The 57,671-nt window shown below is 58.3% G+C and carries 47 protein-coding genes and 1 pseudogene (1 of these 48 only partly in view); 24 read left to right on the top strand and 24 right to left on the bottom strand.

Going from position 1 to position 57,671, the window contains the following annotated elements; all coding sequences use genetic code 11:
- Positions 1–109, top strand: partial view of a superoxide dismutase gene (locus ACVWY8_RS03875; RefSeq protein WP_457392986.1) — the end only. Its footprint begins 491 nt before the window's first position; the window shows 109 of its 600 coding nt (coding positions 492–600); its start codon lies off the left edge, out of view; it ends in the stop codon at positions 107–109.
- Positions 110–206: 97 nt separating this feature from the next.
- On the opposite strand, the gene ACVWY8_RS03870 is transcribed toward ACVWY8_RS03875, so the two are convergent.
- Positions 207–1,856, bottom strand: coding sequence for a serine/threonine protein kinase (locus tag ACVWY8_RS03870; RefSeq protein WP_457392988.1), 1,650 nt, complete (start codon positions 1,854–1,856; stop codon positions 207–209).
- 262 nt (positions 1,857–2,118) lie between these two features.
- On the opposite strand from ACVWY8_RS03870, the gene ACVWY8_RS03865 reads away from it, so the two are divergent.
- A complete protein-coding gene (locus tag ACVWY8_RS03865; RefSeq protein WP_457392990.1) occupies positions 2,119–4,197 on the top strand; it encodes a cation:proton antiporter domain-containing protein in 2,079 nt (692 codons plus the stop codon).
- A 179-nt stretch (positions 4,198–4,376) separates the two neighbouring features.
- The gene (gene glyS / locus ACVWY8_RS03860) at positions 4,377–6,593 is read left to right on the top strand and encodes a glycine--tRNA ligase subunit beta (protein ID WP_457392992.1); all 2,217 of its coding nucleotides are present in this window, start codon (positions 4,377–4,379) and stop codon (positions 6,591–6,593) included.
- Positions 6,594–6,665: 72 nt separating this feature from the next.
- On the opposite strand, the gene ACVWY8_RS03855 is transcribed toward glyS, so the two are convergent.
- The 3 genes from ACVWY8_RS03855 to ACVWY8_RS03845 form a co-directional block, all read right to left on the bottom strand.
- Positions 6,666–7,589, bottom strand: a complete 924-nt coding sequence (locus tag ACVWY8_RS03855; protein ID WP_457392996.1) for a fructosamine kinase family protein — start codon at positions 7,587–7,589, stop codon at positions 6,666–6,668.
- Between the two features lie 136 nt (positions 7,590–7,725).
- Positions 7,726–8,019: an IS630 transposase-related protein gene (locus tag ACVWY8_RS03850; RefSeq protein ID WP_457396827.1), complete on the bottom strand. Its 294-nt coding sequence runs from the start codon at positions 8,017–8,019 to the stop codon at positions 7,726–7,728.
- A gap of 224 nt (positions 8,020–8,243) precedes the next feature.
- Complete coding sequence (locus ACVWY8_RS03845) at positions 8,244–9,536, bottom strand: D-alanyl-D-alanine carboxypeptidase (protein ID WP_071818173.1); 1,293 nt, start codon at positions 9,534–9,536, stop codon at positions 8,244–8,246.
- Positions 9,537–10,165: 629 nt separating this feature from the next.
- On the opposite strand from ACVWY8_RS03845, the gene ACVWY8_RS03840 reads away from it, so the two are divergent.
- From ACVWY8_RS03840 to ACVWY8_RS03830, 3 genes are all read left to right on the top strand, one after another.
- The gene (locus tag ACVWY8_RS03840) at positions 10,166–10,669 is read left to right on the top strand and encodes a MarR family winged helix-turn-helix transcriptional regulator (RefSeq protein WP_414422360.1); all 504 of its coding nucleotides are present in this window, start codon (positions 10,166–10,168) and stop codon (positions 10,667–10,669) included.
- A gap of 38 nt (positions 10,670–10,707) precedes the next feature.
- Positions 10,708–12,030, top strand: coding sequence for a dihydroorotase (locus tag ACVWY8_RS03835; RefSeq protein ID WP_457393000.1), 1,323 nt, complete (start codon positions 10,708–10,710; stop codon positions 12,028–12,030).
- A gap of 268 nt (positions 12,031–12,298) precedes the next feature.
- Positions 12,299–12,700 (top strand): SaoD/DsrE family protein, encoded by a 402-nt coding sequence (locus ACVWY8_RS03830; RefSeq protein WP_414331634.1) that lies wholly within the window; start codon positions 12,299–12,301, stop codon positions 12,698–12,700.
- Positions 12,701–12,715: 15 nt separating this feature from the next.
- Here ACVWY8_RS03830 and clpB read toward each other — a convergent pair whose 3' ends face one another.
- From clpB to phoU, 3 genes are all read right to left on the bottom strand, one after another.
- Complete coding sequence (gene clpB / locus ACVWY8_RS03825; RefSeq protein WP_414331635.1) at positions 12,716–15,358, bottom strand: ATP-dependent chaperone ClpB; 2,643 nt, start codon at positions 15,356–15,358, stop codon at positions 12,716–12,718.
- A 199-nt stretch (positions 15,359–15,557) separates the two neighbouring features.
- Positions 15,558–17,843 carry a ribonuclease R family protein gene (locus ACVWY8_RS03820; RefSeq protein ID WP_457393003.1) on the bottom strand — a complete coding sequence of 762 codons (2,286 nt, stop codon included), beginning with the start codon at positions 17,841–17,843 and terminating at the stop codon, positions 15,558–15,560.
- Positions 17,844–17,910: 67 nt separating this feature from the next.
- Positions 17,911–18,552 carry a phosphate signaling complex protein PhoU gene (phoU, locus tag ACVWY8_RS03815; protein ID WP_414350183.1) on the bottom strand — a complete coding sequence of 214 codons (642 nt, stop codon included), beginning with the start codon at positions 18,550–18,552 and terminating at the stop codon, positions 17,911–17,913.
- 209 nt (positions 18,553–18,761) lie between these two features.
- On the opposite strand from phoU, the gene ACVWY8_RS03810 reads away from it, so the two are divergent.
- Positions 18,762–20,090: a four-carbon acid sugar kinase family protein gene (locus tag ACVWY8_RS03810; RefSeq protein WP_457393005.1), complete on the top strand. Its 1,329-nt coding sequence runs from the start codon at positions 18,762–18,764 to the stop codon at positions 20,088–20,090.
- A gap of 68 nt (positions 20,091–20,158) precedes the next feature.
- On the opposite strand, the pseudogene ACVWY8_RS03805 reads toward ACVWY8_RS03810, so the two are convergent.
- Positions 20,159–20,342 (bottom strand): annotated as a pseudogene (locus tag ACVWY8_RS03805) (hypothetical protein); the annotation flags it as partial.
- A gap of 62 nt (positions 20,343–20,404) precedes the next feature.
- On the opposite strand from ACVWY8_RS03805, the gene ACVWY8_RS03800 reads away from it, so the two are divergent.
- On the top strand, positions 20,405–21,925 hold the full coding sequence (locus ACVWY8_RS03800; RefSeq protein ID WP_457393007.1) for an NAD(P)/FAD-dependent oxidoreductase: 1,521 nt from the start codon (positions 20,405–20,407) through the stop codon (positions 21,923–21,925).
- On the opposite strand, the gene treZ is transcribed toward ACVWY8_RS03800, so the two are convergent.
- The gene (treZ, locus tag ACVWY8_RS03795) at positions 21,922–23,745 is read right to left on the bottom strand and encodes a malto-oligosyltrehalose trehalohydrolase (protein ID WP_457393316.1); all 1,824 of its coding nucleotides are present in this window, start codon (positions 23,743–23,745) and stop codon (positions 21,922–21,924) included. The two genes, ACVWY8_RS03800 and treZ, sit on opposite strands and share 4 nt — an antisense overlap.
- Positions 23,746–23,897: 152 nt before the next feature.
- Here treZ and ACVWY8_RS03790 point away from each other — a divergent pair, with 152 nt between their 5' ends.
- Positions 23,898–25,961, top strand: a complete 2,064-nt coding sequence (locus ACVWY8_RS03790) for a prolyl oligopeptidase family serine peptidase (protein WP_457393009.1) — start codon at positions 23,898–23,900, stop codon at positions 25,959–25,961.
- Here the strand turns inward: ACVWY8_RS03790 and eno are convergent.
- Positions 25,958–27,241, bottom strand: a complete 1,284-nt coding sequence (gene eno, locus ACVWY8_RS03785; protein WP_011434092.1) for a phosphopyruvate hydratase — start codon at positions 27,239–27,241, stop codon at positions 25,958–25,960. The two genes, ACVWY8_RS03790 and eno, sit on opposite strands and share 4 nt — an antisense overlap.
- 238 nt (positions 27,242–27,479) lie before the next feature.
- Positions 27,480–28,154: a global nitrogen regulator NtcA gene (ntcA, locus tag ACVWY8_RS03780; protein ID WP_011434093.1), complete on the bottom strand. Its 675-nt coding sequence runs from the start codon at positions 28,152–28,154 to the stop codon at positions 27,480–27,482.
- Positions 28,155–28,455: 301 nt separating this feature from the next.
- On the opposite strand from ntcA, the gene ACVWY8_RS03775 reads away from it, so the two are divergent.
- Together ACVWY8_RS03775 and ACVWY8_RS03770 are read left to right on the top strand one after the other, a co-directional pair.
- Complete coding sequence (locus ACVWY8_RS03775; RefSeq protein WP_457393011.1) at positions 28,456–30,252, top strand: M61 family metallopeptidase; 1,797 nt, start codon at positions 28,456–28,458, stop codon at positions 30,250–30,252.
- A 142-nt stretch (positions 30,253–30,394) separates the two neighbouring features.
- Positions 30,395–31,678: a hypothetical protein gene (locus ACVWY8_RS03770; RefSeq protein ID WP_457396824.1), complete on the top strand. Its 1,284-nt coding sequence runs from the start codon at positions 30,395–30,397 to the stop codon at positions 31,676–31,678.
- 30 nt (positions 31,679–31,708) lie between these two features.
- Here the strand turns inward: ACVWY8_RS03770 and ACVWY8_RS03765 are convergent, their stop codons facing one another.
- Positions 31,709–32,596 (bottom strand): hypothetical protein, encoded by an 888-nt coding sequence (locus ACVWY8_RS03765; RefSeq protein WP_457387551.1) that lies wholly within the window; start codon positions 32,594–32,596, stop codon positions 31,709–31,711.
- Between the two features lie 321 nt (positions 32,597–32,917).
- Here ACVWY8_RS03765 and psbV point away from each other — a divergent pair, with 321 nt between their 5' ends.
- The gene (gene psbV, locus ACVWY8_RS03760; RefSeq protein ID WP_457393015.1) at positions 32,918–33,460 is read left to right on the top strand and encodes a photosystem II cytochrome c-550; all 543 of its coding nucleotides are present in this window, start codon (positions 32,918–32,920) and stop codon (positions 33,458–33,460) included.
- Positions 33,461–33,486: 26 nt separating this feature from the next.
- Positions 33,487–33,990 (top strand): photosystem II cytochrome PsbV2, encoded by a 504-nt coding sequence (gene psbV2 / locus ACVWY8_RS03755; RefSeq protein WP_414380910.1) that lies wholly within the window; start codon positions 33,487–33,489, stop codon positions 33,988–33,990.
- A 183-nt stretch (positions 33,991–34,173) separates the two neighbouring features.
- Here the strand turns inward: psbV2 and ACVWY8_RS03750 are convergent, their stop codons facing one another.
- The 3 genes from ACVWY8_RS03750 to hpf form a co-directional block, all read right to left on the bottom strand.
- A complete protein-coding gene (locus tag ACVWY8_RS03750; RefSeq protein WP_457396822.1) occupies positions 34,174–35,391 on the bottom strand; it encodes an RNA-guided endonuclease InsQ/TnpB family protein in 1,218 nt (405 codons plus the stop codon).
- A gap of 134 nt (positions 35,392–35,525) precedes the next feature.
- On the bottom strand, positions 35,526–36,266 hold the full coding sequence (locus ACVWY8_RS03745) for an urease accessory protein UreF (protein WP_148202769.1): 741 nt from the start codon (positions 36,264–36,266) through the stop codon (positions 35,526–35,528).
- Between the two features lie 12 nt (positions 36,267–36,278).
- Complete coding sequence (gene hpf, locus ACVWY8_RS03740) at positions 36,279–36,851, bottom strand: ribosome hibernation-promoting factor, HPF/YfiA family (protein ID WP_011434101.1); 573 nt, start codon at positions 36,849–36,851, stop codon at positions 36,279–36,281.
- Positions 36,852–37,815: 964 nt separating this feature from the next.
- On the opposite strand from hpf, the gene ACVWY8_RS03735 reads away from it, so the two are divergent.
- The 4 genes from ACVWY8_RS03735 to ACVWY8_RS03720 all read left to right on the top strand — a co-directional run bounded on the left by ACVWY8_RS03735 (position 37,816) and on the right by ACVWY8_RS03720 (position 40,897).
- Positions 37,816–39,042: a methionine gamma-lyase family protein gene (locus ACVWY8_RS03735; RefSeq protein WP_457393320.1), complete on the top strand. Its 1,227-nt coding sequence runs from the start codon at positions 37,816–37,818 to the stop codon at positions 39,040–39,042.
- A gap of 167 nt (positions 39,043–39,209) precedes the next feature.
- A complete protein-coding gene (locus tag ACVWY8_RS03730) occupies positions 39,210–40,016 on the top strand; it encodes a PPC domain-containing protein (RefSeq protein ID WP_457393017.1) in 807 nt (268 codons plus the stop codon).
- A 329-nt stretch (positions 40,017–40,345) separates the two neighbouring features.
- Complete coding sequence (locus ACVWY8_RS03725; protein ID WP_238376795.1) at positions 40,346–40,552, top strand: hypothetical protein; 207 nt, start codon at positions 40,346–40,348, stop codon at positions 40,550–40,552.
- Between the two features lie 27 nt (positions 40,553–40,579).
- Positions 40,580–40,897: a TMEM14 family protein gene (locus tag ACVWY8_RS03720; protein ID WP_011434105.1), complete on the top strand. Its 318-nt coding sequence runs from the start codon at positions 40,580–40,582 to the stop codon at positions 40,895–40,897.
- Here the strand turns inward: ACVWY8_RS03720 and hypA are convergent.
- Genes hypA through argJ form a run of 3 tightly spaced genes read right to left on the bottom strand, consistent with a single transcriptional unit; the run spans position 40,894 to position 43,707 of the window.
- Entirely contained in the window at positions 40,894–41,292 is a 399-nt protein-coding gene (gene hypA / locus ACVWY8_RS03715; RefSeq protein ID WP_011434106.1) for a hydrogenase maturation nickel metallochaperone HypA, read from the bottom strand. The genes ACVWY8_RS03720 and hypA overlap by 4 nt on opposite strands.
- A 3-nt stretch (positions 41,293–41,295) precedes the next feature.
- Entirely contained in the window at positions 41,296–42,474 is a 1,179-nt protein-coding gene (speB, locus tag ACVWY8_RS03710) for an agmatinase (protein WP_414329053.1), read from the bottom strand.
- Between the two features lie 15 nt (positions 42,475–42,489).
- Positions 42,490–43,707, bottom strand: coding sequence for a bifunctional glutamate N-acetyltransferase/amino-acid acetyltransferase ArgJ (gene argJ / locus ACVWY8_RS03705; protein WP_457393322.1), 1,218 nt, complete (start codon positions 43,705–43,707; stop codon positions 42,490–42,492).
- 196 nt (positions 43,708–43,903) lie between these two features.
- Between argJ and ACVWY8_RS03700 the strand changes: the two genes are divergently transcribed.
- Together ACVWY8_RS03700 and ACVWY8_RS03695 are read left to right on the top strand one after the other, a co-directional pair.
- Positions 43,904–44,725 carry an ABC transporter ATP-binding protein gene (locus tag ACVWY8_RS03700; RefSeq protein WP_457393020.1) on the top strand — a complete coding sequence of 274 codons (822 nt, stop codon included), beginning with the start codon at positions 43,904–43,906 and terminating at the stop codon, positions 44,723–44,725.
- A 266-nt stretch (positions 44,726–44,991) separates the two neighbouring features.
- Positions 44,992–45,789 (top strand): ABC transporter permease, encoded by a 798-nt coding sequence (locus tag ACVWY8_RS03695; RefSeq protein ID WP_011434109.1) that lies wholly within the window; start codon positions 44,992–44,994, stop codon positions 45,787–45,789.
- A 265-nt stretch (positions 45,790–46,054) separates the two neighbouring features.
- Here ACVWY8_RS03695 and ACVWY8_RS03690 read toward each other — a convergent pair whose 3' ends face one another.
- Positions 46,055–47,068 carry a phosphate ABC transporter substrate-binding protein gene (locus ACVWY8_RS03690; RefSeq protein ID WP_457393023.1) on the bottom strand — a complete coding sequence of 338 codons (1,014 nt, stop codon included), beginning with the start codon at positions 47,066–47,068 and terminating at the stop codon, positions 46,055–46,057.
- Between the two features lie 103 nt (positions 47,069–47,171).
- A complete protein-coding gene (locus ACVWY8_RS03685; protein ID WP_457393025.1) occupies positions 47,172–49,232 on the bottom strand; it encodes a ribonuclease catalytic domain-containing protein in 2,061 nt (686 codons plus the stop codon).
- 573 nt (positions 49,233–49,805) lie between these two features.
- Here ACVWY8_RS03685 and ACVWY8_RS03680 point away from each other — a divergent pair.
- Positions 49,806–50,444, top strand: a complete 639-nt coding sequence (locus ACVWY8_RS03680; protein ID WP_414329571.1) for a response regulator transcription factor — start codon at positions 49,806–49,808, stop codon at positions 50,442–50,444.
- Positions 50,445–51,016: 572 nt separating this feature from the next.
- On the opposite strand, the gene ACVWY8_RS03675 is transcribed toward ACVWY8_RS03680, so the two are convergent.
- Positions 51,017–51,898: a LysR family transcriptional regulator gene (locus ACVWY8_RS03675; RefSeq protein WP_414424260.1), complete on the bottom strand. Its 882-nt coding sequence runs from the start codon at positions 51,896–51,898 to the stop codon at positions 51,017–51,019.
- Positions 51,899–52,072: 174 nt separating this feature from the next.
- On the opposite strand from ACVWY8_RS03675, the gene ACVWY8_RS03670 reads away from it, so the two are divergent.
- Positions 52,073–52,537, top strand: a complete 465-nt coding sequence (locus ACVWY8_RS03670; protein ID WP_414343843.1) for a redox protein — start codon at positions 52,073–52,075, stop codon at positions 52,535–52,537.
- A gap of 29 nt (positions 52,538–52,566) precedes the next feature.
- On the opposite strand, the gene ACVWY8_RS03665 is transcribed toward ACVWY8_RS03670, so the two are convergent.
- On the bottom strand, positions 52,567–52,743 hold the full coding sequence (locus ACVWY8_RS03665; RefSeq protein ID WP_414357542.1) for a hypothetical protein: 177 nt from the start codon (positions 52,741–52,743) through the stop codon (positions 52,567–52,569).
- Between the two features lie 2 nt (positions 52,744–52,745).
- On the opposite strand from ACVWY8_RS03665, the gene deoC reads away from it, so the two are divergent.
- The 3 genes from deoC (at position 52,746) to rpaB (ending at position 55,499) form a co-directional block, all read left to right on the top strand.
- Positions 52,746–53,441, top strand: coding sequence for a deoxyribose-phosphate aldolase (deoC, locus tag ACVWY8_RS03660; RefSeq protein ID WP_457393028.1), 696 nt, complete (start codon positions 52,746–52,748; stop codon positions 53,439–53,441).
- Entirely contained in the window at positions 53,438–54,295 is an 858-nt protein-coding gene (recO, locus tag ACVWY8_RS03655; RefSeq protein ID WP_457393030.1) for a DNA repair protein RecO, read from the top strand. Before deoC ends, recO begins: the two co-directional genes overlap by 4 nt.
- Before the next feature lie 463 nt (positions 54,296–54,758).
- Entirely contained in the window at positions 54,759–55,499 is a 741-nt protein-coding gene (rpaB, locus tag ACVWY8_RS03650; protein ID WP_011434119.1) for a response regulator transcription factor RpaB, read from the top strand.
- On the opposite strand, the gene ACVWY8_RS03645 is transcribed toward rpaB, so the two are convergent.
- A complete protein-coding gene (locus ACVWY8_RS03645; RefSeq protein ID WP_457393032.1) occupies positions 55,472–57,295 on the bottom strand; it encodes a tetratricopeptide repeat protein in 1,824 nt (607 codons plus the stop codon). The genes rpaB and ACVWY8_RS03645 overlap by 28 nt on opposite strands.
- Before the next feature lie 139 nt (positions 57,296–57,434).
- A complete protein-coding gene (locus tag ACVWY8_RS03640; RefSeq protein ID WP_041436785.1) occupies positions 57,435–57,635 on the bottom strand; it encodes a DUF2811 domain-containing protein in 201 nt (66 codons plus the stop codon).
- Between the last annotated feature and the right edge of the window lie 36 nt (positions 57,636–57,671).

The raw sequence follows: 57,671 nt of genomic DNA, 5'->3' as shown, positions 1-57,671 counted from the left end.
GCACGCCTACTACCTGGATTACCAAAACCGGCGGCCTGACTTCATCAGCGCCTACCTGGAGCACCTGGTGAACTGGGATGCCGCCAATGCCCGGCTGGCTGCCGCCTGACTCCACCTGTTCTGGGATCCCTTGACGGGGGATCCCATCGAGGACTAGCCTCGCGTAGCTTTTTGCGGAGGGATCCTTGTGGATCCCTTTTTTGCGCCTAGTCTTTCCCCAAGCGTTCTCGCTCCTCGCGCAACCGCTCCAGAAAGCCAGGGGTGGGAGGTTGGGTTGGAGGGGCTGCAAGGGGAGCAGAAGTTGGAGCAACCCGGTTCACTTGGGGAAACAAAGGTTGATTGATGGGCTGCGGCGGGAGAGGTTTGGCTGGGACAGGGGCTGGAGAAGGTGGAGCAGGGGGAGGGGGTGTGGGCACTGCAACCGGTCGGGGTGGAGGCACAGCAGGGGCTGGAGGAGGAGGTGACACCTGCTGAGTTGGAGCAGGGGGCTGAGGGGTAGAGGACACTGCCTCTGGAGTTGCCGCTGGCCTGGGTGTGGGCTCGCTTGCGGACTCACCGATTCCCAGATCTGGGGCGGGATCATCCTCAAACACCGGTTTGCCCTCCGGATCCCGTAGCAGCCAGTCCAGCAGAGGTTCAGGAGTGGCTGAGGGATCCCGCTCAGGGTGCTCTGCACCGCCGACTGGAAGGGGGCGTTCGGGGGCAGCAGGCGGTCTTTCGCTGCCTGGGCCCGGATCCAACAGCAGACGCAGGCCCCAGAAGGTGCTCCCCGCAATAACAACAAAAAGGGCTATCCCAGCCCAGAGGGGAAACGGCTTGGCCTCGGGCTCTGCCTGGGTACTGAGCAGGTGTGTGCCCGACTGCCCTGCATCCACCGCCGCCAGGGTGCGCTCGGAGAAGATGGGTGCGGTTGGGGGGGGCGCGAGGGAAGAGCTGGCAGCGCTCTGGGAGTGCAGGGATCCCTCCAATTGGGCGCTGAGAACCTTCATATCTTGGGGCCGCCGGTCGGGATCTTTGGCCAGACAGGAGAGCACCACCTGTTCCAGCTCCAGCGGAATCTCATAGGGCAAATTCGAGCGATCGAAGGGCTGAGGCTGTTGGTAATTGTGGGCCTCGTACCAGCCGGGGAAAGAATCGCTCTTCGGCTGGAGGGGGTGTTGCCCGGTCAACATGCGGTAGAGCACCACGCCAAACGAGTAGATATCCGAGTGGGCATCCAAGGCTTCCCCGCGCACCTGTTCGGGAGAGGCGTAGCGCACCGTACCCAAAAAGCCGGTGGTCTGGGTGCCAAGGGCAAGGGAAACCTCGCTGAGCAGCTTAGCAATGCCGAAATCCAAGATTTTGACGGTTTCCCCCAGGGTTTCATCTTTCAGGACGAAGAGGTTGCTGGGTTTGATGTCGCGATGGATCACCCCCTTGATGAGATGGCCATCCTGCTCAGTCTCCAGGTTGTGGGCGTAATAGAGACCGGCACACACTTGGCGGGCCATCCTCACCACCTGTTGAGGCGGCAGCACCGGCTGCTTGAGCATTAGCTCCCCCAAACTGCGCCCCGTTAGGTATTCCATCACCAGGTAAGGTTGGTCGTTCTCTAGACCGTAATCCAGCACCTTAACAATGGCAGGGTGCTCCCCCAACAACGTGCTGATGCGAATTTCCTGCTGAAAACGTTTGTGCAACTGGCGTCGGGTGTTGTCATCGCTTGCCAAGTTTTGGTGCAACAGCTTGACCGCTACCGGACGGTTGAACAGGCGCGTATCGACTGCCTTGAACACCTGCCCCATGCCGCCCGCTGCAATGCTGTGAACCAGTTGATAGCGCTGGCCGATTACTTTTCCAGGAGCAAGCTGGTGCATAGGCAGCCTAGGAGCATGTACCCTCTGATTTTAATGCGTGTTTCTCGGGAGTTTCTCTTGCCTTTCTCCGGCCATCCCTGCCCAGCAGTCTTCATTCCCAATGTATTTGATGTGCTTTTAAGTACTTATTAAACGCCCTGCCAGTAATTGAAGGCCGGACAAAGTCTGTGGGGCATCGAGAGCTACTTGGATCTGGAGGGATCTGATAGACTCATGCGGGCGCTTTGCCGGGTCTGTTCATTAGCTGTCTGTCGGGTGATTTATGCTGGCTAACTGGCTGCAAATTTCGGGGATCCCTCTAGCCATGATTGGCCCTGTTGAGAATCCGGTGCTGGTGTTTTTGATCATCCTGACCATCATGCTGGTGGCTCCCTTGCTATTTGAGCGGCTGCGCCTGCCGGGGATCATCGGGTTAATCTTGGCTGGGCTGGTGGTGGGGCCCTACGGCTTGGGCATCTTGCGGCGGGACGAGACCATCATCCTGCTGGGCACGGTGGGGCTGTTGTTTCTCATGTTCATGGCGGGGCTGGAGACCAGTCTGGAAGATTTGAAGCTCAATGCCGGGAAGGCCACCCTCTTCGGAGCGCTCACCTTTCTGTTGCCGATGCTCATTGGCACAGTAGCGATGTTGGCCATTGGGTATGGCTTTCTGGCGGCGGTGCTGGTGGCCTCTTGTTTTGCCTCCCATACCCTGATCGGCCTGCCGATCGTCTCCAAGTTGGGCCTGATGCGCCTGCAGACGGTGACGGCAACTTTGGGGGCCACCCTTATCACGAATGTCCTGGCTTTGTTGGTGCTGGCGGTGGTGGTGCGCGCCCACCAAGGGGAGCTGTCGCTGCGCTTTTGGCTGACGTTGATCCCTTCCATTGCCCTCTACACCTTTGCCACCCTGTGGGGGGTGCCTAAGCTGGGCAGTTGGTTCTTTCAACGCTTTGGTCACGACGAGGGAGCAGAGTTTACTTTCGTGATCGCCACTTTGTTTGTGGTGGCCTACGGAGCGGGGTTGATCGGCATTGAGCCGGTGGTGGGAGCCTTTCTGGCCGGGACGGCCATCACCCCTATCATCCCGCCTCTCAGCCCCCTGATGAACCGGATTCAGTTTATCGGCAACACCCTGTTTGTGCCTTTCTTCTTGATCTCGGTGGGGATGCTGATCAATCCCGGTATTCTCTTGGGGGAGCCGCGCACGCTGCTGGTGGGCGGAGTGATGATTGCAGCGGAGGTGGTGAGCAAGTTTCTGGCCGCTTGGATCCCGGCCCAACTGTTTGGCTGGCGCTTTGCCAGCACGATGATCATGTTCGGTTTGTCGATGGCTCAGGCGGCGGCTACCCTGGCGGCGATCACGGTGGCTTTTCAGGTGGAGTTGGTGGATGAGCTGACGGTGAACGGCATCATTGCCATGATCCTCGTGACCTGTGTTGCCTCGCCTTGGATTGTGGCCCGCTGGGGAGAGCAAATGCAGCCCACCGAGGTGGCCGCAGAGTCCACCGAATTGCCCAAGCCGGATTGGGGAGCTCGCGTCTTGGTGCCGGTGGCCAACCCGGATACCGAAAGCAACCTGCTGCAGTTGGCGTTGATTTTGGCCAAAAAGGGCGGGGGAACGCTGCTGCCGCTGCATGTTTTGTCTGACCGTGCTGGGATCTCGCCGGCAGCCCTGGCTCGGCAGGAGCAGTTGTTGACCTTTGCAGAAGCTCTGGCCCACAGCGCCGTGACCCGAGTGGAGCCGATTCGGCGGGTGGATGACTCGGTGGAAAAAGGGATCATTCGCTCGGCGGCGGAACGGCAGGCGACCTTGGTGATCCTGGGCTGGAAGGGCTACTCCACCTATACAGAGAACTTTTTCGGCAGCATCATCGACGCGGTGGTGCGGCAGGTGGGGATCCCAGTGTTGATCACGCGGTTTCCGGTACCCATCGAGACGGCGCGCCGCATCCTCTTGGTTGCACCGGAGCTGGAGGTCTCTCCCGGATCCCTGCAGCAGACCCTTGGGCTGGCGCAGACGCTGGCCGGCGAATTGAAAGCGGGTTTGCAGATCCTGCTGGTGCAAACCCGACCTGGGCGGGAACGCTCCCCAGCCTTGCCGGCAGAAAGCTATGCCCACTTGCCGGTTCAGCGGGTGCAGGGGGGGGTGGTGGCGGAAGTCTTTAAAGCGCTGCAGCCGGGAGATGTGTTGGTGTTGATTCCCAGTGAAACCGGCAACCGGTCGCGCCTGGGCCGAGAGCCGGAGACCATCGCCCGCAACCGACCCAGCCTTCCCATCATCGTGGCGCATTTGCCGCGGGATTCAGCTCATCCCTTGCGCCAAGGAGATGGGGTTCTGGCGGCCGCAGAGCCCACTTGACAGGGATGGCATTGGGGTGTTGTCTGGCGGACTGGAGCTCTTGTCTCAACGACGCCCCGGCTCCCCTGGTAAACTGGGATACCCCAGGTTCGGAGCAGTCGTGAGCCAGAAGGGAGGCCCAGAGCCATAGACTATGTTGATTGAGGAAGTGGGGATAGTGCCCTGCGGAGCACAGGAGTATGGTTGCCTATTTGCTAGAAGTCGGCTGTGAAGAGCTCCCAGCCAGTTTTGTGGATTCGGCTCTGGAGCAGTGGCGAACCGGGATCCCGGCCTCTTTGGCGGAGGCCCATTTGCAAGCGGAGCAGATGCAGCTTTTCGGTACGCCGCGCCGCCTGGCGGTTCTGTTGCAGGGGTTGCCCACCCAGCAGCCGGATCGCACCCTAGAGGTGAAAGGGCCGCCGGTTCAGGTCGCCTACCAAGATGGCCAGCTCACCCCTGCCGGGGAAAAATTTGCCCAAAAACAAGGGGTGGATCCCGGCAGCCTGGAAATCCGGCAAGTGGGCAAGGGATCCTTTGTGTTTGCGGTGCAGCGGGTGCGGGGCCGGCCAACAGCAGCCGTGCTCCAGGAACTGGCACCCGCCTGGATTACCAACTTGAGTGGTGAACGGCTGATGCGCTGGGCCTGCGGGGATCTGAAGTTTCCGCGCCCCATCCGCTGGCTGGTCTCCCTTTGGGATGATCAGGTGCTGCCTTTGCTGCTGCCGACCCACGAGGACAATTCCATGCCGGGCTTGGTGGCGGGGCGGGTGAGCCGGGGGCACCGCGTTTTGGGATCCCAGCAGGTTGTCCTGGAGCGGGCCGAGAGCTACGTTCAGCAAATGCAAGAGGCGGGGGTCAGCCCCGATCCAACAGCGCGAGAGGCATACATTCAGGCTGAGGTGACCAAGCTGGCCAGGCAAGTGAATGGGGAAGCCCAGATCCCTGCTCCTTTGCTGCGGGAGGTGGTGCAGTTGGTGGAGTGGCCGACGGCGGTTTTGGGACGTTTTGAGCCGGAATTTTTGCGCCTGCCGCCGGCGGTGATCGAGACGGTGATGATCATCCACCAACGCTATTTCCCGGTACGGGATGGCCGGGATCCCAGAAAATTGCTGCCCTATTTCATCACCATCTCCAACGGCGACCCCCGGCACTCGGAGCGGATCGGGGCAGGCAACAGCCGTGTGGTGCGGGCGCGCCTGGCGGATGCCCGCTTTTTCTACGAGGAGGATCGGCGGATCCCCTTGGCGCAGCGGGTGGAACGCCTGCAGGCGGTTACTTTTGCCGAAGGGCTGGGCTCCATGCGGGACAAGGTGGAGCGCATCCGCCACATCAGCCGCCTCATTGCCGCTGCCCTGAACTTGGATCCCCAGGAGCAGGCGCTGGTGGATCGCACGGCTTACCTGTGCAAGGCGGATCTGGTTACCCAAATGGTGTACGAATTCCCCGAGCTGCAGGGGATCATGGGAGCCGAGTATGCCCGCCACGACGGTGAGCCGGAGGCGGTGGCCGAGGGGATCGAGCAGCACTACTGGCCTTTGGGGGCGGGGGACGCTTTGCCCAATTCCTTGACCGGGCGGGTGGTGGGCTGGGCGGATCGCCTGGATACCTTGGTGGGCATGTTTCGCTTGGGGCGGATCCCCAGCGGTTCCTCGGATCGCTTTGCCCTGCGGCGGGCCGCCAACAGCCTGGTGCTGGTTGCCTGGGATGCCGGCTGGACTTTTGACTTTAACTCCCTGTTGCAGAGTGTGGTGCAGGACTATGCCGTTCGCGCTGGCGGGCCGCAGGCCTTGGGAGATGTCCACACCTTGCGAGCCTTGCAGGAGTTTTTGGCCCAACGGATACAGACCCTTTTGCAGGAGGAAAAGCGGATTGATTACGACTTGGTCAGGGCCGTAGTGGGGGATCCAGAGTCCGTCAAAACCGAGGATCCCCAGAAGGCCGAACTCACCTTGCGGGCCCTGGGCAACCTGCCCTTGACCCTGCTGCGGGCGGAGTACCTGCAACACCTGCGGGCCACCGGGGAATTGGCGGATCTCTATCCCACCCTCAATCGCTGCGCCCGCCTGGCAGCCCAAGGGGACTTGGACTACGCCGTGGTGGATCCGGCAGCCGCCGTGGATCCCGACCAGTTGCAGGAGGCGGCAGAAAGGGAGTTGTACGAGGCTTGCCAGAAAATCTATCGTCTGGGGGTGGAGCCGGCCCTTCAGGGAGACTTTGTCCCCTTGGTGGAAGCTCTGCAAGCAGCAGCCCCTCAGGTAGCTCAGTTTTTTGAAGCCGTTTTGGTGATGGATCCGGATCCTGTGCGACGGGCCAACCGGCTTAATTTGCTGGGGGTATTGCGCAACCAGTCCCGCCTGTTGGGGGACATGGGGGCTGTGGTTATGGCAGGGGAGTCGTCGCCGGAGAAGACCTCCTAGCTGGCCAATCCAGACACGCTTGGAACCCTCACTCCCGGCCCCTCGGGAGCTTGGGAATGGACATGCAACCTATTATCCAAGGAAGCGCAGACATTGCCGCAAAGCCCGCTGCACCGAGGCCAGGTAGCCCTCTCCAAACAGGTTGAGATGGTTGAGCCAGTGGTAGAGCTGGTAGAGGGGCTTGCGGTGGGGATACCCCTCGTCCAAGGGGTAGGCCTGCTGATAAGCCCGATAGAACTCGGCTGGAAAGCCCCCAAACAATTCTGTCATCGCCAGATCTGTCTCCCGATCCCCGTAGTAGGTGGCCGGATCGAAAATCACTGGGGATCCATCGGGCAAGGCCCCGTAGTTGCCGCCCCACAGATCTCCATGCAACAGAGCGGGTTCTGGCCTGTAATCCTGAAAAAAAGCTTCTAGCTCCGCCATCACCCGCTCTGCGTGAGCCACCCACTCACCCCGGTAGCCTCGCTGACAAGCCAGCCTGACCTGGTAGAGCAGCCGTTGATCCCGGTAGAAGTCCAGCCAGCTCTGCCGCCAACTGTTGATCTGCGGCGTGGAGCCGATGGTGTTGTCGCGCTCCCAACCGTAGCTGCCGTTGGGGGATAGGGTGCGGTGCAACTGGGCCAACTGGGATCCCAATAAACCCGCAGTCTGCGGACGGGGCGAGGTTAGCTCCAGGTATTCCAGCACCAAGTAAGCCTGCTCTCCTACGGATCCCCAGATGATGGGCTGGGGCACGCGAATGGCCTGGGCAGCCGCTAGGGTTTGCAAGCCCGCAGCTTCCGCTGCAAACATCTCCAGCGCCCTTTCTCCCCCACGGGCCAATTTGACGAAGTAGTCTTTTACCCCTTCTGCAAGAGGGTTTTGGGAAGCGCAGGAAAACCGATAGGTGGCGTTGATGCTGCCTCCGCCCACAGAACGATACTGCAGGGGCCGTAAGGGATCCCCTGTTGCTTCTGAAAGGTGCTGGGCGATGGTCTGCCAAAGAGTTTGCATCAGCAGCAAAAGTCAATTGTCGGAGAAAAACAGGTACTTATGGTCATTTCGGGTAGTCATTTCAGGTTAGGGTGAGACGCCTGAGCCATTGCCTGGGCCATTGAGAAAAGCCCTATGGCCCCGTGCATTCAAAGTTTTAGGTGTGGGCGCAGTCTCCTGGTTTAATTGAAATGACCATAACTTTTTTTTGTGCTACTTTCACCTTCTCATTCTCAAGAGCACAGTCAATAGCGCGAGGACTCCGTCCCGCTGGCAGGACGGGTTGGACGCCAGACCGGGCTCTATCCTTCAGTCGAGCTTCTGGGTACTGGTCTCCGTCTTGCTGCAGGGCAGCCGAGTCTATCTTGCGCTTGCGGGTCTTGACTTTTGTCGGCATCAGGTCTTCTCGGTTCAGCCAGCGATAAACTGTTGCACGACTAACCTTGTTCATCCGTGCAACTGCTCCCTTCCTGGACATACCCTATGACTCTCTCTCAGGTCTAAGCTTCCTCCTGAGGTCTACCTCCATGCCTTCTTAGCTGCAGGGCCGTCTCATTCTTAAATGAATTGACCCTGTTCCTAACCTGTGGGGCTCTGGGGTCTTGAGCTTCCGCCTCCTATGGGGAAAGTGGGGGGAGAGCTGTATCTCAAATTAAGTTCGAATTGAGGTCAGCATTAGCGGCGGAGAGGCTCAGAAATGGCCACCACATCCTGCAGAAACTGATCCTGTTGCTGGCGCAAAATGCCCAGGTCGGGGCCTTGGTTGAGCAGGACAAAGTGGATGCCATTCGGCAGCTGCCCCATCGTCATCAGCCGATCCGCAGCGGATCCCACCTGAGCAGCCGTGCCTGGGGGCAAGGTGCGCGCCCGCAGGGTGCTGTGGCCAGTGCCCGCTCTGGGCAAGATCCGAGTCGGATCCCCATCTGTGAAATCTACCAGGTGTTCCCAGAGATGAGCTAGGGCGCGGGGGGAAAGGTACAGCGCTCGCCCTCTTTGCCCCAGGCGAATGTCTTGCTCGGCGGGGGCCATTTGGGAATCCAGGCGGGAAATGGGCTGAGCCACCAACCGCTGCCGCAGGTACTCCAGCAGGGCTGTTTCGCCCCCCAGTTCCGCCAACAGGGCTTCTGCCATGGCTCGGTCGTTGCTGCCATTGAGGATCTGCAACAGGGATCCCAGCCGTAGCGAGGTGTAGCTGGCCAGGCAGTGGGCGTCCGCGGGGAGGGCTGTTAGGACTGACACCGAGCCGCGAATGACAACCGGATGGGGTTGTTGAGTATTGCTGAGGAGTTCTGCCAAACGCTGAGCGCCGCCCAAAGGATCGGGTTGGCCCAGCAAACGGAAGGGGGGCAACACCTTCACATCCCCGTCGATCTGGCGAATGTTGAGGCTATGCAAATGGCGGGCCAGCTCTGCCACATTCGCTTCCGTGAAATAGGGATCCCCGCCACCCACCAGGATCAAATCTCCCGTCAAGCGATGGCCCAACCGATGGCCTGTGGTGTAGAAGCGGGTCTCAAAGCGATGCTCGTAACCCCAAGTCTCCAGGGCCATCAAGCTGATGGCCAACTGATCCAAGGCTCCCACCGGCAAAGGTCGATCCAGCCCATGCTCCGCCAACAGCTCCCCTTCCGGCGTCCAGAGCAGGATCCCCTGTTGAGAGAGCGCTCCCCCTTGGGCCGCCAATCCTTGCAAAAAGCCGGACAAGACCGAAGCGTAAGGAGAATCTTCCCACTGCGGCGATTGGGCGCGGGGCCACCAAGGGGGAAGGCCCGGAGTCCCACTTGGGGAAGGCAGCGGCGGCGGTGGAGTGGGGATGGGGGGGAAGGGATTCTGAGTCAATGTGGGAGACTCGACTTCAGCACCTGTGGGGTTGCTCCAGCAGGCCCCCAAGGCCAAAGCACCAGCTAACGGGATCCCTGCCCAGAGGAGACGACGATGGGGGCGCAACCCCTGTGGGATAAGCGGCATGATGACCTCACAAAGACACTTGCAAAGGACAACGGGCTGGCAAAAGACTTGACGCTACTCTAGTGCCATCCGAACTGCCTTGGCAAATCTCTGTGCCAGCCTTTTCCAGCGTTATCGACTCCGGCCAAGGCAAGCCCATCTTTTGCTTGTCAGGGATCCCAGTCGGCTGTGACGTAAACTACCCGACACCAACCGCTAGGCGGTACGGAGCGGGCTTTTAGTAGCCCTGCAGTTAGCAAGCCAACCACGAGCCTCTGGGGTGGTTTACAGCACCCCCAATCGACCGTTACCAGTGCCTTAAACAACCGTTTCTGGTGTCCGCAGTATTGTTATAGCATTCCTCCCGACACCGACCCTACGGGTACAGTGCGGGGCTCCTGCAATTTCTAGCTGATGGGTAGCCAAAAAATGTTGTATGGCCTGATGGATATCTTTATGGATATCTTTTGCAACTGTAATGGCCGCAGATCGTCTGTTGGCTGTGCAAGGGCTAGGCCGTACTGCAGATCACACAACCTTCTCGGCAAACCGTAAGCTCCTTCTCTCCTTCTCCTCAGTAAAAGATAAAATAGGGCGATTTAGATTCCGAGCATTCCAGGCCGCCGATGGGAAACAGTCAAACCGGGGAGATGGTTCAATCGGAAAAGCAGGCTTTCCTGGAACGGTGGCATGACATTCTCGCCCCCAACTCCCTGGGCTACCGCATTCGGCTGTTGTCTCAATTGGTGCGGCGGAAGTTGCAGTCTCATTTGGAGCCTTTTGGCCTGACCATCTCCCATTGGGTGGTGCTCTGCTGCCTTTGGGAAGAAGACGGGATCCCTACTTCCACTATTTGTGAGCGCTTGCAGCAGTTGGGGGGCACCATGACCGGGGTGTTGGATGGCATGGAAAAACGGGAGCTGATCCGGCGGCAGCGAGATCCTGAGGATCGGCGGATTTGGCGGGTCTACCTCACACCTGCAGGGGAGGAGCTGAAAGACGTTTTACCCCCTCTGATTTGGCAGTTGCGGGAGCAAACCTACGGCTGTCTCAGCCCAGAAGAACAGGCAACCCTCTCGCGGTTGGTGGATCGGCTGATCGCCCATCTGTCAGTGGATCCAGATGCGGCTGTGCTGGCGGAGCCAAGTCAATAGTCTTTATCTTGAGAGCGCCTTTGAGGGAGGGCGGAGCTTTGTCTGGCGATTTGCTGATCCGAAATGCTGAGCTGCTGGTGCCGGAAGGGGATCCCTGGCGGGGGGATGTGCTGGTGCGGGAGGGGCGCATTGCCCAAATCGGCCAAAACCTCTCGCCAGAAGGGGTGGCCAAGGTCATCGACGCCGAGGGCCATACCTTGATGCCGGGGGTGATCGATCCGCAAGTTCACTTCCGCGAGCCGGGCCGAGAGCACAAAGAAGACCTGCAGACGGGATCCTGGGCCTGTGCCCGGGGCGGGGTGACCAGCTTTTTGGAGATGCCCAACACCGACCCGCTGACGATTGACCAAGCGACGCTGGATGACAAGTTGGCCCGTGCAGGCAGCAAGTGTGTGGTCAATTACGGCTTTTTCATCGGGGCCACTGCCGATAACTTAGAAGAGTTGCAAACGGTGCAGGGAGCCTGTGGCATCAAAATCTTCATGGGATCCATGCATGGGCCCCTGTTGGTGGATGATCAGGCGGCGCTGGAGCGGATTTTCGGGGAAACGGATCCCAACTTCTTAATTGCCGTCCATGCTGAAGATCTGTCTCGCATCAAAGCCCGTAAGGCCCTGTTTGCCGGACGCACAGACGTAGCTGTTCACTCGCAAATTCAGGACGAGGAATCGGCCCTGATCGCCTCACGGCGGGCTTTGGACTTGGCCACCCGCTACCGCCATCGGCTGCACATTTTGCACCTCTCCACCGGCCTAGAGGTGGAACTGCTGCGCCAGCACAAGCCGGCCTGGGTGACGGCAGAAGTGACCCCTCAGCACCTGCTGCTCAGCACCGCCGATTACGCCCGGCTGGGATCCCTGGCCCAGATGAACCCCCCCCTGCGGGATCCCCCCAATTCGGAGCAACTGTGGCAGGGGCTGCAGGACGGGATCCTGGATTGCATTGCCACTGACCATGCCCCCCATACTCTGAAAGAAAAGGCTCAGCCCTACCCCCACTCCCCCTCGGGTATGCCGGGAGTAGAGACGGCCTTGCCCCTGATGCTGACTGCAGCGCAGCAGGGCCGCTGCACGCTGGCGCAGGTGGTGCAGTGGATGTGTGAGGCGCCGGCCCGCCTCTACCGGATCCCCAACAAAGGGCGGCTGCAGGTGGGCTACGACGCCGACCTGGTGCTGGTGGATCGCCACACACCCAAACCGGTGCGGCGGGAAGAGCTGCTGACCAAATGCGGCTGGAGTCCCTTCGAGGGCTGGGAATTGGTGGGCTGGCCCCTAGTCACGATCGTGGGCGGACAGATTGCCTTTCAAAACGGCCAGGTGGATCCCTCGGTGCGGGGAAAGGCTCTTCAGTTTCAGCGCTAGCCAGGGATCCCTGCTATCCCGCAAGGGCTTCCGATAGCAGCAGGACAGAAGTGGCGCAGTAGCCTATCCTAGCTTCCCTCTCCCTTTGTGGGAGAGAAGCCAGGCCTGAGGGCGGGATGGCGCAAAAGCATCAGGAACGGTCTCAGGCTGGTTTGCCGATCACCACACACCTCGGCCTGCTGGGTCCGGCAACTCTGGCCCAGAAACTCGTGTTACTCTGAAAATGATAATTACTGATAATCAAAATTGAAAACGGCAAGGGGGCCTCATGAAAGTTGCCTACGTGTTCACTCACCCTCGCTGCGGCACCTATAAGTTGGGCCAGATGATCCTGCCCCAGCTAGAAGCAGGGGTGCATGGAGCGCAGGTGGTGGGCATGTTCTTTTTCGACGACAACTGCTTTGTTTTGCGGCAGGGGGATCCCATTGGCGAGCGCTTGGCCAAAGTTGCCCAAGAGCAAAACATCCTGCTGATGATGTGTGACATGTGCGCTCTGGAGCGCAACCTAGCCGAAGGGGAACCCCGCTGGTGCGACGCTCAAGGACGCGGGCGCAGAGAGCCAGCTCGGTGCGTTCCCAAAAACGTCGTCAAAGGAGTGCAGGTGGGCTGTTTCCCTGACCTCTACGAGGCCTTGAAGGACAACCCACCTGACCAAGTGATTACGCTTTGACGGAAGGACCCCGACTTAGCTGACGGCCACAGCCGCCGGCGGCTCTTGGCTGGGCTGAGAGCCGATCTTGCGGAAGATCAACCGCTCGTTGGCTACATCCACCAAAATGCGGTCGCCGGGTAGGAACTCGTTTTCCAGCAGCTTGGTGGCAATGGGATTTTCGATCTCCCGCTGGATCACCCGCTTCAGGGGACGGGCCCCGAACACGGGGTCGTAGCCCACCTCTGCCAGGTAGTCCTTGGCTTCTTCGGTGAGCAGGATCTCGATTTGCTGATCTGCCAGCAGCTTTTCCACCCGCTGCATTTGCAGGCCGACAATCTGGCGAATTTGCTCTTTGGTGAGGGCGTGGAAGATGATCAGCTCGTCCACCCGGTTGAGGAACTCCGGTCGGAAGTGGTGCCGCAGCATGGCCAGCACCTGAGTTTTCATCTCCTCGTAGCGGCTTTCATCGGCCCCAATTTCCAGGATGAGGTCGCTGCCGATGTTGCTGGTCATGATGATGATGGTGTTTTTGAAGTCCACCGTCCGCCCTTGGGAGTCGGTGATGCGGCCATCGTCCAGCACCTGCAGCAGGATGTTGAAGACATCCGGGTGGGCTTTTTCCACCTCGTCAAACAGCACCACCGAGTAGGGGCGTCGCCGCACCGCCTCGGAGAGCTGCCCGCCTTCTTCGTAGCCCACGTAGCCTGGAGGAGCTCCGATTAGACGAGAGACCGAGTGCTTCTCCATGTACTCGGACATGTCGATGCGCACCATCGCCTCGGAAGTGTCGAAGAGGAACTCCGCCAAAGCACGGGCCAGCTCGGTTTTCCCCACGCCAGTGGGCCCCATGAACAGGAAAGAGCCGATGGGGCGATTGGGATCCTTCATGCCGGCCCGGGCGCGCCGAATGGCTGCCGCTACGGCGGCTACCGCCTCGTCTTGGCCCACCACCCGCTGGTGCAAATGGGCTTCCAGGCGCAGCAGCTTCTGCTTTTCCGACTCCATCAGGCTGGTGACTGGGATCCCGGTCCAGCGGGAGACGATCTCAGCGATATCTTCAGGAGTCACTTGCTCCCGCAGCAGCGGCTCGCCGTTGGTCTGCAGCTTGGCCAGGTGAGCCTCCTGCTCTTGGATTTGCCGCTCCAATTCCATCAGCTTGCCGTACTTGAGCTCGGCAGCGCGGTTGAGGTCATATTTTTGTTCAGCCTGTTCGATTTGAAGCTTGACGGCGTCCCGCTCGGCTTTAAGGCTTTGCAGGCGTTCGATAGCCTCTTTTTCAAATTGCCAGCGAGCATTCAACTCCCGTTGTCGCTCCGTCAGGTTGGCCAGCTCCTGCTCAATTTTGCTGAGGCGATCTCTAGAGGCAGCATCATCTTCTTTTTTCAGGGAGAGCTCCTCCATCTGCAGTTGCATGATGCGCCGGTCGATCTCGTCCAGCTCGACGGGCTTGGAGGTGATCTCCATCTTCAGCTTGGCCGCCGCCTCGTCCACCAGGTCGATGGCTTTGTCGGGCAGGAAGCGCTCGGAGATGTAGCGGTTGGAGAGCACTGCTGCTGCCACCAAGGCGGAGTCGCTGATTTTCACCCCGTGGTGCAGCTCGTAGCGCTCTTTGAGGCCGCGCAGGATGGAGATGGTATCTTCCACCGAAGGCTGATCCACATACACCGGCTGAAAGCGGCGTTCTAGGGCCGCATCTTTTTCGATGTGCTTGCGGTATTCATCCAGGGTGGTGGCGCCGATACAGCGCAACTCGCCCCGCGCCAGCATGGGTTTGAGCAAGTTGCCGGCATCCATGGCCCCTTCGCCGGCCCCGGCGCCGACAACGGTGTGCAACTCGTCGATGAAGAGGATGATCTGGCCTTCGGATTCAGTGACCTCTTTGAGCACAGCTTTGAGGCGGTCTTCAAATTCCCCGCGGTACTTGGCCCCGGCAATGAGAGCGCCCATGTCCAGAGCAATGACTCGCCGGTTTTTCAGAGACTCCGGCACATCTCCCCGGTTGATGCGCTGGGCTAGGCCCTCCACAATGGCTGTTTTCCCCACGCCGGGTTCGCCGATGAGGACGGGGTTGTTTTTGGTGCGGCGGGAGAGCACCTGAATGACGCGGCGGATCTCGTCATCTCGCCCGATCACCGGGTCCAGCTTCCCTTCGCGGGCCGCCTGGGTGAGATCGCGGCCATAGCGCTCCAGGGCTTCGTAGCGGGATTCGGGGTTTTTGTCGGTGACCCGCTGTTTGCCTCGCACCTCTTTGATGACCGGTTTGAGGCGCTCTACCGTCAGGCCCAGGGGTGCCAAGACCCGCTTGCCCACCCGCTCATCTTGCAGGGATCCCAAAAACAAGTGCTCCACCGAGATGAAATCATCGCCGTACTCTTTGCGAAACTCCTCGGCCCGATCCAGGGTGGTTTCCAGGCCGCGACCCAAGTAGAGCTGATCCACCCGCGCCAACTTGGGCTGCTGGTTGATGAAGCTTTCCACTTTATCCCGCACCAGCCTCGGATCGATACCTGCCCGTTGCAGGAGGGTTTGGGTGAGCCCCCCCTCTTGATCCAGAAGGGAGATCAGCAAATGCTCGGTTTCCAACTGTTGCTGCTGGTGCCGCCGGGCCACATCTTGGGATTGGACAATGGCGCTCCAAGCTTTTTCGGTAAATTGGTTGGGATTGGTGGGCTGCATAGGAGTTCGGCAGAGCTTTGCTACTCAGTATAGGAAGGCAATACAGACACAGGGAGCACCCTGGACTCTTTCGGGGCAGTAGAGCTGGGTGCCGGAAGCTCCGGTAGGATCTTCCTGATCTAGGTATCGCCTATTTTGCCAGAGCCAGAGTTCGCAACAACCGTCCTCTCCAGCTGCGATCCATGGAGGGATCCCCGCCTTATTCTTCTTCTTCGTAGGGACGGCCTTCCCCGATTACCGCCAGGTCAATTTGTTGGCGGTAGTAATCCACGTTCTTAATCTGCACCTCCACCCGATCCCCCAGGCGAAACTGGCGCCGACTCTTGCGTCCCACCAGCGCCTGCTGGCGACTGCGGTACTCGTACCAATCGTTTTTCAGGGTGCTGACCCGCACCAAGCCTTCCGCCAAGATGGGATCCACCTGGACAAAAAAGCCGTAGTTCTGGACGCCGATGATCAGGCCGGGGAACACCTCTCCCAGGTGCTTTTGCATGAACTCAGAGCGCTTCAGGCCCATCAGCTCCCGCTCCGCCTGCTGCCGGATCCGGTACCCCTCCTGAATTTTGGGCAGTTGCGCCTGGAGAAACGCCTGCCATTCCTCCTGCACCTTGGGCGGCAACACCTGCCAGTCGATTTGGCCGTAGCCGCTGGGGCCGTGCAGATCCACCACGGTTTTGGAGCGAGAGCTGCGGCGCTCGCGTCCTTTGCTCAGGGCCAGGTGCAGGGCACGCAAATTGAGCAAGTCGGCATAGCGGCGCAAGGGGGCCGTAAAGGTGGCGTAGGGTTCTTTGAGGCCCAACCCAAAATGGCCGAGTTGCTCTTCCAGAGGCTGGAGACGATACTCGACCGGGGGCAAGGTGGCCAGCATCTGCGCCACCAAGGCCGGGCTCGCGCCAGAGGCCAACACATCGGGAGCGGTGATGCGGGCACAAATCCGCTGCCAGTCCGCCAGAGTTACGACAGCGGGATCTTGCAAATTCAGATCCAGCTTCATGGCATTGGCCAGGCGCAAAAAGCTCTGCAGGGCCTCGGCGGCAGGGGCAGGCTGCACGCGGGCCAAAGAAGGGATCCCCAACTGGCGCAAATGGTGGCCCAGGATTTGGTTGGCCAGCAGGAGAATTTCCGTCATCAGGGCATGGGCGCCGAGGCGATCGCTGATCAAGAGGGGGCCGTAGCCGCTTTCATCGGCAGAGTGGGGAGTGAGCAAATCCAACAGGGGCAGGTCAAATCCCCCCGCCTGGTGACGTTTGGCCCGTAGGATCTGGCTAAGGCGCAGCAGGTTTTGCAGCAGGGCCATCAACTCCGGCACGTCTTCGTCGGGGCCCAAGTCGGCGGTGGTGGCCAAAAGAGCCTGCACCTGACCATAGGACAGGTGAGCCCGCGATTGCACCAGGCTGGGGTAAATCTCGAAGTTTTGTACCACCCCTTCTGGGTCGAGGGTCACTAGCAGTGAATAGGCCAAGCGCTCCTGCTGTGGCAACAGAGCCAGGCGGTTGTGCACCTCCGGCGGAAAGAGAGGCAGCACCATCGTATCGAGGTAGACGGTGGCCGTCCGCTGCTGAGCCTCTTGCTCCAAGGGGTGGTCGGGATCCAGCCAATGGGCCACGTCAGCAATGTGGATCCCCAGCAGCCAGTGGTTATCCTCCTGCCGTTGTAGGGAGACGGCCACGTTGGGTTCCAAGCCGTGGGGATGCTGCAGATCCAAAGGCTCCAGAGTGATGCAAAACCAGTCGCGCAGATCGCGGCGGCCCTTTTGGTCAGAGCGGCTGAGCTTTTTGGGCAGAGCTGCTGCTGCCTCCAACACTGGAGCGGGAAACTCCTGCGGTAGGTCGTACTTGCAACAGACCAAATCTGCATCGATGGAGGCCTCTGGGCCGTCGCCCAAAATTTTGCGAATGGTTCCGGTTGGGGGCAGATCCCCCAGCGGGTAGCGATTCACCTCCACATAGGCCACCCGACCTTCCGCCAGCTCGACAGGGGATCCCTCCGTCAGGGCCAGCTCGAACAGCAGCCGGTCATCCAAGGGCACAACCCGAAAACCCTGTTCCGTCTGTTTGAGGCGACCCACTAGGGCAGAATTGGCCCGCTCCACAACGGCCACCACCTCTCCCTCAGGGCTGCGGCGACGGTTGCCATCTTTGGTGACCCGCGCCAACACCTGATCCCCATTCCAAGCGCCGCTGAGGTTGCTGCCGTGGATGTACACATCCTCTACCCCCGGCTCGTCCCGAATGGCGAAGCAGAAGCCTTTGCTGGAACAGCGCAAACGCCCCACCACCAAAGATTCGTCCGGCTTGCGCCGATAGCGAGGGGGATCCCCGGATCGTTCCAGAAACCCAGCCCGCACCAGGCCATCGAGGGCAATCTCCAGCATTTCCGGCGCTTCTGGATCGGCGGACTGCAAGAGGGCAAGAAGAGTATCTTTGTCGGTCAATTGATCGGGAGGCTGAGAGAGAAAATGCTGAAAAATTCGAGAGAAGTCCATTTTGGGTATTGGCAAAAGAGGAGAGAAGAAGAGGGGTTAAGACATCACAAGACCCAACCCGTTGGCGTTAGTCACGCTGGCCGGTGACGATAAAAGCTACCCGCTGACCGATGTTGGTGCTGTGGTCGGCCAGACGCTCCAGGTAACGGATCGCCAGCAACATCAATAGAATAGGCTCGACCGATCCGCGAATGTCAGACTGCTGCGCCAACGTATTGTAAAGGTTGGTGTAATCTTCATCAACGGCGTCGTCTTCCCGCTTCAGTTGTCGGCCCAGGTCGGCGTCCAATTCTGTCAGGGCCACCAGGCTGTGGCTGAGCATTTTCTGGCAGCGCTGCATCATCACGCGAATACGACCCAGCTCCGGGGGCGGCGGGTACATGACCAAGCGCAGGGCCACTTCGGCCAAATCTTTGGCGTAGTCGCCAATCCGCTCCAGATCGCGTACCAGTTGCATCAGGGTACTGATCCAGCGCAGATCCCGCGCCACCGGGGAGCGCAAGGCAATCAAATTAATACAGTCTTTCTCGATTTGACGATAAAAACGGTCAATTTGCTTGTCTTGGGCGATCACCTGTTCGGCGGCGGCCAAGTTCTGTTCAAACAGGGCCTGCTGGGCCAAGACCACCGACTTTTCCACCAGCGCCCCCATGCGCAGCACGTCCTGCTGTACCCGTTTGATGTGAAGTTGCAGCTCGGCTTGCCCCATGGCTTTCTCCCATGAATGTGGGCAGGGGGGAAATGTCTGCAGTCGTTTTGGATTCAACAGAGCCAGTTGATCTCAATCATGGCAAACTTCGCCTGGAATAAGGGCAGAGAAGACGGCCAACTTAGGCGAAGATGAGAACAGCGGTTGCCCTTTGAGGGGGATTCGTCTGTCTGGAGTTCTCGGGTTGCTTTGTCGATTGAGACGGTCTCATGGCTCTCCCCCCTATCGTTGTGTTGGACGATGATCCCACCGGATCCCAAACCGTTCACAGTTGCTTGCTCCTCACCCGCTGGGATCCGCAGACTTTGAAGCTGGGGTTGCAGGATAGCTCGCCAATTCGCTTTATCCTCACCAACACCCGATCCCTGCCGCCGGCCAAGGCCGAAGAGGTGACGCGGTCGGTCTGCCGGGCCCTCAAGCAGGCCATGGGGGAGCTGGGGTGGGAGCGGGCCCTTTTTGTTAGCCGCTCCGACTCGACGCTGCGGGGGCACTACCCCTTGGAAACCGATGTGATGGCAGCGGAGCTGGGGCCTTTTGATGCCCATTTTCTGGTGCCGGCCTTTTTTGAGGGAGGGCGCATCACCCGCAACAGTGTCCACTACCTACGGGTGGGGGAGCGCTGGGTGCCGGTGCATGAGACGGAGTTTGCTCGGGATGCGGTGTTTGGCTACCACCACAGCTATTTGCCGGACTATGTGCAGGAGAAAACCCAGGGGCGGATCCGGGCTGAGCAAGTGGAGCGATTGACCCTAGAGCAGATTCGCGCCGGCTGTCTGGAGCGGCTTTTGAGTCTGGAGGGGAATGTCTGCTGTGTAGTGGATGGAGAAACTCAAGCGGATCTGGATCGGTTTGCCCAAGATGTTTTGGCGGCAGCCTCTCAAGGCAAACGCTTTTTGTTTCGCAGTGCCGCCAGCCTCTTGACGGCTCTGGCCCAATTGCCGCCACAACCCGTTCCCCCGGAACAGATGGGGCAGTTTGTTCGCTCCTCTCAACCGGGGGTGGTGATCGTGGGATCCCATGTGCAAAAGTCCAGCCAGCAGTTGGCCCGCCTTCTGCAGGAGCCAGGGATCCAGGGCATTGAGGTGGAGGTAAAACGCCTGTTGGAGCCGGGGGGAGCGGCCGAGCTGCTGCCAGGGATCCTGGCCCAAGTTCACAGCGCCTATGAGCAGGGTCTGACGCCGGTGGTCTACACCAGCCGAGAGGAACTGACGTTCGAAAAGGACGCCGTAGAAATGCGCCTAGCTTTTGGGCAGAAGGTTTCGCGGTTGTTGATGGGTGTGGTGCAGGGGCTGCCAGAAGGGATCGGCTATCTCATCAGCAAGGGCGGCATCACCTCCAACGACACCCTCAGCGTTGGCCTCAACTTGCCGGCGGTGCGTCTGCTGGGGCAAATTTACCCAGGGATCTCGATGGTGATCACCCCGTCCGATCATCCCCGCTTTCCCAACCTGCCGGTGGTGTTGTTTCCGGGCAATGTCGGCGAGGTGGATACGCTGCTTTTGCTCCACCGTCGCCTCAAAAGTCGGGGCTTGATTTAGGGTGAAGAGGATGGTCTTGTGGGTTCCTGATACATTTACGCTGAACACTGCTGAACATCACTGTTCAACTACGCAGCGATAGCATTCTGTTTGTTTCCAACCAGAATGGCGGTATCCCGCAAAGCTTTGAGTAGAATACCCAAAGCGCAGTTTCCGTGTCGTCTTACTACCAATTTTCTGCTTTGCTTTGGCTACCATGTTGGCAGACTCGAAAGTAAACAGAAAGATCAACTGGTAGTAATCCGTACTGAACATATTATACATTACTTTCAGTATAGTTGAGCTTATTATTGACTAGAGTCATGCTCCTGCCGATGGCTGAAGTTGTCCCCCCGCCGGAAGCCTTGCCCGCCTCGGATGCCTGGTGGGGATCCCTGCGGCAGAGGCGGAGGGAGTTACCGCCGACAGTCGTGCAGCAGGCTTCCCAGAGCTTGGGCAGCTGGGAGGTGGATGTTGTCATTGCCGGTGGCACCCTGGGGATCTTCTTGGCAGCGGCTTTGGCCAAGCGGGGCTGGCGGGTGATCCTGCTGGAGCGCGGGATCCTGCGGGGGCGGGAGCAGGAGTGGAACACCTCACACCAGGAGCTGCAGGTGTTGTTAGAGCTGGAGCTGCTTACCCCGCCCGAGTGGGAGGCAGTCCAGGTTACCCACTACCCGAGGGGGCGGATTGGCTTTGGGGAGGGCCCCCACTGGTGGGTGGAGGGAGTGCTGAATGTGGGCGTGGATCCAGTCAGCCTCCTGGAGTTCCTCAAGCAGCATTTCCTGGCCTGGGGGGGCCAAGTGTGGGAGCAGACTGCCTTTCAAAGTGCCACCGTTCACCCCGATGGGATCTGCCTCCAGACCACCAAGGGACAGATCCGTGCTCAACTGCTGGTGGATGCCATGGGGCACCGCTCGCCCATCGCGGCCCAGGCTCGCCAAGGGCAGCCGCCAGATAGCGTCTGTCTGGTGGTGGGATCCTGTGCCCAGGGGCTGCCCGACCAACCCACGGGAGATCTCTTCTACAGCTTTACCCCAGCCCAGAACGGCTACCAGCCCTTTTGGGAAGCTTTCCCTGCCCGCGATGGGCGCACCACCTATCTTTTTACCTACTGCGACCGGGATCCCCGGCGGCCTAGTCTAGAGCAGCTCTGGCGGGATTACTGCCGGCTGCTGCCAGCCTACCAGGGGGTGGAGCTGGCCCAGATCCGCTGGGTGCGCAAGCTATGTGGCGTTTTCCCCGCCTACCGCCGCAGCCCGCTGCAACTGCCCTGGGATCGCCTATTGGCGGTGGGGGATAGCAGTGGCAGCCAGTCGCCTCTAAGCTTTGGCGGCTTTGGCGCCATGTTGCGCCACCTGGATCGCCTACAGCAGGGGATCCACGAGGCCCTGGCGCAACGGCAGTTGAACCAGGCAGCCCTGGCCCTGCTGCAACCCTACCAGCCCAACTTGGCCGTGACCTGGCTATTTCAGAAGGCCATGATTCCCCCTCTGCAGAACAAAAGTTGGGATCCCAATAGCATTAACCGCCTGTTGAGCAGGGTGTTTGCGGCCATGGTTGCCGCTGGCCCCCAGGTGGTGCAGCCCTTTTTGCAGGATGTGGTGCAGTTTGGCGGCTTGGCCCAGGCCCTGTGGGGGGTGACGCGTCGGGATCCTCGGTTGGTGGCCAGACTTTTGCCTCGGTTGGGGTTGCCGGAGCTGGTGGCATGGGCGGGCCACTTTGGCGCCCTTGGCCTCTTCGAGCTGCTGCAAAGGCTAACAGATCGCCCGGAGCCGGAAACCAACCCCCAGGACTACTTCTGGAGACGGCGCCGCGAGGCTTGGCGCTACGGCTGCGGCCGGGATTACCTCTTTTAGGGGTTCTGACCGTACACCGCCACCCCATAGGGCGGTACCTCCACAAGATCTCCTTGGCTTCCGGCGGGCAGAGAGGATCCCTTGCCCAACCACTGGGTCTCACGGCTGTCCAAAAGTTTTTCCCAGGTGCCGCTGGGCCATTGGGTATAGGTGACTGGCTGATCGGGGCTGAAATTGAAAAGGGCAAGCAAAGCCTGGGATCCCTGGCGGCGGTGCAGAGCTAGGCCAGAGTTGGAAAAGAGCTCCACTTCCACCCCGTCCCGCTCCAGATGCTGGAGAGCCGGTTGGGTTTTGCGCAGCCGGATCAGGGTCTGGTACCACTTCCAGAGAACCTGGTGGTGACCGGCCTTTTTCAACTCCCAATTCAGCTTGGAGCGCAAGAAAGTCTCTTCAGCTTGGGGATCCGGCGGCTCTCCCTGCCAGGCAAAGGCGCTGAACTCGCGGCGGCGTCCTTGGCGCACCGCTTCCACCAGGTCGGGATCCCCGTGGCTGACAAAATACAGAAATGGCGCCACTTCCCCATACTCTTCCCCCATAAATAGCAGCGGCAGCATGGGAGCTAGCAGCAGGGCAGCGGCAGCCAATTTGAGGCCCTCGAAAGAGGTGAGCTGGCTAAGGCGCTCTCCCAGCCTGCGGTTGCCCACCTGGTCGTGGTTTTGAATGCAGACAACAAATTGGGATCCCGGTCGCCCAACAGCGGAGTTGCCGTGACGCCTGGCGCGGTAGCAGGAGTACTGGCCAGAATAAACGTAGCTCTCCCGGTAAGCCTTGGCCAGGTGCTCCAATTCGCCAAAGTCCTGGTAGTAGCCTGTCTTTTCCCCGGTAAGCAGGGTGTGAAGTGAGTGGTGGAAGTCATCGCACCACTGGGCATCTAGCCCGTAGCCCCCTTGCTCTCGGGGGGTGATGAGGCGGACATCGTTGAGGTCGCTTTCGGCAATGAGAACCCTGGGCCGGCCAGTGCGAGCTTCTAGGGCATCCACCTGCTCTGCCAATTCCTGCAAGAAGGGGTAGGCGCTGAAGTCGTAGATGGCGTGAACGGCATCCAGGCGCAGCCCATCCAGGTGAAATTCCTCTAGCCAGTACTCGGCGTTTTGTAGGAAAAACTCTCGCACGCCGTCAGAATAGCAGTCGTCGAAGTTGAGGGCATCCCCCCAAGGGGTGTGGTACTTGTCGGTGAAGTAGGGGCCAAAATCCCGCAGGTAGTTCCCCTCCGGCCCCAGGTGGTTGTAGACCACGTCCAAGATGACGGCCAAACCCAGTTGGTGGCAGGCATTGACTAGGGCTTTGAAGCCTGCCGCTCCTCCATAGCTGGTCTGCACCGCGTAGGGGTAGACGCCGTCGTAGCCCCAGTTGCGCTCTCCTGGAAACTGGGCCACCGGCATCAGCTCCAGCACATTCACCCCCAACTCTACCAATTCCGGCAGGCGAGGGATCAGAGCAGCAAAGGTGCCCTCAGGGGTAAAGGTGCCCACATGCAGCTCGTAGAGGATCCACTGAGACAGGGGGATCCCCTTCCACCCCTGATCCTGCCAGTCGAAGTGGGGATCCACCACCCGCGAAGGGCCGTGGACGCCGTAGGGCTGGCAGCGGGAAGCGGGATCCGGCCGCTCCACTACCCCTGCCTGGGTGTGCAGACGGTAGAGATAGTCCACCGGCCCAGGCGGGATCCCGTCCACCTCTGCCTGCCAATAGCCCTGCTCATCCCGCACTAGAGTAAAGCAACGTTGGACAGGGCTGAGCAGCTTCAGCTCCACCTGCTCAACCAAGGGCGCCCACACCGAGAAGTGATAGCAGCCTGAGCCCAGGGGATAGGCGCCCATCCGCCCGGCCTGGAAGAAAGGAGAAGCCTGCAACACAGAATCTATCCCGCAACTCGGCTTCCACTATAGCGAGCATGCCTGGCAAAGGCCGGAGAGTGGGTTTTTGGCTTCTCCTCTGCCATAGTGGAATGGGTCTCTAGCGCTTAGGTCTCATGCTCAACTACCCGCCCAGCTATCCGGATCCCACCGTTGTCGACATCTACCACGGGCAGGCGGTACCGGATCCCTACCGCTGGCTGGAGGATCTGGACTCAGAGCAGACGCGGGCCTGGATCGAAGCACAAAACCAACTCACCTTCGACTACCTGAGACAAATCCCGGCACGGCAACGGCTGCTGGAGCGCCTGACGCAGTTGTGGAACTACGAAAGATACAGCCAGCCCTTCAAAGAGGGCAACCGCTACTTCTATTTCAAGAACGACGGCCTGCAAAACCAAAGTGTTCTCTATACCCAAGAAAGCCTGGAGGCTGAGGCCAGGGTCTTGCTGGATCCCAACACCTTCTCCGAAGACGGTACGGTGGCTCTAGCGGGCATTGCCATCAGCCGTGATGGGCGGTATCTGGCCTATGGTCTCTCCCGCTCCGGCTCCGACTGGCAAGAATGGAAGGTGCGGGACATCGAAACCGGCGAGGATTTGCCGGATCACCTCCGCTGGGTCAAGTTTTCCGGGGCGAGCTGGACGCTGGATGGGCAAGGATTTTTCTACAGCCGCTACGACGAACCAGCCCCGGGCAGCGAATACGAAAGCGCCAACTACTTCCAGAAGCTCTACTACCACCGCCTGGGCACCTCCCAGTCAGAAGATGTTTTGGTCTATCACCGCCCCGACCAAAAAGAGTGGGGCTTTGCCGGCGGGGTTACTGAAGATGGGAATTACCTAATCATCTCCGTCTGGCGGGGCACGGATCCCAAAAACCTCATCTTCTACAAAGACTTGCGGGATCCCCAGTCTCCTGTAGTAGAGCTCATCCGCGAGTTTGAGGCCGAATACAGCTTCGTGGGCAACGACGGATCCCGCTTTTGGCTGTTGACGGACTGCCAAGCTCCTCGGCGGCGACTGGTGGCCATCGACTTGGAGCAGCCTGACCGGGTGCAGGAGGTGATCCCTGAGGCGGAGGAGACCCTGCAGGGGGTTAGCTTGATCAACAATCAGTTTGTGGCCTTCTACCTCAAAGACGCCCACACCCAGATCAAGACCTTTGCTTTAGACGGCACCTACCTAGGAGAAATCCCGCTGCCCGGGCTGGGATCTGCCAGCGGCTTTGGCGGCAAGCGCTACGACACCGAGACCTTCTACACCTTTACCAGCTTCACTACCCCGCCCACCATCTACCGCTACGATTTCACCAGCGGCACCAGCACCCTGTTCCGTCAGCCCCAGGTGGATTTCGATCCCCAGGCCTACGAGGTGCAGCAGGTGTTCTACACCAGCAAAGATGGCACCCGCATCCCCATGTTTCTTGTCCACCGCCGCGGCCTGGCTCGGACAGGGGATCACCCCACCCTGCTGTATGGCTACGGTGGCTTTGGCATCTCACTTACCCCCAGCTTTTCAGTGGGTCTGGTGGCCTGGCTGGAAATGGGAGGGGTTTACGCCCAGCCAAGTTTGCGCGGCGGCGGCGAGTACGGAGAAGAGTGGCACCAGGCGGGCACCAAGCTCAACAAGCAAAAGGTGTTCGACGACTTTATTGCCGCTGCTGAGTGGCTGATAGCCCATGGCTACACCAACCCCGCCAAGTTGGCCATCTCCGGCGGCAGCAACGGCGGCCTGCTGGTGGGGGCCTGCCTGGTTCAGAGGCCGGAGCTGTTTGCAGCGGCCCTGCCGGCAGTGGGGGTGTTCGACATGCTGCGCTTTCATAAGTTCACCATCGGCTGGGCCTGGATCTCCGAGTACGGATCCCCGGAGAACCCGGAGGAATTCAAGGCCCTCTACGCCTATTCCCCTCTGCACAACCTCAAGCCCGGCACTGCCTATCCCGCCACCCTGATCACCACCGCAGATCACGACGACCGGGTGGTGCCCGCCCACAGCTTCAAGTTTGCCGCTGCCCTGCAGGCAGCCCAGGGGGGATCCCAGCCCATCCTTATCCGCATCGACACCAAGGCAGGGCACGGGGCCGGCAAGCCCACCAGCAAGCTGATTGAGGAAGCTGCCGACCGCTGGGCCTTTTTGGTGCAGGTGCTAGGGATCCCCTGGGACGGAACGGGAAGTTAGCGAGCTCTAGGACCCAGGCCCACCCGACCGGCATAAACTGCCGCTTCCCCCAGCTCGTCTTCGATGCGCAGCAGTTGGTTGTACTTGGCAATGCGCTCGCTGCGGCAGAGGGATCCGGTTTTGATCTGCCCGGCACGGGTGGCCACCGCCAAGTCGGCAATGGTGGTGTCTTCCGTCTCGCCAGAGCGGTGGCTGATGATGGTGCGAAAGCCGGCTTGAACTGCCAATTGGATGGCCGAGACGGTCTCCGTCAGGGTGCCGATTTGGTTGGGCTTGATCAAAATGGCGTTGGCGGCGGCGCTGTCGATACCCTTTTGCAGGCGGGTCAGGTTGGTTACAAACAGGTCATCTCCCACCAGCTGTACCCGGGATCCCAGTTGAGCGGTCATGGCTTGCCAACCGGCCCAGTCTTCTTCCGCTAGCCCATCTTCAATGGAAAGGATGGGATAGTTGGCCAGCAGTTGCTGGTAGTAAGCCACCATATCAGCCGCGCTGTGGGCTTTGCCCTCAAAGTGATATTGCCCATCCTGCAGCAGCTCGTTGGCGGCCACATCCAAGGCCAAGGCGATATCTGCTCCCGGTTTGTAGCCTGCCTGTTCAATAGCCGTCATCAGCAGATCCAAAGCCGCCGCATTGGAGTCGAGATCAGGAGCAAACCCCCCTTCATCCCCCACACCGGTGGACAGCCCCTTCTGCTGCAGCACTTGTTTTAGTACCGCAAACACCTCAGCCCCGTAGCGCAGCGCCTCGCGAAAGCTGGCCGCTCCAATGGGCACAAGCATAAATTCTTGAATATCGACGTTGTTGTCGGCGTGGGCGCCGCCGTTGAGCACGTTCATCAGCGGCACCGGCAGCAGGTTGGCAAAGGGCCCCCCCAGGTATTTGTAAAGAGGCAAGCCCACTGCTTCCGCAGCCGCTTTGGCTGTCGCCAGAGAAACTGCCAAAATAGCGTTGGCCCCCAGGCGGGACTTGTTGGGGGTGCCGTCCAGGTCGATCAGCAACTGGTCAATACGGGCTTGGTTGAGGGCATCTTCTCCCTGCAGCTCCGACTGGATGGGGCCAAGGATGTTTTCCACCGCCCTCAGCACACCCTTACCGCCGTAGCGTTTGGGATCCCCGTCCCGCAGCTCATGGGCCTCGAAGGTACCGGTCGAGGCACCGCTGGGAACCTGCGCCAAGCCCGTTGCTCCATTGGCTAGACCCACCAGGGCTTCTAGGGTGGGACGCCCTCGCGAGTCGAGGATCTCATGGGCGGTAATCCACTCGATGGCCGTTTCCACAGTTACACCTCAGCAATTGGCTAGATAGCTCTGGCCAAAGCCAGATCCCCCCATAGACTAGTAGATTCTTGCCCGCGATCCGGTCAGCTTCCAGAAAACTTTAAGTCTGTCCTTCGGGCACAGAGATTCTTCAAGGCTGCAGCAGTAGATTGAACATAGGCCGGCCAGAGCTTCAACCAGCCGTCGAGCGGGGTTTGCCTGGGCAAGGTGCTGCTCAGGAAGTGTTCTCCTCTTCCTTCTAGGCAAAGCGATGGCTCAGCCGCATCGGGTCGTGTACGGTGATCTTCTTCTTGTGAATGGAGATGTACTTCTTCTTGCGCAGCTCTCCCAACAGGCGGGTGATGGTGACGCGGGTTGAGCCAATGGCCTCGGCAATGGCCTGGTGAGACAGCTTGAGATCGATGGTGACCCCATCCGGGCCAGGCACCCCGAAATCGCGACAGAGAATCAACAAAAAGCTGACCAGACGGGATCCCATGTCGCGATGAGCCAGCGTCTCGATCATCATCTCCGTTTGCAAAATGCGGGACGACAGGCTTTTAACCAGCAACATGGCCAGTTCGGCGTTCTCCTGCAAGGATTTTTCCACCTGCTCGATCGGTAGAGAGAGTAACTCGGTAGGCGTAAAAGCCACCGAGTGATAAAAGCGGTCGGAGCGCTGTCCCGTGATAAAGGAGAGCACGCCGAAGATGCTGTTTTCGCGTAGGAGGGCGACGGTGATTTCCTCCCCCATTTCGTAGACCCGCGAGAGCTTAACCGCTCCCTTTACCAAAAAGTAAACCCGCTCCGCCGGATCCCCTGGAAAAAAAATGGTCTTCCCGCGCTCAAACGTTTCGATAACCGGAGGATGGTGAGGGCCTCCCAATTGCTTGAAGGCTGTGATCAGAGATTTTTCCGCTACGGCCACCGCCATACTCATTAACCTTTTAAGGTCAGTTTATACCTAAGATCAACCTATTAAGATCAATCTAGAAGCATTAGGCTAGGTTGCAACCCCTTGACTTCAGAATCGATGATGATACCAAGATTTACCCTAAAGTAGAAGGTTCTGCCCAGGCATCTTTGTAGCACGTGCTACATTTTTGAGTCTCGTTTTTGCCCCAGAAAGGGATCCCCAACCGAAAGCAGGGGTTAGGATAAGAGCCATTGTCGCTGGGGGTTGCGTCGGCCCTTGGCGGTAGAGAGTGGAGTGGGTTGGAACATTCTATCTATCTATGGGGAGCCCGGAGGCTGTTGTTGCTGAGCCTTCTCGGCTGAGCCGCCAGCATTTCACAGTGCGGATGCCGGATCCGGCCAATCACCTGCTGGAGGTGGAACTGCAGATCCAAGAGGTGGATCCAGAGGTGCCTTTGCGGCTGCGACTGCCGGTGTGGACGCCGGGATCCTACTTGGTGCGGGAGTATGCCCGTCATGTGCAGGAGTTTCAGGCGGCAACCGAGCAAGGGATCCCTTTGGCCTGGCGGAAGGTGGACAAGAACACCTGGCAGATCGATCCGCCGGGCTGTTCTGCCGTGAAGGTGTGCTACCGGGTCTATGCCTATGAGCTGACGGTGCGCACAAACCATCTGGATTTGACCCACGCCTATTTCAACGGGGCAGCGCTGTTTCTCTACGTGCCCGGTCGCGAGCGGGAACCCTACACTTTGACGGTGATCCCCCCCAAGCCGGATTGGCACATCGCCACCAGTTTGCGGCCCTTGACCTCTCCTTCTGAGGATCCCACTTCCGGCCAGTCTTTTGTGGCGGAAGACTACGACGAGCTGGTGGATAGCCCGGTGGAGGTGGGTCCACATCGAGTGCAATCGTTTGAGGTGGAAGGGATCCCGCATTACCTTGTGGTTTGGGGGTCGGGCACTCTGGATGTCGATCGGGCCGTTGCCGATGCCAAGGCCATTGTCGAAACCACAGCCGCATTTTTTGGTGGGCTACCCTATGACCGTTACTGGTTTATCGTGCATTTGTCGCCGGGAGGATTTGGTGGCCTTGAGCACAAGTACAGCACCACCCTTCTTTACTCTGGGCTAGAGCTGCATCAGCCGGAGTCCTATCGGCGCTTTTTGTCTTTGCTGGCCCACGAGTTGTTTCATGCCTGGAATGTCAAGCGTCTGCGTCCGCTGGCATTGGAAAAGATCGATTACAACCAAGAAAATTATCTGGAATGTCTGTGGTTTTGTGAGGGGGCGACCAGCTACTACGAAAATGTCATCTTGTTGAGGGCAGGGATCCTCAGTGCCGGCGATTTTTTAAAAGTTCTTTCCGAACAGATTGGCCGCTTGCAGCGTACTCCGGGCCGGGCTGTGCAATCGCTGCGGGAGTCCAGCTTCGATACCTGGATCAAACTCTACCGCCCCCACGAAAACACCCTCAACAGCCAGGTTTCTTATTACTTAAAGGGGGCTTTGGTCTGTTGGCTGCTGGATCTGCACATTCGCCACCTTTCCGGCGGTCAGGGATCCCTGGATACGGCTTTGCAGGATCTGTGGCAGCGCTTTGGTCGGTCAGAGAAGGGCTACAGCGACCAAGACTTGCGGGAGGCGTTTGAGCGGGCAGCCGGTGCCGATCTTGGCCGGTTTTTCGCAGCCTATGTGGAAGGCACGGAAGAGCTAGACTACAACACTTACCTACACCCCCTTGGCCTCACCCTTAAAGCCCACTTCAGCCGCCCCAACCCCATCCCATACCTGGGCCTCAATTTCAACGGCGAGGGCAATCGCATCAGCGCAGTGGAGATGGGATCCCCGGCGCAAAAAGCAGGCATCTGGGCCGGCGATGAGCTGGTGGCCCTGGATGGGTTCAGGGTGAACGCTGCCAACTTGGCAGAACGATTGACAGCCTATCAGCCCCACCAGGTCATTTGTTTGAGTGTTTTTCAAGCCGATCAGTTGAAACACTTTTGGATCCCGTTGGATCCCCCTCGGCCCGATGTCTACACGTTGGAGGTGTTGCCTGAACTGACTCCCGCGCAGAAGGCTCTCCAGAAAGGCTGGCTGGGATCCCTCATCAGCGCCTAGCTTCTCAGGGGTCAGGGGCAGGCCCGCCCTCTACTTGAAAATTTGCTCATCTCCCTATAGCATGTTGAGGCAAGCGGGTAGTCCAGTCAACTTGAAAGAAAAGTAACAGCGCGGGGGCCAGGGGCATTTGGTAGACTTCGTTTTGGTTTTATTGATTGGGGTAGCTATTGGTTTCTCGTTAGGTATTTACGTTGCTCGCCAGTATAGGGCAAACCCTAAACTAGAGATCTGGAAACGAGAGATTATCAGAGAGATATCTTCACAGTTAAGCCAACACAGCCAAGTCCTTGACGAAGCAAACAAAGCGCTAAGCAAATTGAGCGAAGAATTGGTGAACATAATCTCTGAGAAGTTACACGATTCCCAAGCTAACCTTGAAGAGTTTAAATTTCGCCTAGTCGATAGCTGTCAGAGCTTGCTAAAAGATTGGAGTAGAGACCTTCTACGAACCATATCTGTAAAGCTAGCTGAGCAGGATAAGCAACTAAGCAACCAGCGAGTTCTTCTGGAAAACTTATTGAAAGAAACTCAGTATGTTTATCAGCACCTACAAGTTGCTCTTCGAAATTTTCGCGAATTAGAGACATCTCAAACTACAGATCAGGACTCCCAGAATGATCAGATCACTCAGATTATTGATCAACCACCAGAGCCTGAATCAATAGACAAAGTGCCAAGAGACAAGGATAGGGTAGCTACTGTTGATATATCAAAGATAGAGTCATTCTTAAACTCAAAAAACGTAAGGATAAAAAGCATAGCTGTGGGAGAAAAAGAGGAAAAGCTAGATCAAATAGCTGCCTTTATGGGCAGCCGATACTCTTCGATCAAAAGATTCTATAGAATGATTAAATCAAATATGAACAGCGGAAACTCTTTCTCAATAAACTTTAAAGACGAGCCCCAACAAGTAATCAGCGCAACTTGCCAAGTCGCCAAAGAGTTATACGGAATCGCATTTTTGGAAGAGTACAGATACTTTAGGGCACCCAAGTACTTGTTGGTGGCAAGGCCCAGTAGATCGCCCCAGGCACTGAGTTTTCTCTCAGGAAACTGGCTAGAGAGATACGTCAGGGATAAGCTGATCTGTCTTGCTACAAGTCAAACTGGAAAGATTGATTTCTCTTACATAACAAATGCCCAAGTCACTTTGTCGAACGGAGCTGATTTTGAGATGGATCTTTTCTTTCATGTTAACGATCAATTCTACTGGGTGGAGTCGAAGACAGGTGAGTACCAAGACAAAGTACAGAAGTACTCCAAGATTGCTTCTGACCTCGGTCTTCAGAGAAACCAAGCTTTCATGGTTTTAACCGACGTTAGCCAAGATGTAAGAACCAGTCTATCTTCCCTCTATCATTTGTCAGTCATCAGCGTTGACGAGGTTGAGGATACCTTTGAGGAGATCCTGAAAAGTCACCTTTAAGAAATCTGAAAAGCACCCCAGAGCATCGGCTCAGGCCACAATCTGGACGGCTTGTTCCATACACCACCAGGGATCCTCGGCAAAAGCCGGCATGGGAGTGCTGCCTGCCTTGCCCAGAATGGCCAGCCTCACTTCTCGATCCAGGCGGGATCCGGCCCCGTAGGGATCCTCTGAGGGGGGTTCCAGCCGTTGCCCCAGGGGAGGCATTACCATAATGCCCGGCTGCATGCTGCTACCGCTGACCCAAACTTTGAAGCGATCCACCGCTACATCCATCCCTTCCGGTAGTTGCATCTGCAGCAAGTAGCGGGGGCCAGAGCCAATCAGTAGGCTCTCGTTGGGGCGCAAACGGGCGGGCAGATCCGGTTGATAGGGGTAAACCAAATCCACGCTGTACCGCCGCTCGTCAAAGACGGTGACGTAGACATACACCGGGGTGGGGGCTCTGTTCCTCAGGGCAATGGCCAGGTTGCGGCCCGCTTGGATTTGCACTTGTCCCTGGGGATCCCGCGGCAGGGGGCTCACTTCGGCAGGGGCAGAGCTGCTGGCCGGGGTTTCCAGTTGGAGAAATTCCACTTCCAAGATGCTGCTCAGCGCATCGCTGGCAGGTTGCAGGTTCAAAAGATTACCAAAAGCAGCCACGTGCTCCAACAGCCGCACCAGCTTGCGAGGCAGGGCCAGTAGCTTCTTCACCGGGATCCGGAAGGCCGCCAGAGCCACCTCTTCCCCCCGCCGGTAAAAGTGATAAGTGGCATCGGGCAACAGCTCTACCCGCAAGTCCGCTGCTTCCGGGTCTGTGTAGGTCAGAAGCGGTGAGGCCGGCAAGGCCGCCAGCAAATCGGCAACGGGCATTTGCACTTGACTGGGATCCGCACAGGTGAAAGCCACCCGCAACGGCTGGAATCGGATAGAGGACATGGGGAAAACCTGGAACGGAGTCTGCCGTATTCTCCTGCTCTGAGGTTGCCGGGCAAGCAAGCCAAGCTCTATATTACCTGCTCATTACCTGCTCAGTTCTCTCGACTGGGCTGTGGCCAAGTCAGCTCTCGGCCAACAGACTCCCAACAGGCCATAGCTCCGTAATCAAACTTAACACCAAAGGCAAATGGAACCATTGGGAAACTATCCCGGATCCCATCTGCAAATGATCTCTTAATGGTCTATTCTTGATCCTGTTGTCGGGTTTGTGGCTGGAGTGGAGCCCACCTCTCCTCTTTCTAGGCTGATCTACGGAGAACCATGTTTAGCAAAGCTTTTTCTGTTCAGAAGGTGTTTGCGCCAGCGCGTCGTCGGTTGCTTGTCCTGCTGTTGGCTGCGTTGATGGCTGGGTTTGGCTGGGGTCTGGCTCCAGTGTTTGCAGCTAAGGATATTCCTGCAGTGGCTCTGTCGCCAACTGAGTCTATTACCTTTACCGAAGCCCAGTTGGCCAAAGGGAAGAAGCTATTCAACACCGCATGCGCCCAGTGCCATGTGGGCGGCCAGACCTATCCCAACCCGGATGTGAGCTTGAAGCTTTCGGATCTGGAGGGGGCAACTCCCCCACGGGATAATGTGCTGGCGATTGTGGATTACATCAAGAATCCAGTCACCTATGACGGGGTGGAGTCTCTGTTGGAGTATCACCCCAACACCCAGCTCACCAGTGAGTATCCACGTCTGCGCAACCTCACCGACGAGGATCTGAAGCTGATTGCGGGCTACATTCTGGTGCAGGCCAAGACCGTTCCCGGCTGGGGTGGTACCAAGAACGAAAGCCACAGCGACCTATCAGCCTATCTCTAATGCCGCATCTGGATCAGAAGTTGCCTATGAGATGGCGGATCCCGTCTCGCCTCTGGGCCTGGGTCGGGATCCTAGCTTTGTTGTGGCTGGGGCTGGCCAGTCCGGTGGCTGCCCGCATTGATCCTTACGTGAACCAGTATTTGCGGGTGAGTGGCCCTGTGGAATTGCCTCTAGATGCCGCAGGGCATACCCTCACCTTTACCCCAGAGCAGCTCACGGACGGCAAAAATCGTTTTCAGTCCGCCTGTTTGAATTGTCATGTGGGCGGTGCCACTTTGCCGGCTCCCAACATTTCCCTCTCTTTGAAGGACTTGCGCGGTGCCACTCCACCCCGAGATACCCTTCAAGCCTTGATGGAGTACCAGCGGGATCCCCGCAGCTACGATGGCTCGGATTCCAGCTATGGATGCCGACCTGTACCCCCTTCCTGGATGGACGACGAAGCCCTGAGAAATCTGGCTGCCTTTATTCTCAGAGCGGCTCAGGTTGCCCCTGGCTGGGGATCCAACGATTTGATCGATGCCGGTTAGGGTGTAGCACAAAAGCCACCGTGCTAGGCCCGCCAAGGCGAGCTGCATAGCGGTACGGCAGGGCTTTAGACCCAATTCTTTGGTAAGGGCACCTTCTTTTCGCTTTTCAATGCGCTTCTGGCCGCGCGAACCCATCTTTGCCCAAGAGAAGCAGAGGAGAAGTAAACTACCCGGCTCCGACCGCTAAGCGGTACGGAGCGGGCTTTCAGTAGCCCTGGGCCTGCTCTGCTCTACCAGAGAACAAAACAAGCCCGGACCTCTAGGCTGGTTTACGGCAGCCCCCAAAAGCGCAATCACATTCGCACCATTCAAATCCGCATCTCCTTCCCATCCACAGTGCCTACACTTAAACTTCTTTCCACTGCGGTAGGATTGCGCAGGGTCGGGATGAATGTGCAAACACCGGTGGCAGGTCTGCGACGTGTAGGCAGGCGGTACCAGAATCAAGGCAACCCCTGCACGCAGAGCCTTGTACTCCAGAAAATGACGGAGTTGATAAAACGCCCAACCGTTGGCCCTGCGCCGTTCGGCTTTGCTCCGCGGCTGTTGATTGACCCTTTCTCGGATCCCTGTCAGGTCTTCCAGGGCGATAGCGCTGTTGGTAGCTTTTGCCCTGGAGACAATAACTTTGGAGATGCGATGATTGACCCACGTTTTTGCTACGCAACGCTGACGCGACTGAAAGCGTCTCTCCTTGCCAGACAGCCGTTGCAACAGTTGACGGCATCTGCGCCGCGAACTGCGTGTGCCCTTACTGGCTTTGCGTTGGAGTGCCGCCCTCAACCGGGAGTAGTGGTCGCGGACTTTGTTCAACTGCTGTCCATTCCAATTGTCCCCCTCTGACGTATGGGCAATATCTGTCCTTCCCAAGTCCACCCCGATCACCTTGTCGGTATCTTGTTGCTTGGGTGGCTTTTTCTCTACGCAAATCTGGATGTAGTAGGAGCCATCTTTGCGCTTGACCAGGGTGGCCGATTTGGGGTTAGAGCCAGCCAGCATCCCACGCTGGTAGTTGCCAATGGCCAGTTCAAAGCGTTCTCTCCCTTCCACCGTGGTGAGCGACACCGTCCAGTCTTTTTGACGGAACGAAAAGATACGGGCGTCGTAGGTAACAAAGCCGCTCTCAAACTCCTTGACGGGACGCTTTTTCTGCTTAGCCACTTTGCGGGAACCCGCTACCCGTCTGCACACCTGTTGAGCCAAGTTACTGGACAAGCCAAACCGGGCTCGAATCTCGTAGTAGCAAAGGGATTGCAGTTTGACCGCGTTGACGATCTTCTCCGGCGTGTTCTGGTTGACCCAATTCAAGGCTTGGCCAAAAGCCTCCAAAGTCGCGTCCAATTTGGCGGCTTGCGACGGGGACACCTTGAGCTTGCAGGATATGGTCAGGACTTGGCTCATAAGTTCATTGTACTTCATCAAAGCGCATTCCTCCCGGCACTGACCCTACGGGTACAGTGCGGGGCTCCTGCGATTTCTAGCTGAACTCCCCTCTCCCTCTGGGAGAAGGGTTTAGGGGTGAGGGTTGACGGCTTTCAAGATTGAAAAAGGCGGGAATAGAGCTGTTGGTGGACTTGACAATCGCGTTCTTGTAGGAGGGTGAAGCTGCCCAAAGCCGGCCAGCTGGGGGAGAGGTTTGGCCTTTCGGCCCGCTTCACAACCGGCAGGATCTCTTGGTGTACCACTGCCTCGATGGGCTCGTACAACTGAGCCAATAGGCTTTGCCCCTCGGTATGCCCCAAAGGTACCAGACGCACCGCTGCCGAGACCAGCCCAGTGAGGGAGGAGAACAAGAAGGCACGCAGGGTATCTTCCAACCCAATGCCCGCCTGAGCGCAGATCCAGCCAAACACCACGGAATGATGCAGTGGATCCCCCTCTGCCTTGGGGACAGAGATTCCCCAGGTGCGTTCTGCCAGTTGAGCTAGGCGTTTCCCCAAATCTAGGCTGGCTTGGCGCGGCTCTGCCGCCCAACGGGTTGCTTGCAGCTGTTGCTGCAGCTTCTCCACTCCCGACTCGGATCCCAATCGGGATAGACGATGGGCCAAGGCACAGGCTCTGCCCTCGGTGGGGGCTAAGCCCATGTGCAAAACCCCCAACAGGTACTGCTGCACCCCAGCCCGATCGCGAAGTTGACCCGCTTGAACGGCAGCTTCCAAGCCCCAGGAGTGGGAATAAGCCCCAATCGGCAGGGCAGAATCGGTGAGCTGTAGCAACAGATAGAAAGTGCCGCTGGATCCTGGAGAAGTAAGTTGGGAGGAGAGCTCACCACGCATCTTCACCAAGCCTTAGCGGGGGCGGATCAGGCCATAGCCGCCATGGTTGCGGACGTAGATAACGTTGATCTCGCCATTTTCGATATTGCGGAAAACGTAGAAGTCGTGATCCACCAGCTCCAACTGGTGCAACGCTTCCTGAACCGTCATGGGTGGCATGGCGAAGTATTTGGTGCGCACCACCTCTGCGGGTAACTCCGCTTGCCGTTCCGTATTTAGCGGATCGGTGACGGGCTGCTGGGCCACTGCCACGGAGGTTTTGGGGGTGTGGCGGACGCGGTGAATGCCGTTCCGTTCTTTGTATTTGCGCAACTTGCGGGCCAGCTTGTCGGCCACACGGTCGATGCTGGCATAGAGGTTTTCGCTGCTTTCTTCCGCCCGGATCACGGTGCCATTGGCGTAGACGGTCACTTCGGCAGATTGGCTGGCACTGATACGGGGGTTGCGGGCTACCGATAGATTGACATCAACCTCACTGGTGATCTGGGCAAAATGACTGACAGCACGCTCAATTTTTTCTTGAACGTAGCTGCGGATGGCGTCGGTAATCTCGACGTTTTTCCCTTGGATCACAAGCTTAGTCATGAGGACTCTCCCAGTCATGTCGGTTTATACCTGAGATAGCGCCTCATCCCCACCCGGGATCCCTCTAACTCTGGAAAGCGATCCCAGCTCACAGGCGACGTCAGCCCTTTAATTGGCAAAAATGGAGCCCTGTCATCAAGGGTGAGCAGATCGGCTTTGGGAGTGGCACTAACCTCTTGGGTTAAGTCTAGGTTAACATCTCGCTCAAGGATCTCTGCCAGAGGTTAAGAATAAATTTAGGCTCTCTTAATGTTTCAGAGATGTTGAATTGATGTTGAATTCCAGATTTTCCCGAATCGCAGGAGCTCTGTAGAGAAGCGGGATCCCCGCCCTGCAAGACATGCACTTCTATTGGCTGTGTTGAGTGTCTTTGGGAAAGGTTTTTTAGAGTTTAAGTTGCAAGTTCCTCAGTCAAAAGCCAAATCTATCATCAAACCCATAGACAGATCTAGCCTGCTAAAAATCTTCCTGAGCTGGATTTTGAGTTGGTTAAACAATGTCTCTAACTCTGACCTGTTTTTGAGAGACTGAAGGTGGGCCGTATTGCCCATAAGCTCGGCAATCCAGATGCTTCAGCTTTCCTCCAGGGTATGTTGGTATTATCCTACAGCCTAGCAGCATCTTGATTGGATAGCCATTGACAGCAAAAATGAAGGGATATTGATATAAATTAAGCTTTTTATCGATTTTTTATCAATATGAGGCTTTCGACTTGAGAGATGGTGTTGTTGTCGGTATTAGCTTTGACAAGCCTGTTGTTCACTGTTCCATGCTGTAAGGTTTCTATCGGAGAGCTACATAACTACATAAGTACATAAGAACTTGGAACTCGGTTCTGCCGCTGCAGTCACCTTGAGGAGCGGTGGGGAGAAGGCCAACTCTTTCCGGGGTGGCTGAAATGCTACCCTCGAAACCAGCTTGGTGTGCAAAAGGTGGGGCAGACTGGGTGGGCGGAGGGATCCCGTTGAAGGCGGCAGAGCTTTTAGACAGAGCAGAAGAGGCTCTACAGGAGCAGTTTCAGGCGGTGGAGAAGACCCTCAGAGAGAACCTGGCGCGGGTGCTGCGGGCCTTTCGCGACCAGCGGGTGGGATCCCATCACTTTGCCGGGGTGTCGGGGTATGGCCACGACGACCAGGGGCGGCAGGTTTTGGATCGGGTGTTTGCCCAGATTATGGGCTGTGAGGCAGCAGTGGTGCGGCTGCAGATGGTGTCTGGTACCCATGCCATTGCCTGTGCTTTGTTTGGGGTGCTGCGTCCGGGGGATGAGCTGCTGGCGATTACCGGCCCCCCCTACGACACCCTTGAGGAGGTTATCGGCCTGCGGGGCTCCGGGCGGGGATCCCTACGGGAGTTTGGCATCGATTACCGCCAGTTGGATTTGCGGGAGGGAACTGTCGATTGGCAGGCCCTGAAAACCGCCCTCAGACCGCAAACCCGCTTGGTTCACATTCAGCGGTCCTGTGGCTACGATTGGCGGCCCAGCTTTTCCATTGCCCAGATTGCCGAGATGATCCAAATGGTCAAAGCGCAAAACCCCGAAGTTGTGGTTTTTGTGGACAATTGCTACGGCGAATTTGTGGAAACCCAGGAGCCAACCCATGTGGGCGCAGATCTGATTGCCGGATCCCTGATCAAAAATCCGGGGGGCACCCTCGTTCCCGCAGGGGGCTATGTGGCCGGGCGGGCAGAGCTGGTGGAGCAAGCCGCTTGTCGGTTAACGGCTCCGGGCATTGGTTCGGAGGGGGGGGCAACTCTAGATCTCAACCGCCTTCTGTTTCAAGGCTTGTTCTTGGCCCCGCAGATGGTGGCCGAAGCGGTGAAGATCGCCCATCTGGCGGCGCAGGTGTTTTCTGATTTGGGCTACCCGGTCTCGCCTCTGCCTCAAGCTCCTCGCACCGATATCATCCAGGCCATTCAATTGGGATCCCCGCAAAAGCTGCAGGCCTTTTGCCACGCCATTCAAAACAGTTCTCCTGTGGATTCCTACCTCACCCCAGTTCCGGAGGTGATGCCCGGTTATGCAGACCCGGTGGTGATGGCAGCAGGCACCTTTATTGCCGGGAGCAGCGCCGAGCTGTCTGCCGATGGGCCGATGCGGGATCCCTACACCGTCTACTTGCAGGGGGGAACCCATCTCTACCATGGGCGGCTGGCCCTAGAAGCCGTCTTGCAAGCTTGGGAAACCCTGTAGGCCAACAGTTTGCTCTCGGCTGAAACAGCAAGGAAGGGGCAAGCCAACAACCTCAAAACTCAGCACGAAGTTGGCAGAAGTTGTCGTCTCTGACCAACTTTTCGCTCAATCAATCAGGGGGTAGGATCAGTCTACAGTTGCCATTCTTTAGAAAGGGATCCCTTCCGATGTTGAGCTGGTATCGTTCTTGCGCATCTCCTCGCCGTTGGGGATCCCGTTTGACTCTGGCTCTGGTGGCATTGGGGTTGGCCGGCGGCTGTCGGCTGCTGGATCGGGTGGGAGAGAGAGGCTTGCCGGTGGGATCTGCGCTGACCCGTTCTGCTCTGTGGAGAGGCAGCCAAACCGTGACGGGAGCGCTGGAGGCGGGAGATGAAGTCAGTCGCCAGTACGGCAGCTTTTGGGATGGGATCCCCGTCACCGCTGAGCCGGGACAGATTTTGATTGCGGCCCTAGAGAGCGAAGATTTTGATGCTTATCTGGAGCTGGTGGACGGCCAAGGGCGGGTGATCGGCTTTGACGATGACTCTGGCCCAGATGTGAATGCCCTGTTGGCGGTGCGTCTGCCGGAGGGAGGCACCTATACCCTGCGGGCCACCAGCTTTGAGCCCGAATCCACCGGCAACTACCGGCTCACCTATATCCTCACCCAGGTAGATTGGCAGGAAAGCCTATCGGGCCGTCTGCAGGAGGGATCCCTTCAGCATCCCGAGGATGGCAGTTGGATGGACGAATATCCCATTGCCGCCCGCGCCGGCCAGATCCTGATCGCTTCCATGACCAGCTCCGATTTCGATGCCTTTTTGCAGCTGCTGGATCCCAGTGGAGAAGTCAGGGCTTGGGATGATGACCAAGGGGGTGGAACCGATGCTCTGATGATTGCCTTTCTGCCCCGCACCGGCACTTATACCCTGCGGGCCAACACCCATAAGCCACGAGAAGAAGGAGCCTATAGGTTACAGTACGCCTTGCGCTAGCCCCTGCTCGCCCAGATTCCCTGTCTTACAGCTTGGATAAGGGGGCTTGTGAACCTTCTGATGCTGATGTCGAGATTTTGACAGGAATCATCGTTTTTTAACGCCTAATGTTGATATATGTCAGGAGTTGCTAGTTTACCTTCCTAAGATCCTCACAAAGCCAGAAGGGGCACTGCTTGCTGAGCTTTGTGGGAAAGCATAACATCTTATCCTAAGTTGTGACGGAGCTGAAATATTGTCCTCGGGGATGAGGTCTTTTTTCTAGAATCGAATCGATGGCCTAGACCATTCTTTTGCAGTTCAGCCCCTATCTCCACAAAATGGATGCCATGACTCCTGAAATGGTACGCCAGTTTTGGTCTTTGGTCAGCGAGATTGGCAGGCCAGATTGGCTCACAAAGCGTGACGATGACTTGGTGAACCTGCTTCTGAGCGCCTGTCAGAAAAAACACGCCCTCAGCAGTGTCGATGCCTCAATTCTCAATCGCTACATCAGCATTCGCTTGCCCTTGATTCGCGATATCCTCGTGGATTAAACCTAGAGAGGACAAGGTTTTCCCATCATGCTGGCCGCACAAATCACCTTGCTGGTCTACGGGGCACTGCTTTTGGTGGGCGGAGCAATCGGCTATAGCAAAGGCAAAAGCTCCAAGTCTCTCATCGGGGGGCTGGTTGGGGCCGCCCTCAGCGGAGTCAGCTATGGGCTGCTGGGGGTGGATCCCCGCTGGGGGCTGGGCTTGGGCCTGGGGACGACAGTGCTGGGATCTATCGTATTCGCCCTGCGCTACCGCAAAACCCGAACGTTAATGCCTGCCGGCTTGATGTTCATCCTCAGCTTGGGAGCAGCTGTCCTTCTGGGACTTAGCTTTGGAGCGGCCTAGGCGACTTCTGGTTGCGCCGGTGGGGTGAAGTTTGTTGAACATTCGATGTAGTCAATTTCGATGTAGTCAATTTTCAGCTCTCGGCCCGAGCGAATCTCTTCCATCGGGGATCCACAGTTGGGGCAAGCATAGCGCCGGCCTATTTCTGGCTTGTATTCTTGGCCGCAGGGATGGCAATAGGCAATGAGCGGCGTTTCCCGGATGACCAACTGGGATCCCTGTAGGAAAGTACCCTGGGTTTGTGCGGCATAGGCAAAGGTTAGGCTGGCCGGCTCTACACAGGTGAACTGTCCTACCACCAGGTGCACCCGAGCGATCTGAGGCTGTCCCGGCTGACTTTGCCACCAGTCACGTAGTGTTTGGATCAAGGCGCGGGTCATGTCGGTCTCGTGCATCTCTTACCTCCAGTCGCCGGCCATTTCTGGCGTCGCCTCCGGGTGGATGTAGGCGGGCTTCTCTCGGCGCGGCAGTTGCCCAGATACCACCAAATGGGCCAGCGTATCGCAAATAACTCGGGTGGCCATTAGAGCTGTGATATCGCTAATGTCGTAGGGGGGAGAGACTTCCACCACCTCCAGGCCACAGATCGGTGCTTCCCGCACAATGCGCTTGAGCAAGTAGAGCGCTTCCCGCGGCAGCAGCCCACCCGGCTCTGGCCAGCCTGTACCCGGCACAAAGCCGGCATCGATGCAGTCGATATCGAAGCTGATGTACACACAATCGGTGCCGTCTAGGGCTTTTTCGAGGGCGAAATCGGCGGCTGCATCCAAGCCCATTTCGGTGATGTCGGTAACGGTGAGGATGTGGGTGGCCCGCTCCCGGCACACCTTCACCCCTTGCCGTGGCACTTGCCAGCCACCAATGCCCAGTTGCACCAGGTTGTGGGCCGGTGCGTTGCGGATGTTGGTGGCATGAAACCAAGGACAGGTGTGCATGCGCTCATCCAAGTCGGTTTCTTGGGTGTCCACATGGCGGTCGAAGTGGATGATGCCCATCTTCTTGTCCCCCAAGTGGCGACAGATCCCCCGCACCGTGGGAAAGCCAATCGAATGATCCCCGCCCAGGATGACGGGAAAGGCGCCAGACCCGAAAATGTGAGCTACCCCTTTGGAGATTTGGTCGAAGGATTTTTCGTTGTTGGCCGGGATCGTAAAAATATCGCCGACATCGCAGAGGGTGATCTGCTCTCGCAGATCGACGCCAAACTCAAAGTTGTAGGGGGTGTACAGAGCGGAAATGCGCCGGATCCCCTGTGGGCCAAAGCGAGTGCCGGGCCGATAGGTGGTGCCGGAATCGTGGGGTACACCCACCACTGCCACATCGTACTCCCCAACTTTGCGCACATCCTCCAGGTAGGGAGCCTTGAGGAAGGTGTTGATGCCGGCATAATGGGGCAATTCGCCACGGGAAAAGGTGGGGATGGAGCGATCGCCGATGCTGGCTGCTGCCTCGAGGCCAAACTCTAAGCCTCGACTCACCTCTTGTTGCCAACCGGATAGGGAAAGCCTCGCTTCTTTGGCCAAAGCCGCTTGGGCTTCGGTAGAAAAGCCGTTATTTGCGTTCGATTCGGTGGTCATGGTTGGGATCCCCCGTTAGGTGGTGTATTCGGCGTTGATGCGCACGTAATCGTAGCTGAGATCGCAGCCCCAGGCCACGCCCTGGCCGGATCCCTGATGGAGATCCACGGTAAAGGTCACCGGATCCCCTTTCAAGTACTCAGAGGCTGCCTTGCGATCGAAAGCCAGGGGCATTCCCGCCTGCATGAGCAGAAAATCCCCCAGACGGATATCCAACCGGCGGCTGTCGAAGGGGATCCCGGCTCGGCCGGCGGCGGCTGCCACCCGTCCCCAGTTGGGATCGTTGCCAAAAGCTGCCGCCTTCACCAAGGGAGAGCTGGCGATCACACGGGCCATATGCCGGGCTGCCCCATCATCCACAGCCCCACACACCCGAATTTCCAGCAGCTTGGTAGCTCCTTCCCCATCGCGGGCAATGGCCTTAGCCAGATGAATGCAAACTTGGTTGACCATCTCCGCCAAAGTCTGGGCAGCTTCTGTGCCGGCTTGCAGGGGTGGGATCCCACTTTGGCCGTTGGCCAGGGCCAAGAGCATGTCGTTGGTGCTGGTATCCCCATCCACCGTGATTTGGTTAAAGCTGAGGTCAGCAGCTTGCTTGAGGATCTGCTGCCACAGGCGGGGATCCACAGCCGCGTCGCAGGTTAAAAAAGCCAGCATCGTGGCCAAGTTGGGGTGGATCATGCCGGATCCCTTGGCAATGCCCCCGACCCTGACGGTGTACCCGTCGATCTCAGCCTGCAGGGCAACGCTTTTGGTCACCAAGTCGGTGGTGATGATGGCGCGGGCGGCGCTCTCCCCCCCCTCTGGAGAGAGGCTGTCGATAAGGCCAGGCAGGGCTGCTTGGATTTTCGGCATTTCCAGTTGTCGCCCGATGACCCCTGTGGAGGCCGTGAGCACCTGATGGGCCGGGATCCCCAACCGTTCTCCCACCCAGAGGGCCAGTTGGGCGTTGTTGCGCTCTCCTTCTTCTCCGGTACAGGCGTTGGCTTGCCCAGCATTGCAGAGGATGGCCCGCACCGGCTGCTGTTGGGCGAGGATCCCTTGGTTGTAGGTGACACAGGCTGCTTTGACCTGATTGGTGGTGAAAACGCCTGCCCCAACCGCATCGCACTCGGAAACGATCAAAGCCAGATCCGCAGCTCCTGAGGGCTTGAGGCCAGCGGCCACTCCAGCGGCTCGAAATCCTCGCGGGGCTGTAACAGCACCTGCAACCGGTTTAAATGGGGATCCCATGTGTTCCTTGGCCAGAGGGTGGTCGGCAACATCATACCGACTTGCTGCTCCGATTTGGGTCATCGCAAGCTTTCCGTGAGAAACTCTCTGGAAACCGGTTCTGAGGGAAAGAGTTGTAGTTACGCCTACCAAGCAGAGGCGGCAGAGAGGGTTATTTTGAAAGTGTGTGCTTCCTCTGCTCCGGGAATTGCCAGCCATGCCCACCCCTGTCATTACCCTCAACCATGTCAGCAAGGTCTATTCCAATGGCACGGTGGCTTTGCAGGACATGAATATGACCATCCAAGAAGGGCAGTTCGTTAGCTTGGTGGGGCCATCCGGCTGTGGGAAAAGCACAGTGCTACGGTTGGTGGCAGGTCTGGGGCATCTGACCACAGGCTCTATCGAATGGGGGCAAAATCTTGAGAAGGATGCTCCCCAAGGGGAACCCAAGTTGGCCTTTGTGTTTCAGGAACCGGCCCTTATGCCTTGGGCGACGGTGATGGACAATGTGGGGCTACCCTTAAAGTTGGCAGGTGAGCCCAAGCCAAAAGCCGATCGAGATGTCTTGGAAGCTCTGCAACTGGTGGGCCTGCGGGGGTTTGAGCGCAGTTTTCCCCGCGAGCTATCGGGCGGCATGCGCATGCGGGTTTCCATTGCTCGCGCCCTGGTAACCAAGCCGCAGGTGTTGCTGATGGATGAACCCTTCGGAGCTCTGGATGAAATCACCCGCAGCAAGTTGAACAGCGACCTGTTGGAGCTGTGGCAAGAAAAGCGCTGGACGGTGATCTTTGTTACCCACAACATTTACGAGGCCGTCTACCTGTCCAACCGCGTGGTGGTGATGGCGGCTCGCCCAGGGCGGGTGATAGCCGATATTCCCATCGATGCGCCCTATCCCCGCTCGGAAGACTTTCGCACCTCTTCCCTTTACAACAACTACTGCCGTGAAGTGTCGGCCCGTCTGCACGAGGCCATGCACGGCTCAGCTCAGGATCCCCCCTATTTGCGCCCCCTCTCTGCTGGACGTTTGCGCTGATGGGATCCCTGGCTTAGCGGTGTTCTCTCTGTTGCGTAAGTCCCTTGATGCCCCAACCTCACGATATGTTCGACCTGTTTGTCCAGCTTCTCGAGCCATGGCGCCGTTGGCTGGGATCCCTTGTTGGCTTGGGGGAGAGCTGGCCTCTCCATTGGCCAGATTGGTCTCTGCCCAAGCTGACCGGCGCAGTTGGAGAAAAACTCGGATCCCAACCCACGGATGAGGCAGACATACCGAGTGCCGGCTCAGGGGTGCCCGCGAAGGGGTTGAATCTGGGCCGTTGGTTCAACCTGGAAGTGATTGCCCCCGTCCTCGTCGGGATCCTCTTCTTGGTGGGCTGGGAAGTGGCGGTGCGGGTAACGGGAGTGCCCCACTACCTCTTGCCGGGGCCGATTTTGGTGGTGCAAACCCTCATCCGCGACTGGGGAACGCTTTTTCCTTCCCTGTTGATCACTGTGCAAATTACGGTGGTGGCCTTTTTGGCTGCCACAGTGTCGGGGCTTTTGGTCGCGATTGTGTTCACCCAGAGCAAGTGGATTGAGCGCAGCTTTTTCCCCTATGCGGTGATTTTACAGACGATGCCCATTGTCTCCATCGCCCCGCTGATCATCATTTGGCTGCGCAACAACACCTTTGCCGCGATGGTGGTGTGCGCCTGGATTGTGGCTTTTTTCCCGATTCTTTCCAACACCACTCTGGGGCTGAACAGCGTCGATCACAACCTGCTCAACCTGTTCCAACTGTACAAGGCCAACCGCTGGCAAACGTTGATCTACTTGCGGCTACCCAGTGCCATGCCCTATTTCATGGGGGGCCTGCGCATCAGCGGTGGCCTCTCTTTGATTGGGGCGGTGGTGGCGGAGTTTGTCGCTGGTACTGGCGGGCAGCGGGCCGGGATCGCCTACCAGATCTTGATCTCCAGCTTCAACCTGCAGGTGCCCCGCATGTTTGCGGCCTTGATCTTGGTCACCGGCTTGGGGATCCTGATCTTTATTTCCTTAAGTGCTCTATCCGACAGGGTGTTGGGCAAGTGGCATGAGAGCGCTGTGCGCCGAGAGAACTGAAGAACTGAAAAATTGAACTTTGGTGGAAATTAGGGCCCCCTCTCTAACATCTAGGGTCATTTGGATTCAAACTAGGACGCTGCACCCACCCCTAAAACGTTGAACGCACGCGGCCAAAGGCTTTTCTCAATAGCTCAGGCGCCTCACTCTAACCTGAAACGACTAAGTGCCTTGAATAGGAGCAGGTAGAAGACGTCTTCTGGAAAAGCAGAGGAACCGCGCTGCGTTTGCTGTCGGCGGCTATCTCAGTCCTACTTGTGGGTTGCTATCGGAGGGGGATGAACTCGGTGCGGCCAATGATTTGCTGGCCTTGATCCGAGAGCGCGTAGTTGATGAAATCGGCCACCACAGGGCTAGTCCTCTGAGGTGCCACCAAAAACACATTCCGCGCCAAGGGGTAGCTGCCCCTCTGGATGGCCTCACGGGTGGGCATCTGGCCGTCGATGGGCACAATCCGCACCGTTTGCTGGTTTTGCACCTGATCGACAGTGCTGTAGGTGATGCCATCTTCTCCCAAAGCCCGCAGCAGCGGGGTGGTGACATCTTCTGTGGCGGTGGTGAAGTAGGGAGGGTTATCGGGAGCAAAGGGCGACCCCAATAACACCAGCTCTTGGAAAACGCTGTAGGTGCCGCTCTGGGGGGCGCGATTGAGGACCCGAATCCGCCGATCCGGGCCGCCCACCTGGCTCCAATTGGTGATCCGACCCTGGAAGATATCGGCCAATTGCTGCAGCGTCAGTCCTCCTTTGTAGGGGTTGTTCACCCCCACCGCCACCGCCAGGGCATCTTTGGCCACCGGGATCGCCTGTAGACCCGCCTGCACTTCGCTGGCATTGAGGGGGCGGGAGCTAGCGGCCATCTGGATGCGACCTTCCATCAGGGCCTTCAGGCCGGCATTGGATCCATTGGGCTTGCCATCCGGGATCCCATAGGCGAGGGGAATGCCGGGGTTGCGCTGGGTGTAGCCTCCCTTCAGGGCCAAGACGAGCCGGATCATCGTGACGCTGCCATCCATCTGGAGCACTGCTGGGTTGGGCAGAGAAGTATCCAGATTAACGGCGTTGGCGGGCGGATTGGGCGCTTGAGCCTGAGGGGGGTTGGGCGCTGTTGGGGCTTGGGGCTGGGTAGCTGGAATCTGGCTGGGGATAGGAGGCGTGTTCTCTCTATTCAGGAATGAGTCCAACAGGCCGGAACGATAGGCATACCAGCCGCCGCCTCCCAGTATCGCGAACAAAAGAATGTAAACGATTGGAGGTGGGCCGGAAGGTCGTGCAGTCATGGGATCCCCCCTAAAGAAAATTCACGATCCAGACTTTTGAGACTTCCCCCTCTGTTGTATCAGCTATCCACGCAGATTGGGTGAGCAGCAGGTTAAGGTGCATCTATCCGCACATGGCCGCCTCTCGTCCCACCTCGCGCAGCTCGATCACATCCGCACGGGGATCCGCCTGCACAACTTCCAACTCGATCCAAGCCCCCAGAGGAATCTGGCGTTCTAGGCGCACCGGCACCCGAAAGGCAATCTCATCCAGCATGGCCAACACCAAGTTTTCCTGCTCGCGCAGGTAGCCCAAGACCAAGGCCCGCCAAGTTTGCCCCGGTCGCAGCCGCAGGTATTCGATGCTCCAGTAGCGCTTGGATTTCCGCTCCACCTGGTTGGCCTCAGCGGTGCCCGGCTCAATCCCCACCAGCAACTGCTGCACATCCGCCTCCGTCAAGGGCAAGGGATCCCCGCGCAAAAAGGCCTTGATCTGGTAGTGGGCCACCAAGTCCAGGTAGCGCCGAATCGGGGAGGTAACCTGACAGTAGGCCTCAAGCCCCAGCCCTGTATGTCGCCCCGGCTGGGTGGCTACTTCCGCCCGCGATAGACAGCGCATGATGGCAAAAGACCGAACTGGCCCCTGGGGATACCTATCCAGCACTTCGGGAGGAGGTAAGTCGGGAGCCGGCTGCAGACGATAGGGCACCGGGATCCCATTTTGGCTGGCGAAGCGGGCCGCCACGTCGCCGGTGAGCACCATCATTTCCGCCACCATCTGCCGCGCAGGAGTATCCTCGATCACCCGGAGGTGGGGGATCTCGTCGATGACCTTGATATCTTGCTCGGGCAAGCCAATTTGGATTGCCCCTTGAGCCATCCGCCAGGCATAACGCCACTGGGCTGCCCGGGCAATGGCTGTCAGTTGAGCCTCTGCCCCCAACTCCAACATTTCATCGGCATCTTCGTAGGTGAGGCGGTAGGTCACTTTGATCTGGCTGAGGCAAATTTCGAAATCCCGGATCTGGCCGTCGGATCCCAGTAGAATGCCAAAGCTGAGGGCGGGCCGCACCTCTCCCTGCACCAAGCTCATCGGGCCAGTGGACAACTCCGGTGGGAACATCGGGATCACCCGCTCCGGCAAATAGACGCTGGTGCCACGCTTGCGGGCTTCCAAATCGAGGGGATCCCCCCACTGCACCCAACAACTGGGATCGGCAATGTGGATCCAGAGCTTCACCGCGTCATCCGACCAGAACTCGACGCTGAGGGCATCGTCAATGTCGCGGGTGCTGGCATCATCGATGGTGTAGGTGTGGAGGTGGGTGAGATCCTGCCGCAGGTGGGGATCCCAGAAAGAGGGAGGCTGGCTGAGCAGGGCTTGGGTGTATCGCTCCACCGCCTTCGGGAACTGGGTTGGGATCCCGGTGAGGCGCAGGGCCAGGTTCTCGTGGCGGCTCCACAGCCCCAGAGCCACCAAAGCCTCAAAGGCCCCCTGCGGAGTGTCAGGAAACCCCATCAGCTCCAGCAGTTGCGAGGCCCGTTCCCGATCCGACGGGTTGAGATTGGAAGAGAGATCCTCGTGGCTGCGAATGGCTGCTGCTGCTCCCTGCAGGGCCAGGCGCTCCAGCAACTCCAAACGGGCCCGCTCGGCAGGAGTCCAGGGATACCCTTGACCGGGATGAGCCAGAGCCTCCCGCAGGTGGGCCTCAAACTCTGCTTGTTCCTGCTGCCGTTGTTGGGCGACGGCCATTTGATGGAGGATCTCCTTCACCTGAGCCGGAGTGCGGGGTTCGTAGCTTTCCCCCTTTTGCTTGAAGTAGGTGCGATCCTCGCTCAAGAGGCGGTAGGCGGCATAGGTGGAGACCGGGGAATCATCAGAAAACAACAGCCGAGCCATCTCCGCCAAGCTCAGGGGCTGACGCTCCTCCTGCACCAGTTCCCAGGCCAACGCCAAACTTTCGGGATCCAACTTTGCTTGCACCGCCTGCCAAAAGCCGGGAATGTCGGAAGCCGTGAAGCTGGATCCCCCGTTCAAAGCAAAGGTAATCTGGCGAGGGTGAACACTATGAACCTGCCCAGAAGGCACCCCCAGCAGTAGGTTCTTCTTACCCTCAGTGCCCTGAACCACTGCCAACACACGGTCGTTATTGTAACGAAACTCCACCAGTGTGCCCTTTTCCACCCGTTCTCCCCATGTCGGCTGTCGTTAAAGCGCAGGCTTTCTTCCATTCTCCATCAGCTCTGCCCGCCTGCCTACCTGGAAACCCCGGCCAGAAGACATACGGACACTATGAACAGGTAGCAGATGTCAGATACATGGGTACTTAAGCATATAGATATATGACATATAGACATATGAGATACGGGTTCTCAGGTAGATTACGGCTATGTATAGATATATGACATATAGACACATGAGATACGGGTTCTCAGGTAGATTACGGCTATGTATTGGGTACTGCGAGTCTCAAGCAGAGGCCAGCTCTGCCAAGTTCCTGGGATGAGGTTACCAACTGGAGTCCCTAAATTGCGTAGAGATACTGTTGCCAACGTTTCCCAAGTATGTATTTCCACTTCCATGTGTGAGGCTCTAGGGGTAAGGCACAGTTATCACGGACTGCTGCCTGATCTAGCGAACAAGAATCGGGCACTTACGGATTGTTTTCCTGCGGTGAAGATCCTCAAAGCAGGAGGGGTTGTGTTTTTTCCCTAGAGCTTCTTAGCACTCAACTTTTTAGCACTCAAAAGGTGAGCTGTGGACAACCCGAAGCGACTGTTGCTCATCGACGACGATCCGAACTTGATCCTTCTGGCAAAGGATTACTTGGAGTTTCGCGGCTACGAAGTGGTGGCGGCGAGCAACGGTCTGGAGGGGTTGGAAGCGATGCGCCATTTCACACCAGACCTGATCATCTGCGATGTGATGATGCCGGAGATGGATGGCTATACCTTTGTGGAAACCATTCGCTCCAACAGTGCTACAGACTGGATACCTGTGATTTTTCTGTCGGCGCGTGGGCAAACGGCAGACCGGGTGCGCGGCCTGACCACAGGGGCAGATGTTTACATGGTCAAGCCCTTTGAGCCGGAAGAATTGGTGGCGCAGGTGGAGTCTTCTCTCAGACATACCGAGCGCCTGTTACAAGTGCAGAATGTGGGCATTCAGCCGGTCATAAAACTGGATCGGGAAATTGAACTTACGCCAACGGAAACCAAGGTGATCCAGTACGTGGCCAGGGGCCTGTCCAACCGCGAGATTGCCGAAGTTCTTGGGGTGAGCCAGCGCACCGTTGAAAGCCACGTCAGCAACATGCTGGGCAAAACCGGCCTGCACAACCGCACAGAACTGGCCCGCTGGGCGATAGAAAGTGGTTTGGGCAAAAAACCGTTGTAATTCCCGCCACCCCTTTCAACGGCTGGAGAACTCTATCTCCTCGGCGCGATTGGAGATAGGGTAGTGATCGCACTTGAAGGGCAAGGTAACTGGGGTGGGCAAGTCTTTTCAAAAATTGGCGGGGGAGGATCTGCTGGCCTTGCCCCAACGTACATTGGCCGCCGATTTTCACTGCGTTACCCAAAAACTGGGTCTAAAGCCCCGTCCTTCCAGGACAGTTTTTGCCCTGTTGTTGTCATTTTAAACAGGAATGAAACATTTCCGTTGCATTGCTTCCTAGCTCCTTTCTCCCTCTGGGACAGGATCTAAAGGTGATTGTGGAAGCGGCGTGGAACGTTTGGGCGGCAGCGGGGGTGTCTCAATCTAGTTTGAAATGACTATAGACCTGCAATGATATAGACCTGCAATGAAATAAACCCATGCTGGTCAGGGAAGCCAAACTCCTCAACGCCGCTCCAGCGCCATACCAAGCCTTGGATGAGGCCCTGCCCAGTTTGTCCGCAACCAATGCTTGCGTCACTGGATGGATGAGCGTGGTGTCAACAAAGCTGCCTTGTACTCCCGATGCAATGTTAACTTGGCAACTGGGATGGGTTTCCCCGCAAGGCTTCCAGGAAGGCAAATACTGCAGGCGGATGCAGCGCAGAGGCCAGAACGGCAGCCCCGATCACCCGCTCCAGTGGGATCGGCAGCCGGCGGATCTGGATCCCTTCGGGAATGGGAATGGCGGCCAAGCGGGGCAAGATGGCAGCCCCCAGACCCTGTGCCACCATGTTCACAATGGTGGAGTCTTCCTTCACCAGGTAGGCCACCTTGAGGGTTTGGTGAGCGGCTTCCCAGTGGTTCCGCACCGCGGTGGTGCATTCGGCGTAGTTGTAGAGAATGTAGGAAAAACGGGAAAGATCCTCCCAGGTCAGGGTTTCCGGCAGGGGCCCAAAACTCAGCGGAACCAACACAATGAACTCATCGCGGGCAATCTCCCACGTCTGGAGATCCTCACCAGCCCGCGGCAGAGGCAATAGACCAATATCCACCTGGCCCGATCGCAACAGATGTTCGACAGTGGCCGGATCTTCTTCTGTGAGGGTGAGGGTAATCTGCGGAAATTGTTGGCGGAAGCGGGCGATCACCGGTGGCAACAAATGAGTTGCAGCACTGCGAAAAGCGGCAACCCGCACACTTCCCCCCCGCAACCCTTTTTCCAGGTTGGCCTCATAATCCATTTGTTCCCGCAGTTGCAGCATTTTGCGGACATGGCGCAGCAGTCGCTCTCCCACCGGCGTCAGGCGTGCCCCAAAGCGACCGCGCACCAGTAGAGTCACCCCCAATTCTTCCTCTAGGCTGGCAATGGCCCGGCTCACCGCCGACTGGGAAATGTGCAATTGCAGGGCGGCATCGCTGAAATTCCCCCGCTCCACCACAGCCACCAGGGTTTGCAGTTGTGAGATGTTCATGGATCCCATCTATTCGATCTGCGCATAGATGTGATGCTATCTCAGGTTTGAACCCTCCGCCGCACCTGACTAAACTACGACATAACTTCTCCTTCACACTGCGAAACAGCGGGAAACAGTGTGAAAACCTCTTTATCTTCCTGTCGTTGGTCAAGTGTCCCTATGTCGAGATCCATGTTTGCCCTATTGCCTTTCCATCAATTTCGAGATACTCCCGGCGTGCGCTTTTTCGACATCACGGTTGCGCGATCCAACGCCCGCGATTTGGTTTACCACGATGGGCCGGCCATCAGTCCCCCCAATAATCCTCAGGGCTATTGGCAGTTTTATATGCATCCACACCAAGAGGACAACCTACTGGCTCTATGGGGCGGACGGACGTTTTACCTGGTGAATTTTAGCTGGCGGGATCCCTTCCATATTGTGCGCCTGGAAGCCAACCGAGGCATTTTGCGCATTCCTCCCGGCACTTTTCACCGTTCCGTCTCCGATCCAGAGGGATCCATTGTGTTGAACCAGGCGGTGCGCGACGAAAAAGCCATCTTGGAAAAAGAATTTCGCATCTACGACAGCAGCCGTATTCCCCGATTGCTGCAGGTGACCTCGGCGCCCGCCCCTTTGCCCCGCATTTGTGCCTGAGAGCAACCCAATCATCCTCCCCCGTTCCCTTAACCTAGCCGCGAGTCAATCGAGGCTCGCAAGTGGGCAGCAGCATGGGTGAGCTGTGCCTGGGGAATGGAGGGGTCGAGGTGTCGCCCTGCTGAGTTGGCAAGGCTCAGCCCTCTTTGCGGATCCCTGTAGGTGAAAGCTGAGGCTAGAGTAAAGATGGGTGCTGGGGGATCCACCAATGCTCTCTCTGGAGCGCAAGGGCATAGCGGATAGCTCGATCAACTTGGCGGAGTACATCGACCACACGCTGCTGTTGCCGATGGTTACTCCAGAACAGATCGACCAGGGGTGTGAGATCGCCCTGCGCTATGGTTTCCCCACTTTTTGCGTTCCTCCCTGCTATGTGCCGCGGGTGGTGGAGCGGCTGCACGGATCCCCGGTCAAGGTGAGCACGGTGGTGGGGTTTCCCCTGGGCACAACCACTGCAGAGGCCAAGCTTTACGAGGCCCAACTGGCGGTGGAGCAGGGGTGCCGGGAGCTGGATGTCCGCATCAACTTGGCTTGGCTCAAGGCGGGAGAGCTGGATCGCCTCCATGCCGAGATTGCCCAACTGGTGGAAGAAACGGGGGTTTGCGTCAAGGCCATTTTGGAAACGGCTCTGCTGACCGAGGAGGAGAAAAAGCTGGCCGGGGAGATTTGTATCGATGCGGGGGCGGCTTTTCTGATGACTTCCACCGGCTGGATGGGGGGGGCGACGCCGGCAGATGTGCAACTGTTGTGGCAACTCAGCCGCGGCAAAGTGGGGGTGAAAGCGTCGGGCGGCATTCGCACGGTGGCTCAAGCAGAGGCCATGATCCAGGCGGGGGCCAGCCGTATTGGCACCTCTTGGGGGCTGGAGCTGATGCAAGAGCTGAAAGCCAGAGGAACCCCATGAGTGGCCGCACCTACCGGGTTACGGGCATCAACCTGAAAGGGATTCCCCTGGGAGAGTCGGATCGGATTGTTACCATCTTGACTCGCGAGCAAGGGTTGATCCGGGCGGTGGCCAAGGGATCCCGTAAGCAGCCTTCCAAGCTGGGCGGGCGGATGGAGCCTTTTGTCATCAACGATTTGCTGATGGTGCGGGGGCGCTGGTCTGCCCAAGCAGATACCTCCCAGCGTCTACAGCGCATTGTCCAAGCGGAAACCCTGCAGACTTTTCCTCGTCTCAGCCGCAGCTTAGCCCATCTCACAGCAGCGCAGTATTTGGCGGAGGTGGCCTTGCTGTTGGCCTTGCCCGATCAAGCCCAGGAAGAGCTGTTTGTGGTGTTGGTCGAACACTTGGAACGCATCGAGCGGGCTGCTTCGGAACAGGCCGTTCTGCCCTTGCTCACCCATGGGTTGTATCACCTCCTGGCGTTGGCAGGGTTTGCCCCTCAGGTACAAGCCTGCTACTTCTGTCAAGGGGGGTTGGTCGGCAGCGTTTTTTTCAGCCCCCAATGGGGTGGCTTGATCTGTGATCCCTGCCGGGTGGCCCAGCGGCCCAGCCCGATTGCCTGGGTCTCAGCCTCTGCCTTGCGTGCCTTGGGATCCCTGCCCAGCTCCACACTGCCTCTGCCGGAGGATTCCCTGCCTTTGGCTGCTTGGCTGGAGGCAGAACGTCTGTTGCGGCGTGTTTTGGAGCATCATACAGATCGAGAGATCCGTTCCGCCGAGCTATTGGCCAGTTGCTACGCTGTTCCCACCGCAAACGGTCAAGGATCCCCAGCTTTTCCTGAGGGACATCCCGAAAAATGGGCATCGGCCTGAAAAAGTTGTGAAGGTATGTATCAAGTCCGGCCCGATAGCCGCAAAATAGAGCATCGAGGCGGGTTGGCAGCCGATTTTGGATGATAAATTAGGTTATGGAAAGTAACTTCTTACGAAGGCCTCTCAGGTTTGAGCAATGGTTTGGGGGGAGGAGTGCCTTGCACCAGGTACTGGGCAGCATCATCAGGTGGGATTGAAGTTGGAGCTTTTAACAAGATTGAATCGACTGCTGAGAGGGCCTTCTGCTTGGTGCTTGTTTCCCGGAGCTGCATCCCTGGGGTGCGGCTTTGGTTAATTGCAGATGATTGCTTGTGAGTGTTCAATTTCACTCGGTGAGTCTGCCCAACTGAGGAGCAGCCCCTGAGGTTCCTGCATCCGCCCAACTCAAGATAGCGCCCACCTTAGTTCTTTTTCAGATCTCTCTTTTACCGAGTACCGTTAGAAGTTCAGGAGTTGCAGCACCGTGGAAGCACAGCGTAAGGAACGGATTCTGGTGGTCGATGATGAGGCCAGCATTCGACGCATTTTGGAAACCCGTCTGTCCATGATCGGATACGATGTGGTCACAGCTTCGGACGGCGAGGAGGCGCTGGAGGTTTTCCACAAGCAGGATCCCGACCTGGTGGTGCTGGATGTGATGATGCCGAAGCTGGATGGCTATGGGGTCTGCCAGGAGCTGCGCAAAGAATCGGACATCCCCATCATCATGCTGACGGCGCTGGGAGATGTAGCCGACCGTATCACAGGGCTGGAGCTGGGGGCAGACGACTATGTGGTCAAGCCCTTTTCGCCCAAGGAGCTGGAAGCTCGCATTCGGTCGGTGTTGCGCCGGGTGGCGCGGTCGGCCCACGATGGGATCCCCAGTTCTGGGGTGATTCAAGTGGGGGATATTCGCATCGATACCAACAAGCGGCAGGTCTACAAACGGGACGAGCGCATTCGCCTGACGGGGATGGAGTTTAGTCTGCTGGAGTTGTTGGTCAGTCGGTCGGGGGAGCCTTTTTCCCGCTCCGAGATTTTGCAAGAGGTGTGGGGCTATACCCCGGAGCGCCATGTGGATACGCGGGTGGTGGATGTCCACATTTCGCGGCTGCGGGCCAAGCTGGAGGATGACCCCAGCAACCCAGAGCTGATCCTGACGGCCCGAGGCACCGGCTATCTATTTCAGCGCATCGTTCAGGGGGAGGAACAGGCACGGTCTTGAGAGGGGATCCCTTGCAACTTCTCTTCGAGGGCAACCTGGACTCGCCTCAGCACGCCAACCCAGTCTCCCGGTGTGTCTTGTCGAAACAAGCGCATCACCCCGGGGTACCAGGGGCTATCTTCTCGATGGAGCAGCCAGCGCCAATCGGCGGCAAAGGGGAGCAGCACCCATACCGGCTTGCCCATCGCCCCGGCCAAATGAGCAACGGCTGTATCAACGCTGATCACCAGATCCAACTGGGCAACGGCTGCGGCTGTATCGACAAAACTGCGGAAACGGGATCCCAGCTCCAACACTTGGTGCTGCTCCAATAGGGATCCCAGCGGCCTTAGATCTTCCCCCACCTGCAGGCTAACCCACTGGATGGAAGGCACATGCAAGTGCTGGAGCAACAGATTCAGAGGACAACTTTTCAGCCTTTGTACGCGGTTGAGATCAGGGTGGGCACGCCGACCGCTGGCCCACACCAGCCCCACCTTCATCCGCTCCTGGGAAAGCTCCGGCCAGTCTTCCCGCCAGGAGAGGCTCAAAGGGATCTGCGGCCCGCCGGCATGAACGGGATAGACAAGATAGGGGATGCGGGCCGGGATCGTCTCCAGAGTGGTGCCCAACCGCTGTGGCAAGCTGAGCAAAGGCAGATGGCAATCGAAAGAGGGCAAGGGATCCGTTTCCGAGATCACCTGCACCTGGGGAAGGGGGAAGCACCCTATGAACAGCTCCACGAGGGATTCCTGGCAGCGAAGGCAGATTTGCGCTTGGGGATGGGCCTCGGCCAGCAGCGGCAAGTAGCGCACAAACTGAATCGTGTCCCCCAACCCTTGTTCGGCGCAGATCAGCAGGGTCTGGCGGCCCAGAGGGGATCCCGTCCACAGAGGGGAAAGAAAGCGCGCGTAGGTCGCCCCTTGTCGCTGCAGCCGCCATTCGTATTCCCGCCACCCCTCCTCGTAGCGGCCCAGGGTCAGCAAAGCCGTGCCCAGGTTGTAGTGGATCTCCGGCCAGTGGGGGGCCAACTGCAAGCTGCGCCGATAGGCTTCAATGGCCGCTTCCAACCGGTTTTGTTCCTGCAAGATGGTGCCCAGGTTGTTGTGAGGCTGGGCGTCCCTCGGCAACAGCGAGATGGCCCGTTGCAGACAATCGGCGGCCTCCTCCAAGCGATCTTGCAGGTGCAGGCAATGGCCGAGGTTAACGAGAATTCGCCCCTCCTGGGGTGCAAGGGCGAGAGCTTGGCGAAACCAGCTTTCGGCTTCCTCAGCTTGGCCATCGAGCATCAGGGCATTCCCCAAAGCTGCCAAGGCATAGACCTGGGGAGGCTGGGCTGCTGCTGCCTGTTGCAACACCTCAATTGCCTGGGCCAATTTCCCCAGGGTGAGCCAACAACTGCCCAATCGGAAAAGCAATTGCCCATCACCGGGCGCAAAGGCCAGGCCCTGTTCGTAGGCTCGCGCCGCTTCCTCTGGGTTGCCAAGCTGCATCCAGGCATCGCCCAGATCCTGCCAGGCCGGCACCCAATCCCCCCGCAGGTGCAGAGCCAGTTGCAAGGGGGTCAAAGCTTGGCGGGGATCCCCCATCTGCAGATAAAGGGATCCCAGCAACGCCTGAGCAGCGAACAAACGCGGCTGGGTGCGGGTAAGCTGCCGGCAGAGGTGCAGAGCAGCTTTCAGATCCCCCGCCTGTCGGTAGCGTTGAACCCACGCCAGAGCCGCCTGCGAAGAGGATGGGATCTCGGATCCCCGCTCTGGATCCTGTGACTCAGCCGCTTGCCGGTTGTCTTTTCCTCGCCCAAAGCCCCGTGGCACGTCTTTGCCTCTTTTGAGATCCTTTTCACTTCATTAGCCCCCTCCCCCCAGTGTCCAAATGACAGCGGTGGGACAGGATCCCTACCCAGGCTAACAAAAGGTTCCCACTGCCCCGGTTTTCACAGGCCATCCCTGGGGCTCAGTTGCGGCGAAACAGGCTGTCCAAGTAGATGCGCGCCGCCCGCCGGTCGCTCTCCCCGCTTTGGAGCAGGAATAACGAGAGCGCTGCCGTCACCACCCGATCCTGATCCCAGTCGGGATGGCGGGAGAGGTAGTTTTGGAGGGTGTCATGCAGCTCCTCGGGAATTTCACTCAAAATGCTAACGCTGTGAGAACTCATAGTCCAACCACTCACTCGGGGTCAAGAGGGGAGAAA

It is taken from the genome of Thermostichus sp. OS-CIW-32 (assembly GCF_054060415.1).
Note: the sequence above shows the minus strand (reverse complement) of the source record. Positions and strands in the feature narration are given on the sequence as shown.

Coding starts and splice junctions, on each gene's coding strand:
- ACVWY8_RS03870 (WP_457392988.1), bottom strand. CDS start 1,856: ATGCACCAGCTTGCTCCTGGAAAAGTAATCGGCCAGCGCTATCAACTG.
- ACVWY8_RS03865 (WP_457392990.1), top strand. CDS start 2,119: ATGCTGGCTAACTGGCTGCAAATTTCGGGGATCCCTCTAGCCATGATT.
- glyS (WP_457392992.1), top strand. CDS start 4,377: ATGGTTGCCTATTTGCTAGAAGTCGGCTGTGAAGAGCTCCCAGCCAGT.
- ACVWY8_RS03855 (WP_457392996.1), bottom strand. CDS start 7,589: ATGCAAACTCTTTGGCAGACCATCGCCCAGCACCTTTCAGAAGCAACA.
- ACVWY8_RS03850 (WP_457396827.1), bottom strand. CDS start 8,019: ATGAACAAGGTTAGTCGTGCAACAGTTTATCGCTGGCTGAACCGAGAA.
- ACVWY8_RS03845 (WP_071818173.1), bottom strand. CDS start 9,536: ATGCCGCTTATCCCACAGGGGTTGCGCCCCCATCGTCGTCTCCTCTGG.
- ACVWY8_RS03840 (WP_414422360.1), top strand. CDS start 10,166: ATGGTTCAATCGGAAAAGCAGGCTTTCCTGGAACGGTGGCATGACATT.
- ACVWY8_RS03830 (WP_414331634.1), top strand. CDS start 12,299: ATGAAAGTTGCCTACGTGTTCACTCACCCTCGCTGCGGCACCTATAAG.
- clpB (WP_414331635.1), bottom strand. CDS start 15,358: ATGCAGCCCACCAATCCCAACCAATTTACCGAAAAAGCTTGGAGCGCC.
- ACVWY8_RS03820 (WP_457393003.1), bottom strand. CDS start 17,843: ATGGACTTCTCTCGAATTTTTCAGCATTTTCTCTCTCAGCCTCCCGAT.
- phoU (WP_414350183.1), bottom strand. CDS start 18,552: ATGGGGCAAGCCGAGCTGCAACTTCACATCAAACGGGTACAGCAGGAC.
- ACVWY8_RS03810 (WP_457393005.1), top strand. CDS start 18,762: ATGGCTCTCCCCCCTATCGTTGTGTTGGACGATGATCCCACCGGATCC.
- ACVWY8_RS03800 (WP_457393007.1), top strand. CDS start 20,405: ATGGCTGAAGTTGTCCCCCCGCCGGAAGCCTTGCCCGCCTCGGATGCC.
- treZ (WP_457393316.1), bottom strand. CDS start 23,745: ATGGGCGCCTATCCCCTGGGCTCAGGCTGCTATCACTTCTCGGTGTGG.
- ACVWY8_RS03790 (WP_457393009.1), top strand. CDS start 23,898: ATGCTCAACTACCCGCCCAGCTATCCGGATCCCACCGTTGTCGACATC.
- ntcA (WP_011434093.1), bottom strand. CDS start 28,154: ATGGCGGTGGCCGTAGCGGAAAAATCTCTGATCACAGCCTTCAAGCAA.
- ACVWY8_RS03775 (WP_457393011.1), top strand. CDS start 28,456: ATGGGGAGCCCGGAGGCTGTTGTTGCTGAGCCTTCTCGGCTGAGCCGC.
- ACVWY8_RS03765 (WP_457387551.1), bottom strand. CDS start 32,596: ATGTCCTCTATCCGATTCCAGCCGTTGCGGGTGGCTTTCACCTGTGCG.
- psbV (WP_457393015.1), top strand. CDS start 32,918: ATGTTTAGCAAAGCTTTTTCTGTTCAGAAGGTGTTTGCGCCAGCGCGT.
- psbV2 (WP_414380910.1), top strand. CDS start 33,487: ATGAGATGGCGGATCCCGTCTCGCCTCTGGGCCTGGGTCGGGATCCTA.
- ACVWY8_RS03750 (WP_457396822.1), bottom strand. CDS start 35,391: ATGAGCCAAGTCCTGACCATATCCTGCAAGCTCAAGGTGTCCCCGTCG.
- ACVWY8_RS03745 (WP_148202769.1), bottom strand. CDS start 36,266: ATGCGTGGTGAGCTCTCCTCCCAACTTACTTCTCCAGGATCCAGCGGC.
- hpf (WP_011434101.1), bottom strand. CDS start 36,851: ATGACTAAGCTTGTGATCCAAGGGAAAAACGTCGAGATTACCGACGCC.
- ACVWY8_RS03730 (WP_457393017.1), top strand. CDS start 39,210: ATGTTGAGCTGGTATCGTTCTTGCGCATCTCCTCGCCGTTGGGGATCC.
- ACVWY8_RS03725 (WP_238376795.1), top strand. CDS start 40,346: ATGACTCCTGAAATGGTACGCCAGTTTTGGTCTTTGGTCAGCGAGATT.
- ACVWY8_RS03720 (WP_011434105.1), top strand. CDS start 40,580: ATGCTGGCCGCACAAATCACCTTGCTGGTCTACGGGGCACTGCTTTTG.
- hypA (WP_011434106.1), bottom strand. CDS start 41,292: ATGCACGAGACCGACATGACCCGCGCCTTGATCCAAACACTACGTGAC.
- speB (WP_414329053.1), bottom strand. CDS start 42,474: ATGACCACCGAATCGAACGCAAATAACGGCTTTTCTACCGAAGCCCAA.
- argJ (WP_457393322.1), bottom strand. CDS start 43,707: ATGGGATCCCCATTTAAACCGGTTGCAGGTGCTGTTACAGCCCCGCGA.
- ACVWY8_RS03700 (WP_457393020.1), top strand. CDS start 43,904: ATGCCCACCCCTGTCATTACCCTCAACCATGTCAGCAAGGTCTATTCC.
- ACVWY8_RS03690 (WP_457393023.1), bottom strand. CDS start 47,068: ATGACTGCACGACCTTCCGGCCCACCTCCAATCGTTTACATTCTTTTG.
- ACVWY8_RS03675 (WP_414424260.1), bottom strand. CDS start 51,898: ATGAACATCTCACAACTGCAAACCCTGGTGGCTGTGGTGGAGCGGGGG.
- ACVWY8_RS03670 (WP_414343843.1), top strand. CDS start 52,073: ATGTTTGCCCTATTGCCTTTCCATCAATTTCGAGATACTCCCGGCGTG.
- deoC (WP_457393028.1), top strand. CDS start 52,746: ATGCTCTCTCTGGAGCGCAAGGGCATAGCGGATAGCTCGATCAACTTG.
- recO (WP_457393030.1), top strand. CDS start 53,438: ATGAGTGGCCGCACCTACCGGGTTACGGGCATCAACCTGAAAGGGATT.
- ACVWY8_RS03640 (WP_041436785.1), bottom strand. CDS start 57,635: ATGAGTTCTCACAGCGTTAGCATTTTGAGTGAAATTCCCGAGGAGCTG.